Below are 57,671 nucleotides of genomic sequence, written 5' to 3' on the forward strand. Positions count from 1 at the left end.
CGCCTCGGAAATGCTCAAACAAGTTTGGCATTTCTCTCGGCTTTCACTATATTTGAATAATATAGGAGGCGCCTCGGAAATGCTCAAACAAGTTTGGCATTTCTCTCGGCTTTCACTATATTTGCACGCTAATATACGCTATTTTTCGAACATGGACTACAGTTTCTTCGATTTTTTAAAGCTTATAGGTTCGCTGGCACTCTTCCTTTATGGGATGAAAATCATGAGCGAAGGCCTCCAAAAACTTACCGGTAATAAACTCAGGAATATCTTGTCAGCAATGACAAAAAACCGTCTGGCGGGAGTTTTGACCGGGATACTAATCACCGCCCTTATCCAATCATCATCCGCCACCACGGTAATGGTAGTGAGTTTTGTGAACGCAGGGTTACTAAGTCTGGTTCAATCCATCGGCGTAATCATGGGTGCCAACATCGGAACCACACTTACCGCATGGATGATTGCCCTCTTCGGATTCGGAAAGTTATCGATCAGTGCATTGTCGATTCCTTTGATGGGGATTGCGCTTCCGCTTATCTTTTCCTCAAAAAGCAAAAATAAATCATTGGGAGAATTCATTTTTGGATTTTCCTTTCTTTTTATGGGGCTTGATTTTCTGCAAAATTCCATGCCCGACCTGCAAAACAATCCCGAAGTATTATCTTTCCTACAAAACTTTACTGACAGGGGACTTCTATCCATGTTATTTTTCCTGATTGTCGGTACCATACTGACAGTCATCGTCCAATCTTCGAGTGCTACGGTTGCCCTTACCCTGATCATGGCAGCAAAAGGATGGATCGACTTTCCAAGTGCCGCCGCGATGGTGATGGGAGAAAACCTCGGCACAACCCTTACCACTAATCTTGCGGCTATTCCTGCAAATATCTCGGCAAAAAGGGCCGCATTCGCCCATTTCATATTCAATGTGTTAGGCCTTGTCTGGTTGACAATCGCGTTTAATTTCTTTGTGGAGCTTGTCGACACGATCATTGGAGGAATTACATCCGTCCATCCCGACGGGATGCAGTCATTTCTCGCCTCGCTCTCACCCGAGGAATACACACAGATCACTACACTTTCCAGATCGGAACTTTCGCCCGAACTTGCCGCCTTGCAAAGTGAATATCTTAATTATCAAGCCTCTACCTCGTATGGCTTATCGCTATTCCATACACTTTACAACATCTGTAATGTACTCATTATGATATGGTTTGTAAAATTGTATGAAAAGATATGTCTCGCAGTTATCAGACCCAAACGAGGCGAAGAAGACGACGAAGAATTCATACTTCAGTATATCTCCACGGGAATGGCCTCTACAGATGAACTTTCCATCCTCCAGGCTGAAAAAGAGGTGGAAGTATATGTGCAGCGTGTCCGGAAAATGTTTGGTTTCGTTAAGAAATTAACCAATTTGAATCATCACGACAAGAAGTTCCTTAAACTGTACAACCGTACTGAGAAATATGAGGATATCTGCGACCAGATGGAGGTCGAGATAGGTTCTTATCTGGGTAAAGTGGCAGAGGGAAGGCTCAGTAATCAGAGTAAAGAGCGCGTACGTGCCATCCTCCGCGGAGTGACGGAAATAGAAAGCATTGCCGACTCAAGTTGTAATATTGCCCGGCATTTGAAACGAAAGATGGAAGCCGATGTTGTTTTTGAAGAAATTATTATCACCAATATCAACTGCATGTACGAACTGTTGGATAAGGCATTTGAAAACATGCAGGTCCTGCTCAAAAATCAAAAAATAACGGAATCGGAATTATTGCACAGCAAACATATCGAAAACAGTATCAATGAAAAGCGGAATCTCCTGAAGCGTGAGAACGTAGAGAATCTGAACCAGAATCTCTACTCATATCAAAACGGCGTTTTCTATATGGATATCGTCTCGGAATGTGAACGGATGGGAGATTATATCATGAACGTGATTGAATCGTTAGAGGTAAAGCATATTTAAGGGAAAATGTGTACCTTCGTAGTTCCGGCATGCAACAGGATATAGTTGCCGCATTGCATGTGGGACGAACGTTTTCGTTAAGCAATATGAACAGAAGACAAGTTTACTTGGATTATGTCATTGCGAGAATTGAAAATCGAGGAGCGAAGGCGACTCAAAACGACTAAATTTATTGAATACATAAATTCCGTAACAATATGAACGATTGGAAAAAAAGATTAGATATTGTCTACTCCACCAATCCCGATTACCACTACCAGAAAGAGGGTAGTGAGGAAGAGAATACACAGCCAAAAGAGAAACAGTTGCTTCGCATCAGCCTCGACAAACGGAACCGCAAAGGAAAGGCTGTAACGCTTGTCACCGGATTTATCGGAAGTGATGACGACCTGCAGGAACTGGGAAGGATGCTGAAGACAAAATGCGGCGTGGGCGGATCGGCCAAAGAAGGAGAGATCATCATCCAGGGCGATCACCGCGAGAAGGTACTGGGTATCCTGCAGAAGGAAGGATATGCCAAATCACGTATCATCTAACCACGGAAATCGGTTCACAACACAGCAGAACGATCGATGGAAAATCAGCAGTCATTAGACAGACATCTGCTCCACGTGATCAAAGCATCTGCCGGATCGGGCAAAACACACCGTCTGACAGGTGAATATCTCCGTTTGCTTTTTTCAGCACCGAACAACCACCGCCACATCCTGGCCGTAACCTTTACCAACAAGGCGACCGATGAGATGAAGTCGCGCATCGTGGAAGAGTTGTACCGGCTGGCTTCGGGTGCAGACTCCTCTTATCTGGCGGAACTGATGGACGATTTCTCCATGCGTCAGGAAGATGTCCGCACAAAAGCAAAAACCGTTCTGGAAACTATTCTACACGACTATTCATCTTTCTCTATCAGTACCATCGACCGTTTTTTCCAGCAGACCATGCGCACCTTTGCCCGTGAGACCGGTCTGGCGGGGGGATACAATATCGAGCTGGATGAGACATCCCTGCTGACCGAAACCATCGACCTGATGCTTTCCGAACTGGATAAACCGGAGAACAAGACGCTGGCGGAATGGCTCCTCCGATTCATGCAGCATAATATAGAAGAGGGGAAAAGCTGGAAGATCGACCGGCAGGTGTTGGATCTGGCAAAGCAATTGTTCAACGAGACATATAAATCGTTTACCGATGAGGAGCAGTCGACCATTCAGGATAAGGAACAGCTCGAGGCCTACAAACAGATGCTTATGCGTATCGTAAAGAGCTACGAGAACGAGGTGAAATCGATAGGAGTAAAGGCGCTCAGCATCATGCAGCAATACGGATTATCGTATGACGACTTCAAACACAAAAGGAATTCCGGTTTCCTGCTATTCACCAAACTGGCAGGTGGAAACGTGGAGAAACCATCCACACGCCTTATCGCATTGGCAGACAATATCGACCTGTGGTACAGCGGCAAGGAGAAAGAGAATGCCATCCGATCGGCTTACAGCGACGGCCTCAACGAATGTGTAAAGCAGATCATCTATCTTTCCGATAACGACCGGGAATACCAGACTGCAAAGCATCTGCTCCGTAATTTTTATACCTTAGGTATCCTCAACGACATCAAACAACGACTGCGCAAACTGCAACAGGAAAACAATACCCTGTTTCTCTCCGATACAACAGAGCTGCTGAACGACATCATTGCCGGTACCGACTCCCCTTTTATTTATGAAAAGACGGGCACCCGCGTCCATCACTATATGATAGATGAGTTCCAGGATACCTCGCGTATGCAATGGGAAAACTTCCGGCCGTTGATCGGAGAAAGCCTTGCCTCCGGAAACCTAAACCTGATCGTGGGTGATGTGAAGCAGAGTATCTACCGTTTCCGCAATTCCGACTGGCGTTTGCTCGAGGAACAGGTAAAAGAGGATTTTCAGGCCGACAATATCCGGGAGCATGTATTAGATACTAACTGGCGAAGCGATGCACATATCGTGCAATTCAATAATGCTTTTTTCACGAAAGCCGCTATCAACCTGCAAAACGATTTTAACACCTCCTCCGAAAGTCCGCAACATACAGAAGGGGGTGGCAATAACGGGCACAACATTGATACACAAATCACTAATGCCTACGCCGACCTCTATCAGCAGGTTCCTCCAAAAAAAGCGGACAGTGGCGGACAAGTGAGGATTACCTTTCTGAAGGATGATAAGGAGACAGACTGGAAAGCAGATGTACTGGAGCGGCTGCCGCAGGAGATCGAAGCACTCCAGGATCAGGGGTTCGCTCTGAAAGACATCGCCATAGTAGTACGATGGAACCATGAAGCGGTACAGGTAGCTGAGACACTGTTGTCTTACCGCGAACAACACCCGGAATCGCCTTACCGTTACGATATTATTTCCAATGAAGCGCTTCTTGTCCGCAGTGCCCAAAGCGTGAAAGCCATCATCGCACTGATGCGACATTTCCGGAACCCGAAAGATGAAATTTGCAGAATGATGGCAATCTACGAATTCTACCGATTTCAACGCCGCTCTTCTCCGGACGAGGCGCTACAGTTCTATCGTGAAGAGGGCCGCGGCGATTTCCCCGACGAGATAAAAGGTCATCTCGGTGAACTGGTATCCATGCCTTTTTACGAAATGACCGAGCATTTCTTCACATTGACGACCGATGCATTGGATGCCAAAGAGAATGCCTATGTACAGGCTTTTCTGGATATAGTCCTTAAATTCAAAGAGAGTGCTACTGCGGATTTAAACGACTTTCTGGACTGGTGGGATGAGACCGGCCACAGGAAAGCCCTTTTCTCTCCGGAAGACCAGGACGCCATCCGGTTGATTACCATCCACAAATCGAAAGGATTGGGATTTGGTGCCGTGATCATGCCGTTTGTGAGCTGGGGTATGGACCACAATACGTACCATAACGATATTATCTGGTGCAAACCCGGATCCGCACCGTTCAACGCTTTGGGTGTCGCGCCGCTGAAATACGGAAAAGGACTTGAAGACACCATCTTCAGGGATAGCTATCTGGAAGAAAAACGATTTACCTATATCGACAACCTGAACCTGCTCTACGTGGCATTTACCCGTCCTAAACACCGGCTCATCGCATTTGCCCCTATTCCCCGAAAGCCGGAAACCATTTCTGATGCAGCAGATCTTTTATGGAGAAGTATTACCGACACTGCTTCCCTACCCGATCCGGAGCCTACTGCCACTATACCTGCCGACCCGGAACCACCGGCCTCTATGCTTGCCCTTCCGGAACCGACCGCTTCTAAACCCTCCGCTTCCGGGAAAAATTATATTCCATTAAGTGAATACTTCAGCGAGGGAGAGACAGAATCTGTTTTTGAATATGGCAAACCGGAAACAGTACGGAAACCGGAAGAAAAAGCAGTTGCAGACAGCGATAAGACAGGAAAATGGCACTCGGTTCCTTTCGGCGACCGGCTACAATTGCGATTCAATTCCATCGGCTATTTCAGTGACGATGGCAGCCGCGATTATGGCACGATGATGCACGACATTGTAAGCAATGTGAAGACCCTGGCGGATATTCCGCAGGCAGTAGAACAAAAGGTCTCCGCAGGGGAGTTGGCAGAAGAAGAAAGGGAAAATACGATCCATCGTTTGACAGAGATCTTATCCCGACCGGAGATCTCAGACTGGTATTCCGGCAAATATACCATACTGAATGAGACCCAGGTGCTACATCCCGATACCGGATTCAGCCGCCCCGACCGGGTAATGATCGGTCCCGACGAAGTGATCGTAGCCGATTACAAGTTCGGCGAGACGGAAGAGACTAAATACATCCGTCAAGTGCAACGGTATGTAAAACCCATTCAGGAAATGGGATACGAAAACGTATCGGGATACGTCTTTTATGTGAAATCGGGAAAGATCGTAGAATGCCCGTTGCCAGGATGAAGGGAATAGGGGCAAATACCAGGGAAAGGGTATTTCTTCAATAAGGGCTCACTCTTAACTTCACTAACCGGCCGTCCATTGCCGAGACAAATAATTCGTTACCGTCCGTCGGCAGGATCATATTGATGAGTCCGTTGGAAATACGGTACTTCCAGAGAAACGCACCGTCAGAAGCGCGGTAGGCATAGATCAACCCTTTATCGGTGGGCGCATAGACGACACCATCTTTCTCCACCACCGGCGTAGGGGTAAGTTCATAGCCCATATCCTCTCCCGAAGAGATCCATTTTACCTGCCGTGACGGTACAGTCGCATCAATAGCAAGGATATTCCCATCCATAGTCTTGGCGTAGACAGTATTACCGTCTTCCGAGATGCCGATTGACTCACGCACCCTGTTTTCCGGATCATTGTACCGCCATATCACCTCTCCTGTCACTTCATCCAAAACAGTCATATACCTATCGGGGGATGCCAGGTAGATCCGTCCATGCGTTGCAACGGGCACCACCTGTGCGGGTGACAGCATCCGGTTCGAGTGTCCGCTGTTCCATATCCAGCGGGATTTTCCGGTTTCAATATCAAGGGCATAGAATTCATTGCCCCAACTGCCGAAAAAGACCACCCCGTCTTTCACAAGCGGACGGGTCACCACGAAGTTCTTCACACTGTCGAATTCCCAAAGGAGTTTTCCTGTTGATACATCCCATGCCCGGCAGTGACCGTCTCCACCGGCGAGCATCACCTTGTTTCCGGAGCAAGCAGGAGAGGAAACCACTGCTTTATCATTTTTCAGTTGGAAAAGTTTTTTTCCATCCTGCACACGCAGTCCGTACAGGTAGGAGTCGGAAGAGGCAACCCATATGCGGTTTTCATGTACAACAGGAGTAGAATAGATCTTGCCATCGGTCTTATAGGTCCATACCGTGGTACCATCCCCTTCCTTTACCGCCTTGACCTCTCCGGCCGTGTTTGTATATATCAGTAGGTCGTTATGGAGTGCCATGCCGCTACCCATATCGCTTTTTTCCTGTATATTCCATATTTCGGAAACATAGCTATGATTCCGGTTAAAAGAATAGTCGGGACGAGGGGGATTGGTCTCCCATTTAGGCCGTTGTCCTGCCGGGTAGGTAAGCCAGGGAGCAAGTGTCTCGCCCGAAGCTTTGCGTTCCTGCAAAGTAATAGAATCGGCATCCACAGTGATAATAGTATATCCTCCATACTCTTCTTTGGCCCGCAGGTTGGAGCGGCACATCGCCGCATTGATTCCTTCGAAATTCATTGCCCGATTGGCATGCCCGTGTCCGCACAGCATCAGTTGTACATTATAGGGCCGCAGCGCATCCATCACTTCGAACCAGTTATTCAACCCGTTATCCATAGGATAATGGTTCACATAAATAACAGGCATATCGGTATCGGTTTTCTCCAGCTCTTCAAAAAACCAGGTGAGGTTCTCCCGTGGTATCTGCCCCGGTCCCATACGCATATTGGGACCTGATGCCAGTCCGAGAAACTTGTAACCGTTATACTCAAAGCCGAATGTTTCATTGCCGAAAATCCGCAAAAAATCGTTGGTTCCACTTTCCGACCAGTTAGAGTCGTGATTCCCGGGAATTGTATAGTAAGGAACGTTCAGACTATCCAGCATCGTTTTCGCTGTATGCAGTTCATCGTATGAACCGAATTCGGTCACATCTCCCGATACAATCACGAAAGCGATATCTGTAAGCGAATTGATGTCTCTTACCGTACGCCGGAGATCTTCATTGTTCTCAGGATTGCTGACATGTATATCGGTAACCAGTACAAACCTGAAAGGTTCTGAAGGCCGGGCGGAAAGCAACAGGCTGATGCCTACCGCCAGACAAGATAATACCCATTTCTTCATCTTTCCTGTTATTGATTGGTTAAACTCTTATTGCCGGGATTTAAAATATTCACTGAAGAAGAGCACCTGGTATTTCACTGCATTGCTCCAGTATTCCCAGTTATGTGCCCCGGGACGGGTAATATAATCGTGTGGTATGTTCCGATACAGCAGTTCATCATGCAGCCGCTCGTTGACAGCAAAAAAGAAATCTTCCGTCCCGCAATCGATAATGATTTTTAATGCATCTGGTGTCAACAAATGTAACAATCCCATGACGGTGTTTTCTTCCCATCTTTCGGGATAATCACGTTGTGAACCAATCCGTTTGGCGATATCCCAGTTGTTGGGAAAGGGACGAATATCCACGCCGCCGCTCATGCTTCCACATGCGCCGAACACATCCTGGTTGCGGAAAGCCAGGTAGAGCCCGCCATGGCCTCCCATGCTCAGGCCGGTAATAGCTCGTCCTTCGCGCGAAGCAACGGTTTTGTAATTGTTATCCACCCATGTAATCAGCTCTTTTGATACGAATGTCTCAAACTGAAACGCCGGATCGACAGGACTATCGAAATACCAGCTTCCGAAAGCGCCGTCGGGACAGACAATAATCACTCCATATTGATCAGACAATTCCCTGATTTTAGGCACTTTATTTACCCATCCGTCATATCGGTCACTATAACCATGCAACAAATAGAGAACGGGGAAAGTATTCTCCCCGTCATACGATTGCGGTTTAATGACAACCGTTTTGATTTCCTTTTCCATTTTTTTGCTGAAAACACTTACCGTATCGACCGTTGCAGGAAAGACTCCTACAACGAATAAGGCTAATAGCAGGGGAATAAGCACACACCGTTTCATTGTATCATTATTATTAGAACCAAGAATCAAGAGCCAAGAGCCAAGACTTATAAGTGAAGAATTAAAAGTGAAAAGTGAAGAATTAAATAATAACTTCTCAATTTCTGAACTTCTTGACTTCTTTTTTATTATTCATATTAGCACATTCATCACATTGGCACATTAACTCCCCAAAGATACAAAAAACAGAAAAAGATATGTTCAATTTTAGAGTTCAAATTACTCCAGGTTCTATTCCGACAGATTTATTATCTATCGACAATTGATTCTTGTTCCTTCTTATCGGAATATTTTGTCAGGATCAACGACAAAGCACCGTCGCTCGTGATATTATGGGTTGTACCAAAACTATCCAGCAAAGCAAAGATAGTGATCATCAGGGCAATTCCCTCTTCACCTATTCCCAGTACAGCCTGTATCAGCCCAAGTGAAGCAAAAAGTGTTCCTCCCGGGAGTCCCGGTGCAGCCACACCAAAAATGGCAAGAAGCGGAATAAAGAGAACCATTTTTTCGATGTCCGGCATCGTTCCGTTTAACAGATACGACACGGCCAATGCCAGAAATACGATATCTAAAACAGATCCGGGAAAATGAATATTACCCAGCAGCGGAATAGAAAAATCCCTTACTTCAGGCTTCAACACAGGGCTTTTCCGGGTCTCTTCGATAGCAACGCCCAGGCTTGCTGCCGACGATTGGGATCCTAACGCGGTCAATACTACCGGTCCGTAATATCTAAGCACCTGCCAGGGATTCTTGCCTGAGTATATCCCCGCCGAGACATACAGAAAGGTGAGCCATGCGGCATGGCAAAGAATTGTAATCAGAATGATCAGTAAAAAAACAGGTAATCTTGATACTAAATCTCCTTCATAGGCAAACACACTGAAATTTGCCGCGATAAAAAAGGGAAGAAGGGGGATCAGCACTCTTTTAACCATAACAAATACGATGTCCTGAAACTCGTATAATGCATTCTCTATTTTCCGGGATTTTGTCAAAAGTATCCCTATACCTACCAGAAAAGCCAGTACCAGTGCACTCAAAACCGGCATCAAAGGCGGAATATCCAACCGGAATATCATCTGTGGAAGCACTTTTGATACTTCATCATCCGGTGTGATATCGATCAATGGTATGGTGTTGTAACCAACTAAGGCCGCCAACACTGAACTCCCGACACATGACAGGTACGCTAAAATAAGCGACAGCGTGAGGAGCTTTGAGGCATTACTTTTTAGACGGGTAATGGCAGGAGTTATGAATCCGAAAACAATCAGGGGGATCAGAAAAAAGATGATCTGTCCCAATATATGCTTTATCGGGAGGATGACGGCGATCACTCCTTCTGTGGCGAACCGGCCTATCACCAATCCGGCAATTACTGCCAGAAATAAACGGACACTTGTATTTGAAAAGATTCGTTTCATACGATAATATTTAATACAAAAATCTCATTTTCAACTCACAAGGATATCATTTTTAACATTTCCACAAACTCCGTACTGGTTCAATCTTTTTTCCTTGCTTAACAAGTAAAGCATTTTACGACTCAACAAATCAGAAGAGGAATATGTTTTAATAAAGTAGGTCACAAACAGGTCACAATTAAAATTGAATGATATGGATATACAATTCAGAATAGACAACAGTAACCGGGGTAGTTTTTTCATTGAACAGGAAGGGCGGCAGGTCGCTGAACTGGATTTCGAAATAAAAGATAATCTGCTGAACGCCTATCATACAGGCGTACGTCCAGAACTGGAAGGGCAAGGTATTGCCGGAAGATTATTCAATGAGATGGTCAATTATGCACGGGAGAATGGATATCAGGTAATCCCGTCATGCTCCTATATCCTGGCAAAATTCCGCAGGCGCCCTGATGATTACAACGATATATGGTATCGTTCCGAAGATGAACCCACAGGAGAGGCCTGTGGTATTAAGCCGAAAGACAAGAATAACTGAATGTCGTCAAATAAAGTAAACTTCAAAAAATTGAAGGCGAACATCGGCTATTGAAAAAAGCAAAAAATCCGCCGGAACCTGCATACTTCCCGAAAGGAGGATTGCAATCCGGCGGATAAAATTCCGCATTATTTATTCTGCGTTCTAATAACCCAAAACTATTATCCCTTTGGCTTTATAGTGCAACCAATCGCTACTGTTGTTGCAGGATCGGGGTTATTACCGGCCAGTAAAGCACGTACTGCATTCGCTGCATACGGAGCGGTCACAGCCGCTGGATCCTTATAATTATCATCCACGGTTCCGGTATAAACTACCACAAACCGTCCATTACCTTCATTTTTTAACAGGAAGATCTCCGGAGTACGGGTAGCACCATAGGCCGGATATACCTGCTGCCCTTCATCCACCAAGTAAGGGAAAGGGAAGTTCTTTTCAGCAGCTCTTTTCTTCATCTCTTCTAAAGCGTCAGCAGGTGATTGTACCGGATCATTCGGGTTGATCAGTACTACCGGTACTCCCTGCGGGGCAAACTCATTATGCAGGGCGATCATACGATCTTCATAAGCAATCACGTAAGGGCATGGATTACAGGAGAAGATCACCATCACCCCTTTCTCATTTGCGTAATCGGACAAAGAGACGGTCGTACCGTCGATATTCTTCAGTGAGAAATCGGGTGCAACGGAACCGACCGCGATAGGTTGCGCGTTCAACGATAATGCGCTCAACGTCAAAACTGATAAAATTAAAAACTGTTTCATTGTTACTGTCATTTAAAATGTTAATTAGCCAATAAAGGTTGTACTATCTCTTCCAGTTCAGCCAAGGTGAGTTCTCTCGGATAAAATTTCCTGAACCCATTCCCATAGATAAGCGTAGCAGGTATGGCACCGGTCCAGCTCTTGTCCACCAAAGGTATCCAATCATTGAACCTGGGATCATCCAAAAGAATGACCTCATTCTTCATCTTCTCCTTTTCAATAAAGGGGATCAGTTTCGTTTCTAACTGGCTACGCATATCAAGGCTTACCATAAGCACCTTTACATTCCTGTCACGGTACTTTTCGCCGAATTCTTCAAAATAAGGAATCTCTTTGAGACAGGGAGCACACCATGTGGCCCAGAAATTCACCACATATATAGTGTCGTCCTCTTGTTCCAACAAAGGTTGAAGTTGTTTGAAATCGACCACTTTTATCTCTGTTTCGCTTTTCCTGTTTTCCGAAAAAAGGAGAAAAGGAATTAGCAGGAACAGCAAACCCGGAAGCAGACGAAATGTATTTTTTACCTTGTTCATTTTCTGTGCAATTGATACTGTGATTTCTCGGTAAACAAACAATAAACGGGTCTTGTTCACTTAACAATCGACGGAACTTGTTAAGGATCAAGTAAAAAACGTTAAGGTATCAAGAAAAAAGTGCAGGCAGGAGCCCACACTTTTTATTTTCTAAACGGTAGCGGTTATATAGAATTGGCAATGTACTACCAATACACTACAGGAGTGAATCGGGATTCAGATTATCATGCTCAATATCGAGGAAATATTTGTAAGTACCCACTTTCAGTTCGGCGCAGGCATCGTAATCGCAAACAATGATCCCTTTTTCATGCAACTGCAAGGCGCTGATCGTCCACATCTGGTTGATGGATCCTTCCACGGCGTGATAGAGCGCACGGGCTTTATGATGACCGTTGACAAGGATAAGCACTTCCCTAGCATCAAGGACAGTACCTACTCCTACTGTCAGCGCTGTTTTAGGTACCTTGTTCACATCGTTATCAAAAAATCTGGAATTGGCAATCACCGTATCGGTGGTAAGCGTTTTCACACGTGTACGCGAACTAAGCGAAGAGCCGGGTTCGTTGAATGCGATATGCCCATCAGGGCCGATTCCGCCAAGGAAAAGGTCGATACCTCCCGCATCCTTGATTGCCTGTTCATACGCGGCACATTCGGCTTCAGGGTCTTCTGCCATCCCGTCGAGAATATGCACGTTCTCTTTTTTAATATCGATATGATGAAAGAAGTTATCCCACATAAAAGTGTGGTAACTTTGCGGGTGATCTGCAGGCAATCCGATATATTCATCCATATTGAACGTAATTACGTGCTCGAACGACACTCGTCCTGTTTCGTACAATTTGATCAACGCCTTGTAGGTATTCAAGGGTGATGAACCGGTCGGCAATCCCAATTTAAAAGGCTTTTCAGCCGTTGGGTTTGCATTATTGATTTTTGCTACAATGTAATTTGCTGCCCATTGTGCCATCTGGTCGGCATCGGGCTGAATGATAAGTCTCATGTTTCTTTATTTATTGACAGTTAGACGTATTGTTTGGAACGTTTTCGCTAAGCAAGAGCAAAGTGAATTTATTTGCTTTGCCGAGCGCAGAAAACGACTAAACTTGTTGAACTACTTCTGTACCTGAAGTCAGTTTCTGCGCCATGGTGCGGCCCAGGTTGCGGGCTTTCCCCACCACATCGGCCAGCATCGCCTGTTTCATAATCACAGGCTCTGACACCAACTCAAACTCCATGGCTTCTGCAAATACTTCAAATTGCCTGGCTGTAGCGTCGGCCCAGGTAAAACTACCGAAATAGCCAAAGAATCGGTTCTTCAGGTTACGGTTTTGCAATGCAGAAATCAGGGCATCAACAGCAGGGTACAACTTATTGTTATAGGTAGGTGATCCGATGATCAATCCTTTGTATTTAAACGCGTCACGAAGGATATCCGACTCATGGCTTTTCGACACATTGTGCATCATAATGCTCTTTACCCCGTTTTCAGCAGCTTCGCCGGCAATGATCTCAGCCAACTCTTCTGTGTGCCCATACATACTTCCGTAGGCAATGACCAGTCCCTCTTCGGCATCATAACGGCTCAACCGATCATACAAGGCAATTACACCGGCTATATTTTCCGGGATCGTCCATACGGGACCATGGGTGGAACAGATAGCATCGATACCCACATTGGCCAGTTTTTTCAGGGCGGTTTGTACAGGTGAGCCAAATTTCCCCACGATATTGGAGTAATATCGGATCATCTCGTCACGATACCTTTCAGGACAAAGCTGCCTGTCTAACACCCCACCGTCAAGTGTGCCGAAGGTACCAAAGGCATCAGCACTAAACAAGGTTCTGGTTTCCCTTACATAGGTCATCATCGTCTCCGGCCAGTGCACCATGGGGGTCATATAGAATTGAAGCGTATACTTTCCCAAGCTCATTTCATCCATATCTTTCACTTCAACCACATTGTCCGCTATCCCGTAAAATCCTTTCAGCATTTCGAGGGTTCGTTTGTTCCCCACGATTTGGATGTCCGGATATTTGGAGACAAGGAATTCGATGGAACCTGAATGGTCGGGCTCCATATGGTTCACCACAAGATAGTCGATGGGATTATCACCCGACACCGACCGGATTTTGCGCATGAAGAGATCTGAATAGCAAATATCGACAGTGTCGATAAGCACCGTCTTTTCATCTTTGATAATATAGGAGTTGTAGGAAACCCCTTGCGGTAAAGGCCACAGGCTCTCAAAAAGATGTTTGGTGCGGTCGTTCACACCTACATAAAAAATATCTTCCGTTACTTCAATCGGCTTGTACATATATTTCGTATTCCCTAATTAATCAACAAATCAACATGTTAATAAATTACTAATTACCAATTACTAATTACTAATGATTAATTACAAATGTCGTTCTTTATTAGTCTCATTGGCATGACTTGTCCCACTTTAGTTTTAATCATCACTACATGTCCCGGCTTGTCGGGATCAACAAATCGCTAAATCAGCAAATTATTTTTTCTTCTTCGATCCGGGCTGTGCCATTTGCGATTGCTTTGGAGTATCTGCTACCTGAGCTGGTCTTCGCAAAGCATTCCATATCAGCCATATACCCCATATAATAAAGGGAATACTCAACCATTGGCCTAAGATCAGGCCCGTATTATCACGCATGGCTATTTCAGATTCGACCTGTACATTCTTGAGAAATTCCACGAAAAAGCGGAACAGAAAAATCAGCAGGATACCTACTCCGGTAATCAATCCTTTTCTGTCTTTGGCATCGGTTTTCCAGTACATATACACGGTGACGGCAAAAACTACCAGATAGGCCAACCCTTCGTATATCTGCGTGGGATGCGACGGTTGCGAATAAACCGCTTCAGCACCCTGCATCCATTGGTGGAGATTAGTTACAAACCGGAATCCCCACGGCTGGTCGGTCGGACCTCCATAGATTTCATGATTCATCAGGTTACCAAAACGGATCATCGCGGCGGTAAATCCCGTCGGCACCATCACCCGGTCGAACGTCCACAACATACTGAGTTTGGTCACCTTCCTCGAATAGAGCCAGACGGCAATAATAATTCCGATCACTCCCCCATGGCTTGCCAGTCCTCCTTCCCATACTTTCAGTATCTCAACGGGATTGGCCAGATAATAAGCCGGTTCATAAAAAAGGCAATGCCCCAGGCGGGCTCCTACGATAATACCGACGATCATATAAAAGAAAAGCGAATCGAACCACTTTTCAGGAAGATCTTCACGCTTAAAGATACGCTGCACCATATACACGGCAACAATCAACCCTATGACCCATAAAAGGCCATACCACCGAATTTCGCGCCCAAAAACGGTAAAAAGTGTGGGATCTACATTCCAGGTTACAGTGAGTAATATGTCCATCAGAATTGATATTTTCGACAAAGATAAGGAAAAATGTGATGATGTGATAATTTACTGATAAGATGATGTGATAATCCTGATAAATCGAGGACACCTTGTCCCCGACTCATCGGGATTGGCAAATTTAACTATGTTTCATTCCGTTGAACGTTGTTTGTCACATTATTACATTGACTTATACCAATTTCCTGATCCACGCCTCTTTTTCTCCCGGCAAGAGATCCACTACAGGAATTTCAATCATGGTATAAGCGCCGGGTTGCTGTTTCATCGACGCACGAGCTACAGCTACAAGCACCTGTGCTGTGAGTGCGGGGTTATTGATACGCATATCGAACTTAAACAATTGGTTCTGTGTATTTCCCGAAACGCCTTTGCGTTCCATCAGTACACCGTGTCCCATATCCTTGAGGGCCTCCACATCCTCCACCTGAAAAACATGGGTCTCGTCATGAACAAAGTAATCATCGGCTTTAATAGCTTGAGCCACCGTGTGAAAATCATGCCCTTCTTCCAACTCAATATATACCATCCTGCGGTGTACCCCTGTGCCTGTGGGGATAGTCATGGAGAGGGCCGCTTTTACACCGTCGATGGCCTTTACGGCTACGGTATGTCCCATACTCATACCCGGCCCGAAGTTGGTGTATGTAATTCCCTTCGGCGCCAATGCCTCTAGCAGCGTGCGGACCACGGAGTCGCTTCCGGGATCCCATCCGGCAGCAATAACGGAAACAGCATTGTACTTCTTTGAGATTCCATCGAGCGATTCACGCAATTGCAGTATCTGCCCATGGATGTCGAAACTATCCACCGTATTGATCCCCTGCTCCAGACATGTTAAGGCGAATTTCTCCACACTTCTCGTGGGAGTACAAAGTATAGCCACATCCACATCTTCCAGTTGCGATATAGAGTCTACAACGTCATATTCTTTTAATTCAGCGGGAATGTTCGCGGGATCACGCCTGACGATCCCTGCAATTTCAAAATCGGAAGCCGATTGCAACGCCTCCACCACATATTTCCCAATATTTCCGTAGCCGACTACGGTAGCTCTTATTTTTCTTGACATAAAGGAGTATTATTAAAATTGTCCAAAAATAAACAAAACAATGCATATATAAACCGCATCCGGTATATTTTTTAAGAGGGAACGACGGCCGGATCTTTTCCGATCATCCTGTAATCAACAAAATAATGGACTTTCAATATCCTTATCCAGAAGAAGATCATTGCCTATTAGAAAGGTTATAATAATCACAGCACATGATCTAAATTCTTTACCGACGCTTTCACTTTCAATTGGGTTTTTAATAACACATGTTTCGGAGATGTGTCATGTTCCAGGATATTGGAAAACAGAATTTTCACGGCTATCTTACAAATATCTTCCACCGGTTGTGATATGCAAGTAAGCGGAGGCTCTATATAATTAAGATATGGATTATCGTCAAACGTAATTAATGATATATCTTCCGGTACTTTCACCTTTTCCTCTTTAAGCGCTTTTATACATCCCATAGCAATTGTATTGCTGAAGGCAAATATAGCGGTGGGTCTTACTTTTTGCTGGAGCAATAATTTTGTCTCCAAATACCCGTTCTGCTCACTGAAAGCATCTCCGGTTACCGTATACGAGGTGATCCCGGAACTAATCATTGCATCCACAAAACCTCTTACCCGCTGTATATTGGGGGTAGAATGCCTGACACCCTGGATACAGGCAATGAAAGTATGGCCGTGCTCAATCAGGTATTTAGATGCCGAATAAGCGCCTTCATAGTTATCGGAAGAAACAAAAGACAAATCAAGACCTTCAAAATACCTGTCAATACAGATCAACGGCAGTCCTTTCTCCTGTATCCTTTCCAAATGCCCCCATTCGTCTCCGCAAGGAACAATGATCATTCCGTCCAGATTCCGCGACGATAAATGCGATACTTCTGCTTTTTCATTCTCGATATTGTCGTCACTATCACCAATAAGAGTTATATAATTGTATTTTCTCACTTCCGTATTCACCACGCTTGCTATCTCCGCAAAAAAAGGATTTTTCAAAGAAGGAACAATTAGCGCAATCGTTTTACTTTTACCGGTACGTAAATTTCGGGCAAATTCATTCGGCACATAATTCAATTCCTCCGCCGTAGATTCTATTTTTTGCTGTGTGGCTTTACTTATCCTGTATTTATCAGCTTTCCCGTTCAAAACCCGCGAGACGGTAGTGATAGAAAATCCCGATTTTTCAGCAATATCAACTATATTTGACCTGTGTTGCATAATCCTATTTTTTAAACAAAGCTAACAGAAATAATGCAAGAAGTAGATACCAAGATTATAAATAACATTATTTAACTGAATAAATATACGAAAACGTTTGTTCAACTAAATATTGTGTATATATTTGCGATCAGTTCGAATTATAAGGGTAAAAAATTAGATAAATACCATTGAGTTTTACCCTTGCACATAGTAAGAATTGGAAATTATCCTAATTATGTAAGTTCTTTGAATCATTATATTCCAACTATCAGAAAAACGGGATAGATCTTGAAATACCCGGAGTAAAAGTGTTTTTCAAAATTATTTTAAAATATCATGCCTATGGAAATAAAAAAACAGAGTTGAATATAACCATTCTTTATACGCTAAAATTACACGTATATTCTACCAATAACATTGTATATGAATATCCAAAAATAAAATGGGTTACACGTCACGTCTCTGCTACGGCCATTACTGTCTGTCAAAGTAAACTTTCTGTTGTAGTAGAGATCCTTCAGGATAAAAAAAGTCGAACAGTACGACACATACTGTTCGACTCATAACAATTTAATTTATCATCGTAAAAAATTAAATCATTACAAAGATATGAATAAATACTGTATCAGAAAAAAAGAAGCTTTTGATAAATGCAAACAGACAACAAAGATTCATATAGCAATGACAATCTGCGTATTTTTGAGCATTTCGTCTTCCGAGGTTATAGGAAATAATTATTATCTAGACGGCTCTGTTTCTTTTGAAGCTGTCCAACAGAAAACCGAAATAAGAGGTACAATAATAGACGAAAAAGGCAATCCCGTACCGGGTGTGACAGTTGTGGTAAAAGGAACGTCTTTAGGAACTACAACCGACATTGACGGCAACTATATTTTGAATAATATTCCACAAAATGCAATCATTCAATATTCTTTTATAGGAATGAAAAATCAGGAAATAGCCGTTCAAAACAAAGAAAGAATTGATGTAGTAATGGAAGAAGAAACAATCGGATTAAATGAAATTGTCGCAATCGGATATGGTGTCCAGAGAAAAGTCAGTATAACAAACGCAGTGAGTAGTATAAGTTCCCAAAGTCTATCTGAACGTAACTCCACAAATATCACACAGGCACTGCAAGGGAAACTACCCGGATTAACCATAATAGACCGTGGCGGGGCACCCGGAAATGAAAATCTAACAACCCGAATAAGGGGGGTCACCTCCTTAAATGATAATAATCCTTTAGTATTGATAGATGGTATTCCAGGCAGTCTATCCAGGATCAATCCTGCAGATATTGAATCTGTCTCTGTACTTAAGGACGCCGCATCAACAGCAATATATGGGTCAAGGGCAGCCGCAGGTGTAATATTGGTAACAACCAAGGCTCCAAATGACGGGAAACTTTCAATTACCTACAATGGATATTTCGGCATTGCCCGTTCAAATAACAATCCGGAACATATGGAAGCTGTCACTTACATGAAGCAGCAAAACGAAGCTTATATGAATACATATGGATACAAGTTCTATTCTGACGAATATATCCAAAAATGGCCGGAAAACCACGCCAACGATCCGGAACAGTATCCTCTGCCTAACGTTTGGCATAACACTCTATTCAGACTGGCACCCCAACATAGCCACACCCTCACCTTAAGTGGAGGAAGTGAAAGAATTACAAATAGACTCTCATTCAGATATATGAACGAAGAGGGGATACTCCCAAATTACGGATTTAATTTAAGTGAGATGAGGGCAAAGAACGGATTTAAACTAAATGATAAACTAACCTTCGATACAAATATAAATATACGTTTCAGCGAAAGAAAGGCTCCTTATAATGAATGGGAGTCCTACTATAGAATGTGGCAAAACAGTCAATGGGGCGTACCTTATTACAAGGATGGTTCTTATGGGCTTACAGTAGATAGCTACAGTCCACTTATAAATGTATACGAAATGGGAAAAGCCAGTTCTAAAAGGACTTATATTGTAGGAATATTTAAAGCAAATTATGAAATTCTCAACGGGCTAGACATAAGTGCACAATATTCTACACAGCACAACATGGAAATCTGGAATTCTTTTAATAACAAGTACGATTTCGTAGACAAGCTACATCCCGATAGGAGGACATTTAACAATATAAACAGAATGTACGATTACCGGGATAAATCTCAGGAAGAAGGGATAGATTTACATTTAAGCTACAACAAGGCATTCAACAAACATAAAATAAGTGGTATTGCCGGCTATTCGGAAATACACTATTTGCAGAGTTGGGTGGAAGGTTACAGACAGAACTTTTATAACAACCAGTTGCAAGCACTTTCGATGGGAGCAGATGATGCAACCCAGTCGGCAACAGGTGGAAATTCGGAATGGGGATTACGATCTTATTTTGCCCGGTTAAATTATGATTTCGATTCCAGATATCTTTTTGAAGCGAATGCCAGATATGATGGTTCTTCAAGGTTTGCCACAGGACATCGTTATGGTTTTTTTCCGTCTTTTTCAATGGGTTGGCGAATTTCAAGTGAAGAATTTTGGAATCCTTTAAAAGACACTGTTGAAGAATTAAAAATCAGAGGATCCTGGGGGGAAGTTGGTAGTCAGCAAGTAGGACTTTATACATTTATGCCGACATATAATCAACAAAACTATCTTTTCAATGAAACATTAGCTACCGGTTTCCGCCAAATCAATCTGGCCAGCGAGGATATTTCATGGGAAACGACAACTCAATTGAATTTCGGACTTGATGGTTACTTATTTAATAATAAATTGAATTTTTCATTCGATTATTACAGGAAACTGACCACTGATATCCTTCTTATGGTACCAATTCCATCCATAATAGGTCTCCAACCAACTAATCAGAATGCTGGTTCTGTTGAAAACAGAGGGTTTGAGTTTTTAGTAGGAGGACGACAATCTTTTGGAGATTTTGACGTTGAACTGGGGTTTAATGCAAATTACAACAAAAACAAAGTAGTTGACCTTGCCGGTACCGGCCCTCATATCTCTGCCTTTGGGAATAGCGACTATAGGACAATTACGACAGAAGGCTACCCTATTAATTCCTTCTATGGGTTTGAGACTGATGGGTTCTTTCAAACCCAGGCAGAAGTTGACAATTATGCTAAGTGGGATGGTTCCGTTGGCCCCGGAGATATAAAATATGTTGATCAGAATGGTGATGGCGAATTAACACCTGATGATTTCGTAATATTTGGGAGCGAGATACCTGACTGGACTTTCTCTTCTACTATGTCCGTCGGATGGAAAAATCTAAAACTGGATTTATTCTGGCAAGGTGTGGCAGGCTCAGATAAATTAATGACCGGAGCAATATTAGAACATGGTATCTGGGGCGGTTTTACCCATAAAATATGGGAAGATTACTGGACTCCGGAAAATCCTGATGCCAAATATCCCAGGCCAACCAAATACACCATGAAAAATGCTCAGATATCAGATTTTTCAATGCTTAACGGTAGTTATCTTCGCCTGAAAAATATCAGGCTCTCTTATGATATCCCACGGAATCTATGTGAGCGAATCAATGTGAACGGGATCAATGTATATATATCAGCAACAAATTTGTTGACATTTTCAGAACTGAACAAATACGACATTGATCCGGAAATGGAAGGAAGAGGGCAGGAATCAAGTTTCCCACAAACTTCCGTAACAACATTTGGACTTAATATAAACTTTTAAATCTCAGAAGGATGAAATCTTACAAAATATCATATATCGGTTTTATTGCATTGATATTCATATCTTGTAATAATGACTTGCTAAATACGATTCCCAAAGACAGATTATCCAGTGCACTTTTCTGGCAAACCGAAGAGGATGCAATATATGCTTCAAACGGGATATATTCAATTTTAGGAAATCAATGGCGATACGCATCCATGGATGCATATACGGATATAGCACATTACATTTTACAATGGAGGGCTGAATCGGAAGTCGAGAAACATACTTTCGACGCCAGTAACAACGTAATTGCCAGTGAATGGAGTTATTACTATACAATAGTGCAAGCTTCAAATTCCTTTCTGGAGAATATCGATTTAATAGCGGAAATGAATGACGAACTGAGAGTGCGTTTAAAGGCAGAGGCAAAAACATTACGGGCTTTTGCTTATATAAATCTAATTATGCTTTATGGAGACGTTCCTTTGGTAACAAATACATTGAGTGTGGAAGAAGCAAAATCAGTACCCCGGACTTCAAAAGACATTATTTGGGATTTTATTTCGGAAGAATTGACTTCGTCGGCAGCAGATTTACCGGCAATACAGGAAGATAAGGGAAGAGTAACAAAAGGAGTTGCTCTTGGACTAAAAGCCAGGGCAATGCTTTATGCCGAAAGATATGCTGAAGCTCAATCCGCAGCGAAAGCCGTAATGGACCTGGGAGTGCACCAGATCAATAATTCGTATGCAGCCTTGTTTGACTATGCAGGAAAAAATTCTTCTGAAATAATGTTTGCAAGGCAATATGCAAAAGATCTCAATCCTCATTCCATATTTGCTTTTTTTACTCCTAACAGCTTATATACACAACAATGCCAGGTAGTACCCACAAAACCATTGGTTGATGCATATACGATGAAGCCGACAGGGCTCCCCATCGATAATCCGGCGAGCGGATTTGATCAGGCCAATCCCTATAACAACAGGGATCCCCGCTTGTATCATACCATATATACAAGTGGGGATATATTGCCTAATGGCAGGGTTTTAAATACTTTACCCGGTAATGGTAGTGGCGATGACATAACGATATCTGCCGAGAATGTAACGCCTACCGGATGGTATTTCAAAAAGTATGTAAGTGATGTAGACTATACTAATCCCTGGAATTGTGGCCTCAATTTAATTTATCTAAGATATGCGGAAGTTCTGCTAACCTATGCCGAAGCCAGTATAGAACTCGGAGGAGCAGCAATCAATCAGTCCGTATTGGATGCGTTGAATGAAATAAGGAGCAGGGATGATGTGGGTATGCCTGATATCACGATACTCAATCAAGATGAATTAAGAGAAATAGTAAGAAGGGAAAGAATGGTTGAACTGGCAATGGAGGGATTGCGTTTATTTGATATCAGGAGATGGAAAACAGGTGAAATAGTTATTCCGGGTACAATTAAGGGTATGACATATGAACAGCCGAATAATCCGGGAACTTTCGTGACTGTAGAGCTCACCGGTTATGTCAAAGAATTCAGACCTGATAAGCACTACCTTTGGCCTATCCCGTTCAGGGAATTGGATTTAAACGATAATCTCACGCAGAATCCCGGATTTTAAACAAAATATTTCAAAACATAGTAATTAAAAAACAGAAGTTATGAAGAACATCTTTACAATTACCATAATGTGTGTTGCACTTATGGTTACATTATCCTGCAACGCCAGCGAATCAGAGAAAAAAGAATTCACCCTTTCCAGGAGTGAACTTCTGAACAAGATCAAAGGCGGTTGGGCCGGACAGGTCATCGGCTGTACATATGGTGGACCGACAGAGTTTCAATGGAACGGCACAATGATTGATGGCCATGTTCCCATCCCATGGGACGATACCCGGATGCTATGGTATTATGAAAATTCACCGGGTTTATATGACGATGTATACATGGATTTGACTTTTGTGGATGTCTTTGAAAAGCATGGTCTTGATGCTCCCGACTCCTTACACGCACTGGCTTTTGCCCATGCCGAGTATCCCCTTTGGCATGCCAACCAGGCTGCACGCTATAATATACTTAACGGCATTATGCCTCCCGCTTCCGGCCACTGGAAGAATAACCCTCACGCCGATGACATCGATTTTCAGATTGAAGCTGACTTTGCGGGGTTAATGTCTCCCGGCATGGCAAATTCTGCCGCTGCCATCTGTGACCGGATTGGCCATATCATGAATTACGGGGATGGGCTGTATGGAGGTATCTATGTTGCGGCAATGTATTCCCTGGCTTTCGTCCACAATGACATTGAATTTATAGTGGAAGAAGCCCTGAAAACTATTCCTGCCGAAAGCCAGTTTTATCAATGCATTGCAGACGTAATTAAATGGTACAGGAACAATCCCGATGACTGGAAATCGGCATGGTTTGAAGCACAGAAGAAATGGACACATGACAAAGGATGCCCGGATGGTGTCTTTGTTCCGTTCAATATCGATGCGAAGATCAATGCGGCCTATATTGTAATCGGGCTGCTTTACGGTAAGGGCGACTATGGTGCAACAATAGATATAAGTACCAGATGCGGCTATGATTCGGATTGTAATCCGGCGAACGCTGCTGGAATTCTGGGAACAATGATAGGATATGACAATATCCCCGATTACTGGATGCAGGGTATGGATAAAGTTGAAGATATGAACTTTAAATATACTGAAATGTCCCTTAATAAGGTATATGATATTGGATTCCGGCATGCTGTCGAAATGATTAAAAGAAACGGAGGAAGTGAAAACGGAGATTCGTTTACAATTCAGTACCAGACTCCTCAGACAGTTCCTTTGGAAATAGGCTTCGAAGGGATCTATCCTACTCAGAGGAAAAGTATTAACAGGCGGCTGACCGCACAAACCAATGAAGTATCACTTGATATAACCGGTTGTGGTTTTGCCCTTACAGGTTATGCTGCAGCAACAGGGGACCGGAAAGACGAAGTGCTGGAAGCGGATATCTATATCGATGACAAATTCATGGAAACCATAAAAATGCCGACTTCGTCTCTTATCCGCAAACATGAGGTTACCTGGAATTATGATCTCCCGGAGGGAAAGCATACCATACAAGTAAAGGCAAAACATATACCCGAAAACTATTTTATACATGTCAGGGACGTGATCATGTATTCGGAAAAGAATCCGGAAAAACAGGTTTACTTTTAATTCATACTATATATGAGTAAGATATCAGCGATTGGCAGTTCCATCTCCGGAAATAAACTGTATATGGCAGGACTTCTGTTCCTGATTGCTTTCGGTGCCTGCACATCGAAAGACCGCCAGCGTGCGGAAGTTGTTTCAGATAGACAAAAGATCATCTTTGAGACAGATATTGGGAATGATGTAGATGACGCGTTAGCCCTGGATATGCTCTATAAATATATGGACGCCGGGGATATAGATTTATTGGCCATCATGATCAACAAAGAGGACCCTTATCCTGGAGAATATACCGATATTATGAATACCTGGTATGGATATCCTGAAATTCCCATCGGGGTTATATATAATGGTGCGGACTGTGAGAATGATGCCACCAATTATGCCAAATGCGTCTCCCTTATGAAGAGGGAGAATGGAGATCCGATGTTCCGGCGTTCCGGGCAAGACTATTCGAAACTACCGGAATCGCATATCCTGTACCGTAAAATACTGGTTCAGCAACCGGATAGTTCCGTCACAATTGTTTCGGTCGGTTTTTCCACCAATCTTGCCCGTTTACTGGATACTCCCGCTGATGACTTCTCACCAATGACAGGAAAGGAACTGGTTGCAAAGAAAGTGAAGATACTCTGCACCATGGCAGGATGCTTTAATGACCCGGAGTTGTATGAGTACAATGTAGTGAAAGACATCCCGGCCGCAAAAAAGGTTTTTACTGAATGGCCGACACCTGTGGTAACCTCACCCTTTGAAGTAGGGATTGCAATCAATTATCCGGCCTCCAGTATCGAAAATGATTTTAGCTGGGCGCCTCTGCACCCTATGGTAGAAGCCTATAAATGTTACATGGAGATGCCTTATGACCGCCCTACCTGGGACTTGACTTCGTTACTGTATGCGGTGGAAGGTCCTTCGTATTTCAATATCTCGCCTCCAGGCAAGATTGATATTACAGATCAGGGAGCCTCCGCGTTCATTCCCAATGAGAATGGGAACCAGCATTATCTGATGGTAGATTCTCTTCAGGCTGAGAATATCAAGCAACATTTTATTCAAATGATCAGCCGGCAGCCCGTAAATTTCAAATAAATATCCGGATACAGCTTATTTTCAAAACAATAAGCTGTATCCTATATAATTGAAATAGAATCCGGTGCAACTTACAAACAAGAGTCCCGCTGATTGGATATCCCCTATTTGAAAAAATCAACCAGTAAAAGAAAAAATATGAGTAAGATAGTAGTAATTGGCAGCTCCAATACGGATTTAATCGCGAAAATAAAAAAATTCCCCAAGGCAGGTGAAACAATTAAAGGAGTCTCCTATCTCCAGGCGATGGGAGGCAAAGGAGCGAATCAGGCGGTGGCTGCACATCGGCTCGGGGGAGCGGTGAAATTTGTAACCAGCCTGGGCAAAGATACCAATGGACTGAATTCCCTGGGATACTATAAGGAAGAGGGATTGGATGTCTCTCTATCTTTGATTGTAGAGGATAGCCCTTCAGGAATAGCTATGATTTGGGTGGACGAGAAAGGAGAAAACAGCATTGTAATAATCTCAGGAGCGAATGAGATGCTTTCTCCCGGATATATCCACAAAATCGAAAAAGAGATATTGGAAGCTGACTTGATTGTCCTGCAAATGGAGATTCCATACGACACGGTCAAAGCTATTTGCGACCTTGCCTACGAAAATAAGAAACAGATCCTATTAAACGTGGCACCCGCGAGAAAACTGGATACCGATATTATTAAAAAGATAGATATTCTGGTGGTGAACGAAACCGAAGCCGAAATCCTTTCGGGAGAAATAATAGAACATATCGGAGAAGAGGGAATTGTTGACAAATTACTGGCATTAGGTGCAAAAACTGTTGTTTTAACACTGGGAAAACGAGGCAGTATATTAAAAAACGACCGGACATATTTACAGATACCGGCTTTCTCTGTCGAAACAGTAGATTCAACAGCCGCAGGAGACACGTTCTGCGGTGCTTTAGCCGCAGAACTGAGCAAAGGCCATAGCTGGAAAGAAACTCTTGAATTTGCTTCCGCCGCGGCCGCCATTTGTGTTACACGCATGGGGGCACAACCGTCTATACCGACAGAAACCGAAGTGCGTAATTTCTTAAAAATGAGAACAACAAACCATTAATTTATATCGAATTTATGTTTATCGTACAAAATTATCCGTTCGCAGTATTACTCTGCCTTATTACCATGCTTTGCTGGGGATCATGGGGCAATACACAAAAATTGGCCGCAAAGACATGGCGGTATGAACTGTTCTATTGGGATTACGTGATTGGCATCGTGCTGCTTTCCCTTATCGTCGGATTCACGTTGGGAAGCATCGGTGATCATGGACGAAGTTTTACCGACGACATAGCACAGGTGAGTTCCAATAACTTCTGGAGCGCATTTGCCGGAGGTATTATTTTCAATGCAGCCAATATATTATTGTCGGCATCAATCTCGCTTGCAGGAATGTCGGTCGCCTTTCCCGTGGGAGTGGGATTAGCATTGGTATTAGGAGTATTTATCAATTATTTCGGCGCCCCCAAAGGTGACCCCATCATTCTCTTCGCAGGCGTAGTACTGATCGTTATCGCTATTATCCTGAACAGTCTTGCTTCGGGAAAAGTGAGCGCAGGAACGGAGGCGGGCAAAAATAAAAAGAAGGGGATTATTATTGCCATATGTGCCGGTATCCTGATGTCCTTCTTCTACCGGTTTGTCGCTTCTGCAATGGATCTGAACAACCTTGAAAATCCTATACCAGGAATGCTGGCTCCCTACGGTGCGTTCTTTATTTTTTCACTAGGGATATTGGCAAGCAATTTCATATTCAACACCGTTGTCATGAAAAGGCCTTTTGTTGGTGAACCGGTGACTTATTCCCACTATTTTAAAGGTAGCCTGAGTACCCATTCTGTAGGAATTTTAGGAGGTATTATCTGGGGAATAGGTACAGTCTTAAGTTATATCGCTGCGGGGAAAGCCGGCCCGGCCATTTCTTACGCCCTTGGACAAGGCGCACCCATGATTGCCGCGTTATGGGGTGTATTTATATGGAAAGAATTTAAAGGTGCTTCCAAACCGGTAAATCTTTTGTTGACCCTTATGTTTATCCTGTTTATCGGAGGATTAGCTATGATAGTTGTTTCCGGCGGCAGTTAGATATCTGTAATATAATTATCTCGGGATGATGGATTTATAAGCAGTAATGCCCATCATCCCTTTCTATCTTCCTATACATCATCAGATCGGCACTATTTCCCGACAAGTCGGCATCAATAAATCATCACATTGGTCATATTGGCACATTAGTCTCATCCTCATCCTCTTCCTCCTCCCAAACTACTTCTGGTTTCTGTGGCCCTTGTTTACGGAAAACAATGGCAAAGATGAGACCGCTAACGGCACCCGACAGATGCCCTTCCCATGAAATTGAAGTATCCACCATCTCCGTGATGGGAAAAATACTCCAGATAGTGCTTCCATAAATAAATGCAACAATCAGGGAAACCGCGACCAAAGGGATATACTTCCTGAAAATTCCGCTAAAAAAAAGAAAGAAAAGGAGCCCAAACACAAGTCCGCTTGCACCCACATGATAAGAGCCACGTCCGATGATCCATGTCAGAAATCCACTTGAAAGCCAGAGACAGATGAAAGCACCAAAAGCGATCTTACTGTAAAAATAGAACAAAAACCAGATCAATATAAGCAAGGGGAGCGTATTCGACAACAAATGGGAAAAAGAGTTATGTATAAAAGGTGAAAAAATAATCCCGATCAAACCGTCAGTAACACCCGGCAATATCCCCAAATGCGAGAAGTCCCATGCAAACAACCCTGTATAGTCAACAATAAATGCCAACCAAACCAGGACGACCCACACAATAGCAGGAAGCAAAGCAAGCTGCGCCCGCTTCTTCTCTATTTTATACCATGATGGGGTATCTGCATTCATTTCCTGGAATATAACCTCTTTTTCATCTGTTTTGTACAAATATACAAACTATTTTTTTCTCCCCCGCACAAGTGAAGAAAAGCGAAAATTATTCATTCTTTGCTTGTAGATTAGATTTCCTTTTCTTATCTTTCGCAGGAATTAAGTGGCACACATTACCCTAAATTATACGACGATGAGTTACTTGAAATTTGACAAAGACCTGATGATTAACCTGGAGTACTCTCTGTATCGAAATGTTTTGCGAACAAATCGAAGAGGAGCCTATCAAAATACATCTATATCGGGTTGCAATACAACAAAATACCAGGGGCTTCTTGTGATGCCCGTGCCTTATCTAGACGATGAGAACCATCTCATCCTATCCTCTTTTGATGAAACGGTAATACAACACGGCGCTGAATTTAACCTGGGTATTCATCGCTATGCCGGTGACAATTATAATCCGAAGGGACACAAATATATCCGGGAATTCAATTGCGACAGCGTACCTAAAACCATTTACCGCGTAGGGGGGGTCATATTGTCGAAAGAGATCATGTTCTCCTCGAAAGAGAACCGGTTAATGATCCGCTACACGCTTTTAGATGCCCACTCCCCGACCACGATCCGTTTTAAACCTTTTCTGGCCTTCCGGAAGATATCTCAACTCACAAGAGAAAACGACCAGGTAGATAAATCCTACCGCGAAGTGGAAAACGGCATCAGCACCTGTATGTATTTCGGTTACCCCGAACTATTCATGCAGTTTAACAAAAAACCTGAATTTGTATATCATCCCGACTGGTACCGTGACATCGAGTACCTGCAAGACCTCCAAAGCGGAGATACATTTCAAGAAGACCTTTATGTACCTGGCTATTTCGAAATGTACATCGCCAAAGGCGAAGAAATTATCTTTTCTACAGGAGATATCATGGTAGACACCTCTACGCTGGCTAAAGAATTTGATTACGAAATATATAAACGAACTCCTCGCTCCAACTTCTACAACTGTCTCAAGAATTCGAGCCATCAGTTTTATTATATACCTCAAAAGGATGAACATTATCTCCTGGCGGGATATCCCTGGTTTAAAGTGCGTGCCCGGGACCAGTTCATCGCTCTTCCGGGATGTACCCTTTCGGTAGATAAACCACAGGATTTCGAGAAGATGATGGACACAGCCATCCCTCACCTGAGAGATTTTATGAAAGACAAGCCTTCGAAAAGTTACCTGAAACAGATAGACGACCCCGACGTATTACTATGGGTGATTTGGGCACTTCAGCAGTTCTGGAAAGAAAAGAAGGATATTTTCCTGGAGAAATACAGTGATTTCCTGTATGAGATTATCGATTATATTACTGCGGGTAAACACCCGAACCTGATATTGGATCAGGAAACTGAATTGCTTTCGACCTATGGTCGCGACGCAGCGGTCAGTTGGATGAATGCGACCATTGATGGTAAACCGGCTGTACCACGATCGGGGTATCTGGTAGAATTCAACGCCCTCTGGTATAATGCCTTGAAATTCGCAGAAGAAATATCACGGACAAAAGATAAAGATAAACTGGCTTCCGATTTTGAAGAACGCGCACGTTTAACAGGCAATTCTTTCAAAGAAGTCTTCCTCAATCCCGCAGGTTATCTTTATGATTATGTAGATGGAAATTACAGAGATCCGGATGTGCGGCCCAACATGCTATTTGCAGTATCACTCCCCTATTCTCCCCTTGAAAGAAGCCAGAAAAAGTCGGTAATCGATTTTATCACTAAAGAACTGTTTGCCTCCTGCGGCATCCGTTCACTTACTCCAAAAAGCGACAAATTCCGTCCCTATTATACCGGAACGGAGAATGAAAAAAAAATCGCTTATTTCAATGGAATGTCTTTTCCATGGCTGTTTGGACATTATATTGAAGCCTATCTGAGCCTGTTTAATATGAGCGGGCTATCGTTGGCAGACAGAATCATGGTGGAGATGGAAGGACAAATGCAAAACGACTGTATCGGAAGCATATCGGAGTTTTATGATTCGCACCCGCCATTTATTGCCCATGGAGGATACTCCTTTGCCATGAGCGTAGGAGAGCTACTGAGGGCAAAACGGATTATCAACAGATATAGTGAAGAGTTGGAAAATGGAAGATAGGTTTTTAATGTGACAATGAGAATAATGTGACAATATGCCAATGAGATTGATGGAGATTGAATGAGATCGAGAAGTTCAAAATCTTGAATCTTGAATTTTGAATTTAAAATAAATATATGAAAGCATTAATGTTTGGCTGGGAATTTCCACCACATATCCTCGGAGGACTTGGAACAGCAAGTTACGGACTCACACGGGGGATGGCAAAGCAGGAAGATCTGGAGACCATTTTCGTGATTCCCAAGCCCTGGGGAGATGAAGATCAGAGTTTCATGAAGATCATAGGAGCCAATAACACCCCCATTGTATGGCGGGATGTACCATGGGAAACGGTAAAACCAAGGCTGGAGAAATTCATGGATCCCCAGGAATATTACCGGCTGCGGGACAATATTTACGCGGATTTCAACTATATGCATACAAACGACCTGGGATGTATAGAATTCTCGGGGAGGTATCCGAACAATATTTTAGAAGAGATCAACAATTATTCTATTGTGGCCGGGGTGATCGCCCGCACTTATGAGTATGACATTATCCATTCGCATGACTGGCTCACCTACCCTGCGGGACTCCATGCAAAAAGTGTTACCGGTAAACCATTGGTGATCCATGTACACGCCACTGAATTCGATCGCAGCAGGGGGAAGCCCAATCCGATGGTGTATGGAATTGAGAAAGACGGAATGGATAACTGCGATCACATTATCTGTGTGAGCGATCTGACGCGGCGTACAGTCATTGAAAACTATCATCAGCCTCACTGGAAGGTAACCACTGTTCATAATGCCGTAGAACCGCTTAGTCCTGAAATAGAAGCTATTGAACGAATTTCCGGTGTTTCAGAGAAAGTGGTTACCTTCTTAGGACGCATCACCATGCAGAAAGGACCCGAATTCTTCGTAGACGCCGCTACACAGGTAATTAAAAAGACCGATCATATCCGTTTTGTGATGGCAGGCAGTGGTGATATGATGGATCAGATGATCCGTCTGGTAGCCGACCGTGGCATTGCACACAAATTTCATTTTACCGGCTTCCTTCGTGGTAAACAGGTATATGAAATGCTGAAATCGAGTGATGTCTATGTGATGCCTTCCGTATCGGAACCCTTTGGGATATCGCCTCTCGAGGCAATGCAATGCGGCGTACCGAGTATTATCTCTTACCAGTCTGGTTGTTCAGAAATCCTTAATAATGTCATCAAGACCGATTATTGGGACGTGGATGCGATGGCTGATGCGATCTACTCAATATGTACCTATCCTGCCATGGCAGAACACCTGAAAATAGAAGGAAAAATAGAAGTAGACAATATAAAGTGGGAAGATGCCGGATTGAAAGTCCGTCAGATATACGACAGCCTTATGTAAAATCAAGAAAGAAACAAACAACAATATGAAGACAATTTGCATTTATTTCCAGATTCATCAACCGTTCCGGTTAAAAAGATATCGCTTTTTCAATATCGGCAGAGACCATTACTACTTCGACGATTATGCCAACGAAGATATATTGCAACAGATTGCCGGTCGTTCGTATGTCCCTGCCAACCGCATGCTGCTTGACCTGGTCAATCAATATAAGGGAAAATTCAAGGTCGCCTTCTCAATTTCGGGAGTAGCACTAGAGCAACTCGAGGTATATGCACCGGAAGTGATTGATGGATTTCGCGAATTCACCAAAACGGGTAGCGTAGAATTTCTGACAGAGACTTACGCCCACTCATTAGCCAGCCTTTACGATCCGGAAGAGTTTCGTAATCAGGTAAGACATCACTCAGAAAGGATAGAGATGCTTTTCGGACAGAAGCCGACCGTACTCCGTAATACGGAATTGATCTATTCGGATGAAATTGCCGAAATGGTATATGATATGGGATATACCAAAATGATTACCGAAGGGGCTAAACATATCCTGGGATGGAAAAGTCCCAATTATGTCTATCAGGCCGCCTCACAACCAAAACTCAAATTGTTGCTCAAAAACAGTCGTTTCAGCGATGACATAGCCTATCGTTTTTCGAATTATAGCTGGAATGAGTATCCGCTGACGGCAGAGAAGTTTATCTCATGGATAGCCGGTACTCCTGCCGAAGAAGAGGTGGTTAACCTCTTTATGAACTATGAAACACTCGGCAACCTCCAACCATCATACACCGGTATTTTCGAATTCTTTAAAGCAATGCCCCGCTTTGCTTTTGAGAACGGGATCGGATTCTCCACACCCGGCGAGGCATTAGACTCCCATGAACCTATTGGGATCATGAACGTGCCCAATCCTATCTCCTGGACGGATGAGGAGCGTGACCTGAGTGCATGGGTAGGCAATAAACTCCAAAAGAGCGCACTGCAATCATTGTATGAAGTAGGTGAAAGGGTTCGTTTGTGTACCGACCGCCGGCTCAAACAGGATTGGATCTATCTGCAGACCAGCGACCATTTCCATTATATGTCTACCAAACATTTCGGAAGCGGACAAAGCCAGTTTAGCCCCTATATGTCGCCTTATGACGCTTTCAACAATTATATGAATGTGCTGAGCGACTTCATTGGCCGTGTAAAGGCACAGTATCCCGATACGGTGGATAACGAAGAGTTGAACGCACTTCTTACCACCATCCATAATCAGGAAATGGAGATCAAACGTCTTCAGTCGGAATTGAAAAAGGTGATCGGAACCAACGAGGAACTATTAGTGGAAAAGAACCCAAAAGTACAAAAAGCAGAGAAGTAAATATTACAAATTTTCAATACTATAAAAAGGGTGAAACACTTTTATTTGTGATCCACCCTTTTCTTATTTATTTCGTTTGGGAACAAACCCAAACTCTCAATTTCTAATTATGGTCGTTCTATAACCGGGAGTCACTCCCCCGTTATTTCGCGTAACTTACTGCACGGGTTTCACGGATTACTGTGATCTTCACCTGGCCGGGATAGGTCATTTCAGTTTGTATCTTGCGTGCAATTTCAGACGACAGTTTTTCAGTATCCTGATCGTCAATCTTGTCGGCCCCCACAATCACTCTTAACTCGCGTCCGGCTTGTATGGCGTATGTTTTCACTACACCCGGATACGAGAGCGCCAGTTGCTCAAGATCGTTCAACCGCTTGATATAGGCCTCTACGATCTCGCGGCGGGCACCGGGACGCGCACCCGAAATAGCATCGCAGACCTGTACGATAGGCGCCAACAAACTTGTCATTTCAACTTCGTCGTGGTGAGCACCTATAGCATTGCATATATCAGGTTTTTCCTTAAATTTCTCAGCCAGCTTCATCCCCAGCACTGCGTGCGGCAATTCGGGTTCATCGTCGGGCACTTTTCCTATATCATGCAACAGTCCGGCACGTTTTGCTTTCTTGGGGTTCAATCCCAGTTCCGAAGCCATAATGGCACAAAGGTTAGCTACCTCACGGGAGTGTTGCAACAGGTTTTGCCCATACGAAGAACGGTATTTCATCTTACCCACCATACGTACCAGTTCAGGATGTAAGCCATGCACACCTAAATCAATCACTGTACGTTTACCGGTCTCTACTATCTCATCCTCAATCTGTTTCTTCACTTTCGATACCACTTCTTCAATTCGGGCAGGGTGAATACGTCCATCTGCAACCAATTGATGAAGTGATAAACGGGCAATCTCCCGACGGACAGGATCAAAGCCCGACAGGACAATTGCTTCAGGTGTATCATCTACAACGATCTCAACCCCTGTAGCAGCTTCCAAAGCACGAATATTACGTCCTTCACGCCCAATGATACGGCCTTTCACTTCATCGGAATCGATATGGAATACCGTGATGGCATTTTCGATAGAGGTTTCGGTCGCTACCCGTTGGATACTCTGGATAACAATACGTTTCGCCTCTTTATTAGCCGTCATTTTGGCCTCTTCCATGATTTCACTGATATAGGATTGTGCACCGGTTTTGGCCTCCTCTTTCAGAGATTCCACCAGCCGCTCTTTGGCTTCTTCAGCGGAAAGTCCGGAAATAGTTTCCAGCTTTTCTACCGACTGCCTGTGGAGATGCTCTAGCTCAGCCCCCTTTTTATCAATAAATTCCTGTTGGTTTGACAGATTCTGTTTAATTTCGTCCACCTCAACCATCCTCTTATTCAGTTCCTCTTGCTTTTGATTGAGCGTCATCTCACGCTGTTTCAACCGGTTCTCTGTAATCTGAATCTTGGACGTGCGGGCATTCGCCTGCTTCTCTGCTTCCGTCTTCATCAGAAGCGTCTCTTCCTTTGCTTCAAGTAATATCTTTTTCTTTATTACTTCAGCGTCTTTCTCCGCATCGCTCAAAATATTCTGAGCACGGGAGTTGGCCATCTTACCGGTTACGTACCAGGCGACAACCGCTCCGATCAGTAATCCGATAATACCTATTACTATTTCCATATTGTCTATTATTTAAATTGATTGTTATACACTTACCAAAAAAAGTTATTCTTTCTGATAAGGGATTTTATTCTACTTCTTATCACATAAAAAATCGCACTCAATTACACACATCACTCCGATGCATATAAATGGTGCGCCTACCATCCCATTGGTTAACAATAGGATCTATTATTTTTTTAGATAATCATCCAACTCGCTTATCAGCGAATCTATTTTATCTTCAAAGGGTTTCGTATTATTCTTATCTCCAAGAGAAAAATTTTCTGCCAATGCCTGAATGGCTGTCATCACCACAAAGTCTTGCGTTGTCATGCTGGAGTTCTCACCCCCATACACAACACGATATTGGTTTATTTTATTATTAATCTTTTTGGCGGCATCACGGAAAGCCTGCTCCTCCGACCGTTTGATTTTCAGTGGATATTTTCTGCCGGCAATCTCTAATGTCAATAAAAATTTCTCGTCACCCATCACATAAATTTTTCAGAAAATTACTTCAATAAATTTATGCATTTATCAACTTCTCGCACCAGTTTCGACAATTTTTCCTTTGCACTATCCACATCTACTGAAGCAGCCGTGATAGTCCTCGCAATCTTCAAACTGTCATATTTTGCTTTTAACTGTTCCAACTCTTTTGCCGTCTCGTCAAGATGGATCCGGCCAGACTTGATTTCAGTCTTTAGTCGGGCATTCTCCTCCTTTAAAGAGTCACATAAAAACAACACCTGTTTTATTCGTACCTCCAGATCAACAAGCAGCTTATTATGTTCTTCAGCCATATGCAAACAAAAACTCACGCAAATATAAGCATTGAAATGGAGTTTAACAAATTAATTGTCTTTTATTTTGTATAGTGATGGTTTATTTTTTGTTTGAAATGAACTGCTAGTTAGCAATTATCAAACCGGCGCTACTCCGATAAATCGGGACAAGTTACCGAAAAGCCGGGACAAGTTACCCCTGTTGTTGGGATTATCATTTCTTTAAACCAGTCAATATGCTCTTTTCAATTTGTTAATATTATTTGTCCTGTTCTGCCTGGGATTTTGTACCTTTGAATTCATAGTTTGGGATTTGGGATATCAGCTTCGGGATCAATGACAGGGATACCAGTGATAAGTTGTCAATATGACAATCCCCGTTATACTGTTAATTTAAAAAGATAAATGCAAACCAGAAATATAACAATCAGTGACCGGATTGAGGCAGTATGCCCCGATTTTCACCTGGCCGTGATCGCATGCGAGGTCAGAAATACGCCACATAGTACCGGGCTATGGGAGGAAATAGATACATTCTGCTCCCGGTTTTCCGCTACCCACACAATGGCAGATATCAATAAGCGTCCGGCTATTTATGCCACGCGGCAAGTATATAAAAAACTCGGGAAAGATCCCAATCGATACCGCCCCTCCTCCGAGGCATTGTGTCGCCGGATATTGAAAGGGCAGGAACTTTACCAAATCGACACACTGGTCGACCTGATCAATCTTGTCTCACTCGAAACAGGTTATTCTATCGGCGGTTTTGATGATGCAAAGATCCGGGGAGGACTGACCCTGGGCGTGGGCGAAGCGGAGGAGAAATTCGAGGGGATCGGAAGAGGCTTACTCAATATCGAAGGCTTACCTGTTTACCGGGATGACATTGGCGGTATCGGCACCCCTACCAGCGACGAAGAGCGCACCAAGATTACCTCCGAGACAACCCGATTACTGATGTTGATCAACGGTTATTCCGGCAGGGAAGGGTTACAGGAAGCTGTCGATTATTCGGTGGAGTTATTGAAAAAATATGCAGAAGCCCAAAACATAGGGATTAAATTGTTTGATGTAAACAACGTCACAACATAGTTTTAATCTTTTAGTCCGATTTTATTTTTCTTTATCCCAAGTGAACAACCGTTCTTAAAAACTGTTATAATTTACAAAAAAAGGAACCTCGGAATTCCTAAAACAACCACCGGACTCCGAAAAATTCTTTTTGAAATATAAACGCCAAAACTTATATGGGACGAGCAGGTAAATTATCTCTTCTTATTTTTTTCATTGGAATGATTTCTTTTACAATCGGCTGTAAACCCGATCAATCAAGTGATGACCAATTACTTGCTCCCACTCCGGACAGTACCTTTGTCGATAACCGGGAGGAAATAAAAAAAGAACTGACCGGGGACGATATCCTGTTAGAGAAAAATATCCGGTATGACAAATACCTGCTCGATGATGAGTATCCCTACAAGGACACTACCCGCTATTTCCAGTGGGAAAAAATCAAGGAACAAATCGCTGTGATCGAGAACGCAATGGCCGAAGGCGGTAATTGGGGTGTGCTAAGCAATTACAGGAATATGAATAAAGAAGCCCCTACGGTTGCCGATTTCGTAAGAAACGAATACAAACGGGTATCGGATCAATTTGGTGTGGAACGGTACCAATCGGCGCCACTCTATTCTGTCGACGGTGATACGACATTATTGCGTTATGGAAGGGATGGATGGATCGTGAGGTTACCGGAAAACGATACCACTGAAATGGTGAGGGTAAAAGGTGTTTCATTTGTAGGGGAATTCCTGGTACCGAAACGCTACATTATATCGTGGGGTGACAGTGTCCGTTTTGACAAGGTAATAGCTGTCGATGTTACTAACCAAAATATTGCAACACTGAAAAAAAAGGGAAACAGCTGGCATATATTAAGCATGAATCATGCCACAACAGGAGTACATAAACCGCCTTACGCACAGGAAACACCCACTGGGATTTTCGCGGTACAAGAGAAAAAAGAGAAAATGTTTTACCTCAGGGACGGAACAAGTGAAATTGCCGGTTTCGCCCCCTATGCCACACGGTTTACCAACGGTGCATATGTGCATGGAGTACCGACACAATACCCCAATAAAAGTATCATAGAGTCAAGTCCGACACTCGGCACCACCCCCCGCTCCCATATGTGTGTAAGAAATGCATCGTCGCACTCAAAATTCGTCTTCGACTGGGCAACTGTTAAAGAGTCTGTAGTCATCGTAATTGATTAACAATTGTTTTTGGAGAAATCCGATTTCATCAGGCTATTTGAGTCACTTGCTCCCCGATTTTCAATCCAGCGCTCGGTAAAACAAGTAAACTTGTATTACTCTCACTTAACGAAATTGTTTGTATATTTGGAAATTATTTCATTACACGAACTGAATATTTCTGTAATATATAATATGCGCAAAATAATTCTATGCTTCCTTATACTACTCTCTGTCAACCTTTTTGACTCCATGAGCAGGAAAGAGAAGAAGGTGGAACTTGAAAAAACAGCATTGTCCCAGGACCAGGGCCAGTGGCTATATGAACAGATGGATTTGGACGGACTAATATGTCTGGATGCATTCAAATCGGCATACACGGGTTATAAGAAGTTAAATAAAGGCAATAATCCCTTACTCACCCTGATCGATTTTAGTCTGCCATCCACCGAGAAAAGGATGTATGTATTGGATTTGGCAAAAAAGGAAATTCTTTTTGTTTCGTATGTCTCGCACGGCCGCAATAGTGGACAAAACTACGCCACATCATTCTCCAACCGGGATGGTTCACACCAGAGTTCACTGGGATTCTACCGTACAGTCGACACCTATAACGGAGGAAACGGTTATTCACTTCGGTTAGACGGGCTGGAAAAAGGGATCAACGACAAAGCTATGCAGCGTGCTATCGTCATCCATGGCGCCGATTATTGCAGCGAAAATGCAATAAGATCTACCGGTAGGCTTGGGCGGAGCTTCGGCTGTCCCGCAATCCCCAGAGAACTGGCAAAACCCATTATAGACACTATAAAGGGAGGATCCTTGTTATTCATTTACGCCGATCAGCCGGAGTATCTGGCCAGCAGCAAAGTGTTGGAAGAGGATCAAATTTTGACAGGAAAAAATATATTAAGTGCCCGTAATAACACTCCAACCCGCTCTTTCAGTTCTTCCTTAGCTGGATCCTGAAAGTGGTACCTTTTCCCGGCTCCGATCTTCTTACAAAAATTTCTCCTTTGTGATTCTCCTCCACAATCCGTTCCACAAGGGTTAACCCAAGTCCCCAACCCCGGTCTTTTGTGGTGTAACCGGGTGAAAAGATCTTCTTAAACTTCGACTTGTGTAATCCTTTACCGGTATCGGAAATATCGAGATGGATCATTTTTCCTTTTTCGAAGATCTCAAAGGTAATGATTCCTTCTCCCTGCATGGCATCCACACCGTTTTTTACAATATTTTCAATCACCCATCCGAAAAGCGGTTCGTTCAGATCAACAATTACCGGATGTTCGGGAAAACGCATATTGAACACTATTGCCCCGGAGACCCGTTTTTCCAGATAGGCCACCGAACGTCTTATCACCCCTCTCAGGTCTTCAGGTTTCAGACCGGTTATAGAACCGATCTTGGAGAAACGTTCAGTGATCATTTGCAGACGGGAAACATCCTTATCAATCTCTGTCAACAACTGCGGATCGATTTCCTTCAGTTTCATATATTCCATCCATGCTGTCAACGATGAGATGGGGGTGCCCAACTGATGGGCGGTCTCCTTTGACAATCCCACCCATACCCTATCGCGCTCCGCCCTTTGTGAACGGTTCAGGGCAAAAAACGCAAGACCGGTAAACAGGGCAATCACCAATAGCTGCCAATAGGGATAGAGTTGTAGCGTCTTCAGCGTATGCGAATCATCATAATAGAGCAGTTGGTTCATCTCAAGCAATGCAATGGGATCATGCCTACGCCCGAACTCTACTATTTTTATCTGCAAGTAGGATTCTGCATCCTCTTCGGGCAATTTGATATTACGCGGTGTCAACTTTCCTGAACTCTTGTCATACAATATGATGGGAATAGTTGTATTACTTTCCAGAATGCGCAATACCAACGACATATCCATCTCTTCGTCCATTAACATCGATTCAGTCGCCATCGCCCAGATCTCTATTTTCCTACGCTCCTCATCAGCCAGTTCTTTCACCAACCTGTTCGACAGCCACAACGACAGCAGGACAACTATAATTGCCATAATTACAAAAAGGTAAGTGAGCGACTGTCGGGAATACATTTTGTAAATTAAGAATTAAAAATTAAAAATTAAGAACTAAAAGTGAGTGAATTTTCTTAGGAACGAGAGCAGAGACAAGCTTGCTTGCACTATGCCGAGCGACGACAGAAAATCTACGGAGTGAATATTTCAGCCTTTTTTTCAGGCAGATGACCACTTCGGATACGCCATTCGTTGGGATATAAATTATTTGCCCGGTTGCCTATATTTTTCACAAAACCCAGCGGTTCACCCTTATAAGTGAGGATCAAATAGCCTTTGGGTGCATCCGCGAGGATAATCGACTCCCGACGCAGATAAGAAACAGCCTCCTCGTAAACCACCTCATATATGGGGTATGCACTGAGATTAAGCTCCCTGCTCATCGCCAACATATGGGAGGGAATAAAATCCTTCCCTTTCTTCTCACCAAGTTCTATACCCATTGAGACTGTTTTCAACCGCTCATTCAAGGTAACAATAACCTCTGAATACTCCACAGGCAGGGCAAAAATACGGTTACCATCTTCCATAAAAATAAAGGAATCAGGGTGTAGCAATAGATTTGCATATGCAGAACGGTCTTTCATAAAAGGCAATGGCTTTTTTTTATTTTTGCTTCTTACCCGTTGCCCTCCAACAGTGGCTTCTTCTGCTCCTGCCTCAGCTTTTCTCAGTATTGTCACAAATAATCCTTCGCCCTGCGTTTTATGAGGAAAAAAACGATAGCCCTTTACCCGCTTGTCGAGCGAAGAAGAGACCCCCCACCCTTTATCCGTTGTCACAGATACAAATTCCGCACCCAGTTCCCGTGCAATCCAAAAAGCATTCTCTTCATTTTCAAGAGTATTGTAAGTGCAGGTGCTGAAAATAAGCAACCCACCCGGTTTAAGTGCCGGCCAAATATCATTCAGTATATCTCTTTGCCGTACTGCGCACATCTCCACATTTTGCATTGACCACTCCTCCACGGCTATCTCATCCTTCCGGAACATTCCCTCTCCCGAACAGGGAGCATCCACCAGCACCAGGTCAAAAAGATGGGGAAATGCAGAGAAATCCTTTGCCATATTATTTGTGACCAATACATTTGCATAACCCAATTTCGATATAGTCTCAGACAATACATGGGCGCGCTGACGAACCAGTTCATTGCCCACCAGCAGGCTTCCCTCGGGAAGGGCAGAAAGCAGGGAGACCGATTTACCACCGGGAGCAGCACATAAATCGAGACACACTGCCGGTTCTGTCACCAATTCACGGACCACATGCTCCACAAACATAGAAGAGGCTTCCTGCACATAATAATATCCGGCATGAAAAAGAGGATCAAAGGTAAAAGCTGGTCGCTCTTCCAGGTAAAGCCCCCACTGGGACCAAGGTACCCGTTTAGAGGGGAAAACCGATTCCATCGGGTTACGAACCGCTTTCGAGGGATTCAGACGAAGACTGACCGACGCATCACCGGACAATGCAGACAAAAACAATTCTGTCTCACTCCCAAGTAATGGGCGGACAGATGATATAAAATCCGGGGGAAAATTCATCTGTTTATTATTTTAATTACAAAGATAAAAGGTTTTTTCGCTTATCAAATTAATTTCCATACCCGTTTATACTCTTGATAAAAAACAGTATCTTTGTGACGAAACACTATCATTAAAAAAACGATAAAATGAACAAAATTCTGATCCTCGCGGGATTATTGTTATCCCTTTCGATCGTTGCGCAAGATCGCCCTGATCCGCAACCGGCCCCTGACACCTTCGAAAAGTTCAACGTGGGTATGGCAGGGTACACGTTTGTCAACTTCGATCTCGACAAAACACTGGAGACCTTGGAGAAATGCGATGTAAAATACCTCTGCATTAAAGATTTCCATCTCCCCTTTAACAGTACCGACCAGGAAATAGCCGATTTTCATACCAAACTAAAATCCAAAGGTGTTACAGGTTATGCTGTAGGCCCCATCTATATGCGTTCAGAAAAAGAGGTTGACAATGCCTTTGAGTATGCAAAACGTGTAGGTGTCAAACTGATTGTGGGAGTTCCCAATTATGAATTACTGCCTTATGTAGACAAGAAAGTGAAGGAGTATGATTTTAATTATGCTATTCACCTGCATGGGCCGGATATGCCATTATATCCCGATGCCGATGATGTGTGGAAAAATGTGAAGGATCTGGATCCACGTATCGGCATGTGCCTTGACATCGGCCACGATACCCGCAATGGCAAAGATCCTGTCAAGGATCTGGAGAAATATCACTCCCGCGTGTTCGACATTCATATTAAAGATGTTACAGGATCCACCAAGGCCGGATACTCAGTGGAGATCGGCCGTGGAATTATCGATATCCCGGCATTCGTAAAAATGCTCCGTCAGGTTGGATACGAAGGTGTTTGCAGTCTGGAACACGAACGTAATATGAAAGATCCGTTTTCGGGAATCGCCGAGTCTATCGGTTACTTCCGGGGTGTAATTGCAGCCACAAAAGAAAAATAATGCTGCGGCAATGTAAAGAGTAATGGGATGACATTACACAATAACCGGGGGATGAATCCGATAAAGGATTCTCCCCTTTTCAATTTCCGTGGATAATGTACCTTTACCCTATATTTAAAAAATAATTCTGATTTCAGGTAAGATGATAAATATAAATTGTGACAATGATAATATGCGTTGGGAAGTAATTGAAAGCGAATATCTTCACAGGCGCCCATGGTTGACGGTTCGTCGGGAATCATTACAAATGCCCGACGGGACTGTTGTCCCTGAATATTACGTACTGGAATACCCCAACTGGGTGAATATCATTGCGATTACCAGGGATAGAAAATTTATTCTGGTAAAACAATACAGGCCGGGGATTGAGAAGACCTGTCTCGAACTTTGTGCCGGTGTATGTGAGAAAGAAGATGCATCGCCGCTTGTCTCGGCACAACGCGAATTAATGGAAGAAACCGGTTATGGTGGCGGGACATGGAGTGAATTCATGTGTGTTGCCCCTAATGCCAGTGCTGCCAATAATTATTCTTATTGTTTTATTGCCGAGAATGTTGAAAAACTGGGAGACCAGGCACTGGACGAATCGGAAGAATTGACGGTTCATCTGCTTTCTTTTGAAGAATTGAAAGAACTGCTTGAAAGCGGTAACATTGTCCAGGCCACCATGGCAGCTCCATTATGGAAATATATGGCATTATATGACAAATAGGTGCTATTTCACCGTACTCCGTGCATCAGCTTTTGCAATTTTTTCGAAAGAAGAAAGAGGATGAGAGAAGCAACAGCAGCCATCACAACAAATACCATGAAGAAATCAAACAGGTTTGCAATTTCAATTCCGAAAAGGTATTTCATTTTTCCCTCTTCGGGATAAAGGGAACTCAGTGTACCGGCCAGTTTATTAGCGGTAGCCATAGAGAGGTACCACACCCCCATCAACAGTGATGCAAAACGTACGGGAGACAACTTATTCACCATCGACAGGCCAATAGGCGACAGGCAAAGTTCACCCATAGTATGAATAAAGTAAAGCCCTACAAGCCACATAATGCTCACCTTTACACCCGGCTCCACTCCCTGTACACCGATAGCAATCAAGAGGTAACCCAATGATAGCAAAAGCAGCCCGATTGCCTGTTTCACCGGTGAGGAGGGTTCCCTGTTCCTGGCTCCCAAGGCAAGCCACAACTGTGCAAACAGCGGCGCCAGAAGAATAACGAATACAGAATTGAACGACTGAAACCAACTGGTAGGCATGGTCCATCCCAGAATATCACGGTTGGTCTGTTCAGCCGCAAAATAGGTCAATGATATTCCTGCTTGCTCAAAAGCAGACCAGAAGAAGATAACGAAAAAGGCAATGATATAGATTACCCAGATACGCTGACGCTCAATTTTAGTCAGCGATTTATCAGATATTACAAAAGCCGGAACAACCAATGCGGCCGTATAGATAAAAGCTCCGATCAGATCACCCTTGAACAGATATATAAAGAGTGCAAACAGACCACCGGCCACAACTATCCACAACACTATTTCTTTGAGTGTGTACTTCACAGATGGAATTGTACCGGTTGCCTCCCTCTTTTTTCCTGCAGCCGCTTCCACTCCGATAGGATTTCCGGCGGGATCGACCAGATACTTGTCTTTTCGCAGCACATAAAGGATAAGACACAACAAAGAAACTATTGCCGCCACGAGAAATCCCCACTTGAAATCGGCCGGATCGCCCGTATCACCCAAAAATCCGCAAATAAGAGGTGCGACAAATGCCCCAAGATTTACTCCCATGTAGAAGATGGTATAGGCAGAGTCAAGCCTTCTGTCACCCGGTTCATACAATTGACCGACGAAAGTGGATACATTAGGTTTGAAGAAACCGTTCCCGAAAATCAGGGCACCCAACCCCAGATACATCAACCATCTTGCCGGTCCGGGATATTGGAAATAGAGGGCACTGAAAAACATCAGTAGTTGTCCGATCACCATCAGGACAGTCCCCCAAAAAGTGGAACGCCGCATCCCCCAATATTTGTCGGCTACATAGCCGCCGATAAGGGGTGTAAGGTAAACCAATCCGGTGTAATTCCCATAGATAAGCGCAGAAAGATCCTTGTCCATCATCAACGCATTGATCATATAGAGTACAAAGAGCGCACGCATGCCATAATAGCCGAAACGTTCGGCAATAGAAATGGAAAACACGAAGTAGAGCCCTTTAGGGTGTTTGACGGTTGTTGCAGCCATAATTGTGAATAAGGATTAATTTTGCAAAAGTAGCCATTTTGATCAGATTAATCCCTCCTTAAAACCAAACATTTTTGATATATATACCGGAAAGCATCCCTTCTTTACCCTATTTTATCTATTTTTGCAAATGAATCTCCTCGCCGCAAGCGGGCGGGGTATCTTAGAGGAGAGAATTAAACCCTAAGAGATTAAAAGGTCTGCAAACGAGAAATGAAGAATCCGGTACTTTATTTAATTCCCGTCACATTGGGTGATACACCTGTTGAGAAGGTAATTCCTTCCTTCAACACAACGGTGGCATCTGATCTGAAATATTTTATTGTAGAGAATGTACGTTCGGCACGCCGTTTTCTAAAAAAAAGCAATCCCGATATCGATATCGACACACTCACCTTTTATGAACTGAACAAACATACCGACCCCAACCAGATCGCAAGTTATTTGTCACCCATGAAATCGGGAGAAAATATGGGGATAATCTCCGAAGCCGGTTGTCCTGCCGTAGCCGATCCCGGCGCAGATGTGGTGGCTATTGCTCAACAGGAAGGCTATAGGGTTGTTCCGCTGGTAGGCCCGTCTTCTATCCTGATGGCCGTCATGGCCTCCGGCTTCAACGGACAGAGTTTCGCCTTCCACGGTTACCTGCCGGTCGACGCGGGCGAGCGGGCAAAGAAACTAAAACAGCTTGAAGCAAGGGCGTACAAGGAAGACCAGACTCAACTTTTTATTGAAACACCTTACCGTAACCTGAAACTGGCGGAAGACATACTGCAACACTGTAAACCGCAAACCCGGTTATGTATTGCCATGAACATCTCCTGCGAAGATGAATTCATTGTAACGCAAAGTGTAAAGGCATGGAAAGGTAAACTGCCTGATATGCATAAAAAACCGACTGTTTTCCTGATTTATAGGGGTTGAAAATTGGTTTCATCTCTTTTATTGTCCTGTACATCTCCTCATTGGCAATATCCATCCTTCCCACCTATTTCAAACAGAAAAACAATAGTTCTTACCGGGGTCTCGGTGCTTCCGGAGCCGTTTCGTCCATCGTTTTCGCTTATGTGCTGGTCAACCCGATGAATTTTATGGGAATCATGTTTATTCCGGTCATGCTCCCCGCTTTTCTTTTCGGCATAATTTTCCTGCTGGTCTCTTTCTATCTCGACCGGAAACAAACAGGTCGTATCAACCACTCGGCGCACATCTCCGGGGGAATTTACGGTTTACTCTATATGATTGCCGTTTTTTCCACTCTCGAAGATATAAATCTCCCAGCATTATTTTTGGACCGGATAAAAATAGATTCGATTTCTGACCTTTTTTATTTCGGCATTTAAACAGTTTCCGGCAAGCATAAAGGAAGCAACACTCAGAAAATATATAAAGACTTACTACCTCGAAAGAATTAAAAGTAGAAAAGGTTAGACTGATATTCTAAAAAAACGGAATAATTTATTCCGGACATAAGTTTGCATTCACAACACATGATATGGCTCATTGAAACTTTTTCCCTACATTTGCATTTCGATATTACACCTTGTTCGGTAATGACCACAAAATATAACGTACAACTGCAACCATTTAACTCTTTCCGCACGAAAGCGTCGGCAAAAATATTTTGTGAACCGCAATCGGCAGAGGAACTTTCGGAAATCATCCACACTTTTCCCGATGAACAGAAACTGGTGCTCGGAAACGGTTTCAATTTGTTTTTCACCAAAGATTTCGAAGGATTGGTCATTAAACCTGCCATACGGGGTATACATATCTTGTCGGAGACCGATCAGTTTGTGGAGATTGAAGCCTGTGCCGCCGAGGATTGGGATCAGTTTGTAGCCTATAGCGTGAAGAATGGTTACGCCGGTATTGAAAATCTGTCGCTTATCCCAAGTTCAGTAGGTGCAAGTCCGGTACAGAATATCGGAGCATACGGTACCGAGGCGATGGATGTGATCACCAAAGTAAGGACTGTAGAGCTTCAGACGGGCAACTACCGGGAATTTTCCAACGAAGAGTGCCGTTTCAGCTACCGTGACAGTATCTTCAAACAAAGCGGCCTTTATGTGATCACATCGGTGGTTTTCAGATTGGAAAAGTCATTTCAATATAAAGAGAAATATATCGATTTAAGCCGGGAATTGGAAGGGATTCCCTCTCCTACCCTTACCCAGGTTCGTGATGCCATTATCCGTATCCGCAACCGGAAATTGCCCGATTATAAAATACTGCCAAATGCCGGAAGTTTTTTCAAAAATCCTGTGCTTACGGAAGAGAAAAAAGACCAATTACAACAGCAACTCCCGGATGTCCCGATTTACAACATTGGAGAAGGACAATTCAAAACATCGGCGGCATTTCTGATAGATAAGGCCGGATATAAAGGGAAGCGGCACAGAATGGTAGGTACTTATACCCGCCATTCACTTATCATTGTGAATTATGGCACTGAAAACGGAAAGGAAATCGTAGACTTTATGCACAAAATACAACAGGAAGTACTACAACAATTCGGTGTACTACTCGAACCGGAAGTACGTATTTATTAACTAAAAAAAATGGTCAACATGTCATCATTTATCATTGAAGGTGGATGCAGCCTCAAGGGGGAAATCACACCACAGGGAGCCAAGAACGAAGCCCTGCAGGTAATTTGTGCCACCCTGCTCACACAGGAGGAAGTGATCATAGAGAACGTACCTGATATACTGGATGTAAACAATCTCATTGCACTACTCTCGGATATGGGAGCCGAAGTGAAAAAACTGGACAGCGGAAGCTATTCCTTCAAAGCGGAAAAGATTAACCTGGCCTACACCCAATCGAAGGACTTTATGGAAAAGAGTGCTGCCATGAGAGGTTCCATTATGATTGTGGGTCCCCTCCTGGCACGATTCGGAGAAGCGGTAGTGCCTAAACCGGGAGGAGACAAGATTGGCCGTAGACGACTGGATACCCATTTCAACGGTATCATGAAGTTGGGTGCTGAGCTAATCTTTAATGAACAAAAACAGCTCTTCACCCTTTCAGCAAAAAAACTAAACGGGCAATATATCCTGCTTGACGAGGCTTCCGTTACCGGTACTGCCAACCTGTTGATGGCTGCAGTCCTTGCCGAAGGGGAAACCATCATCTATAACGCAGCCTGTGAACCTTATGTAGAGCAATTGAGCCGGATGCTGGTAAGCATGGGCGCAAAAATCGAAGGAATTGGCTCCAACAGACTGACAATACATGGTGTCTCCTCCCTTTCCGGTTGCCGTCACCGTCTGCTGCCCGATATGATTGAGATAGGCAGCTTTATAGGCATGGCAGCCATGACCGCTTCCGAGCTCACCATAAAAGATTCCTCTGTAACCCATCTCGGCATCATTCCCGAAAGCTTTCGCCGCTTAGGTATTATCGTGGAACAACGCGGGGACGATCTTTACATTCCCCAACAAGATAATTACACCATAGAATCATTTATAGACGGATCCATTCTTACCATTGCCGACGCTCCCTGGCCGGGACTTACTCCGGACCTCCTCAGCGTATTACTGGTGGTCGCCACCAAAGCGGAAGGATGCGTATTGATCCACCAGAAAATGTTCGAAAGCCGACTCTTTTTCGTGGACAAACTGATCGACATGGGAGCGCAGATCATCCTCTGTGATCCCCACCGTGCTACTGTGATCGGTATGGGCAAACGATTCCGGCTGAAAGGTATGACAATGACATCACCCGATATACGGGCCGGTATCTCTTTGTTAATCGCCGCAATGAGTGCGGAGGGTGTAAGCACTATCCATAATATCGACCAAATCGACAGAGGATATCAGAATATAGACAAACGTCTCAACGCGTTAGGGGCAAAGATTGAACGGAGATAATTATCTTTTTCCTGAATTGCACCTATAATGACAAATAAGGCTTTTTGTCAGAGTAAAATATTTGCTTATTCCACAACTCTTTTATTACTTTGTACTTTATTTATAAAGAAAAATTATGCCAACGAATTCGGTCGTAACTGACATTAAACAAGTAACCATTCGTTTTTCAGGCGACTCCGGTGACGGAATGCAACTTTCAGGGACATTGTTCTCTACATTATCGGCTATTTTCGGGAATGAAATTGCCACATTCCCCGACTTTCCTGCTGAAATTCGCGCACCGCAAGGTTCATTGCATGGTGTGTCGGGATTCCAGGTACGGATCGGCGCCAAAGATGTTTATAATTCCGGGGACAAGACTGATGTACTTGTCGCCATGAATCCTGCTGCGCTCAAGGTAAACGCCTCTTTTTTGAAGAAAGGCTCTATCGTGCTGTTTGATACCGATTCTTTCCAGAAAAGGGATCTTGACAAGGCTCTTTTCCAAACGTTAGATCCGTTTGCAGAACTCAACCTGGATTATGTGCAACCTATCGGGGTGAATATTACGACCCTGACAAAAGCCTCACTGGCAGACTCCGGACTGGAAAACAAGGATATACTCCGTAGCAAGAATATGTTTGCACTGGGTATTGTATGTTGGCTTTTCAACCGGCCACTGGAAATAGCAGACAAGCTGCTCGAACAGAAATTCTCAAAAAAACCAATATTGGTAAGAGCCAATATCAAAGCGCTCACCGATGGATACAATTATGGGAACAACACCCATATGACTGCTTCCACTTATCGTATTGAGCCTATTGAATCGACCAAAGGTTTTTATACTGATATTAATGGAAATACCGCCACTGCATACGGGTTGGTCGCCGCTGCAGAAAAGGCGGGCGTGGAACTTTTTCTCGGCTCCTACCCTATCACCCCCGCGACTGATATCCTGCAGGAACTTTCCAAACGAAAAGATTTCGGTGTGAAAGCACTGCAAATGGAAGATGAAATTGCCGGAATCACTTCATCCATCGGCGCAAGTTTCGCAGGATGTCTGGCAGCCACCTCCACATCCGGACCGGGATTGTCACTCAAGAGCGAAGCACTGGGACTGGCCGTGATGACCGAACTGCCGCTGGTAGTAATCGATGTACAGCGTAGTGGTCCTTCCACGGGGATGCCGACCAAGAGTGAGCAAAGTGACCTCAACCAGGCACTTTACGGAAGAAACGGCGAAAGCCCCTTGGTTGTGATGGCGGCAGCATCACCCACCGATTGTTTTGAAAGTGCTTTCGAAGCATCAAAGATTGCCCTGGAACATATGACTCCTGTTATTTTACTGACCGACGGTTATATCGCCAACGGTTCATCGGCATGGAGAATTCCCGATATGAATGATTATCCCGAAATTAAACCTCCCTACGTCCAAAATAAATATAACGGTAACGCAGAAGAGTGGAAACCCTATTTCCGTGACGAAAACACACTCGTCAGATACTGGGGTGTGGCGGGAACTCCGGAATATATGCACCGTATAGGCGGATTGGAAAAAGACCGTCTTACCGGTGTTATCTCATCGAATCCCGACAACCACCAACTAATGGTGAACATCCGCAGGACAAAGATCGAAAAAATAGCCGATTATATCCCCGACCAAAAAGTAACAGGCGACAAAGATGCCGACACGTTGATTGTAGGATGGGGCGGCACATACGGCCATTTGCTTGAAGCTTCACTACGCCTTATGGCAAACGGGAAAAAGGTGGCCTACACTCATTTCAGGCATATTTATCCCCTTCCACGAAATACCCACGAACTGCTGAAAAGATATAAGAAAGTGATCGTGGCGGAACAAAACGAAGGACAGTTTGCCAATTATCTGAATGGTAGATTCCAGGATCTGGATAACATCCACAAATATAATAGAGTGGAAGGACAACCTTTTAAAGTGAGCACGTTGATTGAGGAGTTTACGAAAATTATGGAGGAAAAGTAATATGGAAGTAACAGAAATAGCAGCAAAAGAATTAAGATATCAGAAACATCTACCTAAAGATTATAAAAGTGAAAATGCCATTCGTTGGTGTCCGGGTTGCGGCGATTATGCCATTCTGACGAGCCTCCAAAAAGCGATGGCTGAATTGAATATCGACCCTCACAAGATAGCCGTTATCTCTGGGATCGGCTGTTCGTCACGTTTACCATATTATATGAATACCTATGGTTTTCACAGCATCCATGGTCGTGCTGCAGCCATCGCCACAGGAGTGAAAGTGGCCAACCCCGAATTAAGCGTATGGGTCGCTACCGGCGACGGCGACTCACTTGCCATCGGCGGGAACCACTTTATCCATACAATCCGAAGAAATGTGGATATCAATATTCTGCTTTTCAATAACAAGATTTATGGCCTTACAAAAGGACAGTACTCACCTACCTCCGACAGGGGATTCGTCTCCAAATCATCTCCTTACGGAACAGTGGAAGATCCTTTCCGTCCGGCTGAACTGACTTTCGGGGCACGAGGCACTTTCTTTGCCCGCGCCATAGACGTAGACATCAAAAACCAAACGGAAGTAATGACGGAGGCCGCCAAGCACAAAGGGACTTCGGTAGTGGAAGTATTACAGAACTGCGTAATCTTTAACGATAATATCCACAACAGGATTAGTGACCGCAACTGGAAGGCTGATAATACCATAATACTGAAGCATGGGGAAAAGATGATCTTCGGTAAAGAAGAGAACAGGGGGATTGTTTTGGATGGATGGAACCTCAAAGCTGTAACCATAGGAGAGGATGGATATACATTGGACGATATACTGGTACACGATGCTACCACCAGAGACAATATTTTACATATGAAACTGGCGTTGATGGATAACATCGACGGGCTTCCTGTGGCACTGGGCGTCATCCGTAGTGTAAAAGAACCGACTTACGAGAAGGAATATGAAAGACAGATAGAGGAAGTACAAATGATGACACCGAAAAGGTCATTTACCGAATTCCTTCTTAACTCCCCCAATATCTGGGAAGTGAAATAAAATAATTCCGATAAATCGGGACAAGTAGTGATAATGTAATCAGTAAATCAACTAATCAATTACGTCTCCGTTTTATTTCTGTCCGGATCATTTTCAGTTCCCGGTTGGTCTGTCCCTTTACTGATGAATTTTCTTCAGCCCGACGGAACAGGTAGGGCATCATGGTCTTCACGGCACCATAAGGAACGTATTTTGCAACATTGTATCCCTGTTCGGCAAGATTATAAGTAATATGATCGCTCATACCATATAATTGGGAGAAATAGATTCCCCTATGATTCCTCGGCAGATTATACTCATCGATCAGGCGAGCCAATAATAATGAACTCTCTTCGTTATGGGTGGCGACCATGAAGTCGATACTATCCAGATGCTCTATAAAATAACGGGTAATATCGTCGAAATCACGATCAGTAGCCGGTTTATCCGGCTGAATGGGTGATGGATACCCTCGTTCAGCAGCACGGTTGCGTTCTTTCTCCATATAGGCTCCCCGCACAATTTTCAGACCGAATTTAAATCCTCCCTCCAACGCCATACGGTGATGCTGTTTGATCCGCTCTATACTATCGTGTCGATACATCTGGTAGGTGTTTTGCACAATAGCCTTCTCCTTGTTGTAGCGTGACATGAGATTCATCACCATATCATCCAGAACCGGCTGTATCCAGGTCTCTTCGGCATCGATCAGCACCGGCACATCCAGTTCAAATCCTCTTCTGAAGATAGCATCCACGCGCTCCTCAACACTACGGAATTCCGCCCTTTCCTCATCGGTCAAAGGTTGTTGCTCACTCACCTTGGCCAGAAGGTCGAAGCGTGCCACCCCCGTGATCTTGAACACGCTGAATGGCACATTCTTATGGTTACCGGCAAATTCAACAGTACGTATTACCTCCCGACAGGTAGCATTGAAAGCATCTTCCGATTCCTCTCCCTCCTGCGCATAATCGAGAATAGAGTCCACATTGTATCGGGCCAGCCGGGTAATTGTCTTGCTACAATCTTCAATAGACACTCCACCGACAAAATGTTTATAGATAGTATTTCTGATTATACCCTCTATAGGAAAATGGACGGCAAAAGCAAAATTAACCAGATGCTTACCTATATTCACCAACCGGCGGTTATTCATTACCTTAAAGAGTTGATAAGCCTGTTTTAAACTTGCGTTGGATTGATCACGAAAAGCGGTTTCCGTGTTTTCAAAATTGACAGGTAGTGTTTCCTTAGATTGCATGTATTTTCTGTATAAGTGTTATAAATGTAAAGGCCTACAAAAATAACAAAAAGATTCTATTTTTTTATCGCTAAAAAATTTCTTATTTCCGGCAACTGTATTTTTTCATGAAAACTTTCCGGCGAAATAGTCTCATCAAACTTTTTTTGGTAAATTTGTCTCATCCAAATAGTAAAACCTCATTAAACAGATTAACTTATGTCTAAAGGAGTATTTCAATTACCCGAAGTAAAGAATGAACCCGTCAGGAGTTATGCTCCGGGAACGCCCGAAAGGGTAGCGTTAAAACAAAAATTAGTTGAGTTGAATCAAGGTGGGCTCGATCTGCCGATGATCATCGGAGGAAAAGAGGTGCGTACCGGCAACCTAAAAGATATTCGTCCACCCCATAATCACCGCCATCTTCTTGGACATTATCATCAAGGGGACAAAACACATGTACAGATGGCGATCGATGCTGCATTAAAAGCAAAACCAACCTGGGAAGCAATGCAATGGGAAAGCCGTGCAGCCATCTTCCTGAAAGCAGCCGAACTGATTGCCGGCCCTTATCGTTATGAGTTCAATGCCGTTACCATGATAGGCCAATCGAAGAATGCCTATCAATCTGAAATAGATGCTGTATGCGAATTGATCGATTTCTACCGCTATAATGTGAAGAATATGGATACAATTTACCGGATGCAACCCAATTCCTCTCCCGGTATATGGAACCGTATGGTTTGGCGTCCGCTCGAAGGGTTTATCTTTGCGCTTACGCCATTCAATTTCACCTCCATTGCAGGAAACCTGCCCGGCGCTCCGGCGTTGATGGGTAACACTGTAGTATGGAAGCCCTCAAAGACAGCGATTTATTCCGCCCACCTTATTATGAAGGTGTTACAGGAAGCCGGACTACCTGACGGGGTAATCAATCTCGTCTATGCCGATGGAAGGGATGCCGCCGATGTGATCTTCAACCACCGTGATTTTGCCGGACTGCACTTTACCGGTTCCACCGGAGTGTTCAACAGCATGTGGCGCACTATTGCCGGAAATATGTCGAAATACAAATCCTATCCCCGTATCGTGGGAGAAACGGGAGGAAAGGACTATGTCTTTGCCGATCCGACAGCCGATGCAAAACAAGTAGCCACAGCACTTACCCGAGGCGCATTTGAATACCAGGGACAGAAATGCTCAGCTGCTTCAAGAGCCTATATCCCCACCACCCTATGGGAAGATGTTAAGAGGTTTGTAAGCAACGATCTCTCTAAAATTAAAATCGGAGTACCGGAAGATTTCTCCAATTTCGTGAATGCAGTGATCGACGAGGATTCGTTTGATAAACTGGCAAAGGCAATCGACGACGCCAAAGCGTCACCCGATGCAGAGATCGTTTGTGGCGGCACCTACGACAAATCGGAAGGTTATTTTATCCACCCCACCATAATTCTGGCCAAAAAGCCCGATTACATCACGATGAAAGAGGAGCTCTTCGGCCCGATACTTACCGTATATCTGTACGATCCGGCAGACCTCGACAAGACGCTGGATATCCTCGATACCACTACAGATTATGCGCTTACAGGCGCTATATTCTCTGCCGACAGGGCCAATATCGAAAAGATGACTGCCCGGTTGACACACACAGCCGGGAATTTCTATATCAATGACAAGCCCACCGGCGCCGTGGTCGACCAGCAGCCGTTCGGCGGCGGACGCAGTTCGGGCACCAACGACAAAGCCGGCTCGGTGTTCAACCTCCTGCGCTGGGTTTCTCCGCAATGTATCAAGGAAACATTTGTTCCGGCAACGGACTACATGTATCCGAATTTCCTGGAGGAGTGATGAATAAAGCTATCCCGCCCCAGATAAAGGCGGGATAGCTCAATTTTACTCCCACAAACAGGAGCCAAGTTCCCATCTTTTACCTTATAATGGCACCTTATAGCTTATTATACAACATGAAAAAGATTTTTATTTCCCTATTTTTTACAGCTGCCCTGAGTCAAATCACCTTTGCTCAAAACAATATCGAAGAAATTAATCTATCCTCGGTCGATTATTTTTTTAAGATTTCAGAAAAACTTAGTACCGGTTTAGAACCAAAGGAATACCCAAAGAAATTATGAATACACCTGAAACTAGATTTCTGGAAGAAGCAGACAAGTTTATTGCAGTCCCTGATTCTAAAATAGTTAGGAAGATATTCTACAATATTGATCTTGCAGAACAAACCAACGATCCAAAACTTTTCAAGAAGCTACAAAGTGATATTTGGGAATTTCGGACAAGATACGCAGGACTTCATATAAGGCTTCTTGCATTTTGGGACAAAAGTAAGAATAAGGAAACTCTGGTGATAGCAACACATGGATTTATAAAGAAAGTTGATAAGTGCCGGTAAACGAAATAGATCGGGCAATAAGCCTGAGAGATGAGTACTTTAGGAACAAACTAAAAAAATAATCACATGGCAACAAAGGAATTAAAGACATATACGCTTGCCGAGATGAAGGATAGATACATCGGCAAGGTTGGCACAAAAGAACGTGATGACTACGAATACGAACTTCGTATGGATGTTTTGGGTAAAATGATCAAAGCCGCCAGGCAAGAACAAAACTTGACACAAGAAGAGCTCGGAAAGCTTGTAGGTGTTCGGAAAGCTCAAATCTCAAAACTTGAAAACAGTGCTAATAGTGCGACGATTGACACGATAGTTAAAGTTTTTAAGGCCCTAAAAGCTGAGATAAACTTTAATGTAAAACTTGAAAACAATTTTGTTAAACTCGTCTAATAGGAAAAATGACGGAAAATCTGGCAGATAAGGTTATTGCTTTCAACAGGGAGTTGCACTATTCGGGGGATTTGCCCGAGGGATTTCAGGTACTGAACCCTTTTCTGGAAAACCCGGAAACGATGCCGGTCATGGAAGCATTCTACCACAAATATTATAATGATACGAACCAACGCAGATTCATCATTGGCATTAATCCGAGCCGTCACGGAGCGGGAGTAACGGGTGTCCCCTTCACCGATACCAAACGACTGGAAAGTGTCTGTGGGATCACCATGCATTCAGCCCATACCCACGAGGTTTCTTCCGTGTTCATGTATGATATGATCGCAGCTTACGGCGGTGCGGATGAATTTTACAGCCACTTTTACATCAACTCACCCTTCCCGCTGGCAATCATCCGCCAAACAAAAGACGGCAACTGGCTTAACGCCAACTACTATGATGATAAAGAACTGTTTGAAACGGTAAAAGGGTTTATGATTGCATCGCTCAAAAAACATATCGAGATAGGACTCGATACTTCTGAAGTATATATCCTCGGGAAAAAGAATGCCGATTTCATTGCAAAACTGAACAAACAGGAGAAACTTTTCGACAGGATGACAATATTGGAGCATCCACGTTATATTCAGCAATACAAGTCGAAAGAGAAACAGCTCTATATCGACAAATACCTGCTGGCATTCGGGGAATAAGCCGGTAGGCGCATAGGAACTTGATCAGACTTGAGTTAAGTTTTACATATCATTCCCGTTATATTCGATCCCGAAATAATGAAACCATAGTTTATGCTGTTTCCCACGCTTCCTGAAATCGTCATAATCAACTACCGTTTCTTCCGACCAGGCTTTCTCAGACAAAGCCAGCACACGCGGGAACAATTGGTAATCAATCCGTGATTCCCATCTGTCGATATGCGTCCAGTAATTGGCCTGGATACCCAGGATCCGCGATTTTTCATCTTCCGTCGCATCCGGAGGAACGGGGTCATAACTATATACTTTCCGGGTAGGTGTTGTGGCATAACTATAGTCGAAATAGAGATGACTGGTCGGGGTCATCACTACCTGATATCCTTTCTGCAAAGCTATCCGGCCTTTTTCCTGTTCCTGCCATGCCATAATAATCCAATCCTTTCCTATATCCCCTTCTATAGCCTCGTCCCAGCAAATAGGCATCTTACCGGCACTTAACACATTTTCTGCCGCTCTCGTCATCATATACCGTTGCAGTAATACTTCGGAATCTATTCCCAACTCGTTCATTTTGTTCCGGCATACTTTACATTCTTTCCATAATTGTATTCTTACCTCATCACCTCCCAAATGAATATAAGGTGAAGGGAAAATACGGGCGACTTCACCCAGCACATCCTTGAAAAAAACATACGTATCTTCGGTTCCTGCACAATACACATCATTCAACCTCTCTCCTTCGAAGGCGAATAAAGGATAAACAGGTACTTTCAATTTAGAACAGGACAATTCAGGATAGGCATAAAGAGCGGCCGAGCTATGCCCGGGAGCTTCAATTTCGGGTATAACCTCCACATGCCTTTGTGCAGCGTATGCAATCAGTTCTTTCATCTGCTGCTGTGTATAATATCCCGAAAAATTCTCCGGCTCAAGTGAGGAGGCCGCAAAAGCGGCTCCTTCGCTTGTTAATTTCGGACGGCTTTTTATTTCCAATCGCCACCCTTGGTCATCCGTCAGATGAAGATGCAATTTGTTCAATTTATAGAATGCCATACGATCGATCGTTTTTTTCAAATAATCCATTGATAGAAACGTACGGGAGCAATCCATCATTAAACCTCTCCATCCAAATCTCGGATAGTCTTTTATGTCGACAGACTTTATACAATATTG

The 57,671-nt window shown here is 43.7% G+C and carries 47 protein-coding genes (1 of these 47 cut by a window edge); 28 read left to right on the top strand and 19 right to left on the bottom strand.

The genetic code is table 11. The features are described 5' to 3' along the window. Positions 1-151 precede the first annotated feature (151 nt). From U2P89_RS10230 to U2P89_RS10240, 3 genes are all read left to right on the top strand, one after another. Entirely contained in the window at positions 152-1,969 is a 1,818-nt protein-coding gene (locus U2P89_RS10230) for a Na/Pi cotransporter family protein (RefSeq protein WP_322191344.1), read from the top strand. A gap of 197 nt (positions 1,970-2,166) precedes the next feature. Then, positions 2,167-2,505, top strand: coding sequence for a translation initiation factor (locus tag U2P89_RS10235; RefSeq protein ID WP_091907775.1), 339 nt, complete (start codon positions 2,167-2,169; stop codon positions 2,503-2,505). A 36-nt stretch (positions 2,506-2,541) separates the two neighbouring features. Beyond that, positions 2,542-5,910 (top strand): UvrD-helicase domain-containing protein, encoded by a 3,369-nt coding sequence (locus tag U2P89_RS10240; protein WP_322191345.1) that lies wholly within the window; start codon positions 2,542-2,544, stop codon positions 5,908-5,910. Positions 5,911-5,947: 37 nt separating this feature from the next. Here the strand turns inward: U2P89_RS10240 and U2P89_RS10245 are convergent, their stop codons facing one another. The 3 genes from U2P89_RS10245 to U2P89_RS10255 all read right to left on the bottom strand — a co-directional run bounded on the left by U2P89_RS10245 (position 5,948) and on the right by U2P89_RS10255 (position 10,080). Then, the gene (locus tag U2P89_RS10245) at positions 5,948-7,804 is read right to left on the bottom strand and encodes a PQQ-binding-like beta-propeller repeat protein (protein WP_322191346.1); all 1,857 of its coding nucleotides are present in this window, start codon (positions 7,802-7,804) and stop codon (positions 5,948-5,950) included. Between the two features lie 27 nt (positions 7,805-7,831). Next, the gene (locus U2P89_RS10250) at positions 7,832-8,650 is read right to left on the bottom strand and encodes an alpha/beta hydrolase family protein (protein ID WP_322191347.1); all 819 of its coding nucleotides are present in this window, start codon (positions 8,648-8,650) and stop codon (positions 7,832-7,834) included. 248 nt (positions 8,651-8,898) lie between these two features. Then, positions 8,899-10,080 carry a cation:dicarboxylate symporter family transporter gene (locus U2P89_RS10255; RefSeq protein WP_322191348.1) on the bottom strand — a complete coding sequence of 394 codons (1,182 nt, stop codon included), beginning with the start codon at positions 10,078-10,080 and terminating at the stop codon, positions 8,899-8,901. A 193-nt stretch (positions 10,081-10,273) separates the two neighbouring features. Between U2P89_RS10255 and U2P89_RS10260 the strand changes: the two genes are divergently transcribed. Next, positions 10,274-10,618, top strand: a complete 345-nt coding sequence (locus U2P89_RS10260) for a GNAT family N-acetyltransferase (protein ID WP_092027029.1) — start codon at positions 10,274-10,276, stop codon at positions 10,616-10,618. 161 nt (positions 10,619-10,779) lie between these two features. On the opposite strand, the gene U2P89_RS10265 is transcribed toward U2P89_RS10260, so the two are convergent. From U2P89_RS10265 to U2P89_RS10295, 7 genes are all read right to left on the bottom strand, one after another. Beyond that, complete coding sequence (locus tag U2P89_RS10265; protein WP_322191349.1) at positions 10,780-11,382, bottom strand: thioredoxin family protein; 603 nt, start codon at positions 11,380-11,382, stop codon at positions 10,780-10,782. Between the two features lie 20 nt (positions 11,383-11,402). Next, positions 11,403-11,918: a TlpA disulfide reductase family protein gene (locus U2P89_RS10270; RefSeq protein WP_322191350.1), complete on the bottom strand. Its 516-nt coding sequence runs from the start codon at positions 11,916-11,918 to the stop codon at positions 11,403-11,405. Between the two features lie 196 nt (positions 11,919-12,114). Then, on the bottom strand, positions 12,115-12,924 hold the full coding sequence (gene nagB / locus U2P89_RS10275) for a glucosamine-6-phosphate deaminase (protein ID WP_322191351.1): 810 nt from the start codon (positions 12,922-12,924) through the stop codon (positions 12,115-12,117). A gap of 97 nt (positions 12,925-13,021) precedes the next feature. After that, positions 13,022-14,242, bottom strand: coding sequence for an FprA family A-type flavoprotein (locus U2P89_RS10280; protein WP_322191352.1), 1,221 nt, complete (start codon positions 14,240-14,242; stop codon positions 13,022-13,024). A gap of 192 nt (positions 14,243-14,434) precedes the next feature. After that, entirely contained in the window at positions 14,435-15,325 is an 891-nt protein-coding gene (lgt, locus tag U2P89_RS10285) for a prolipoprotein diacylglyceryl transferase (protein ID WP_322191372.1), read from the bottom strand. Positions 15,326-15,506: 181 nt separating this feature from the next. Beyond that, positions 15,507-16,406: a diaminopimelate dehydrogenase gene (locus U2P89_RS10290; RefSeq protein WP_322191353.1), complete on the bottom strand. Its 900-nt coding sequence runs from the start codon at positions 16,404-16,406 to the stop codon at positions 15,507-15,509. A 185-nt stretch (positions 16,407-16,591) separates the two neighbouring features. Next, positions 16,592-17,614 carry a LacI family DNA-binding transcriptional regulator gene (locus U2P89_RS10295; protein ID WP_322191354.1) on the bottom strand — a complete coding sequence of 341 codons (1,023 nt, stop codon included), beginning with the start codon at positions 17,612-17,614 and terminating at the stop codon, positions 16,592-16,594. Between the two features lie 591 nt (positions 17,615-18,205). Between U2P89_RS10295 and U2P89_RS10300 the strand changes: the two genes are divergently transcribed. The 6 genes from U2P89_RS10300 (at position 18,206) to U2P89_RS10325 (ending at position 27,702) form a co-directional block, all read left to right on the top strand. Beyond that, positions 18,206-21,325: a TonB-dependent receptor gene (locus U2P89_RS10300; protein WP_322191355.1), complete on the top strand. Its 3,120-nt coding sequence runs from the start codon at positions 18,206-18,208 to the stop codon at positions 21,323-21,325. An 11-nt stretch (positions 21,326-21,336) separates the two neighbouring features. Continuing rightward, complete coding sequence (locus tag U2P89_RS10305) at positions 21,337-22,929, top strand: RagB/SusD family nutrient uptake outer membrane protein (RefSeq protein WP_091907745.1); 1,593 nt, start codon at positions 21,337-21,339, stop codon at positions 22,927-22,929. A gap of 40 nt (positions 22,930-22,969) precedes the next feature. Further along, on the top strand, positions 22,970-24,523 hold the full coding sequence (locus tag U2P89_RS10310) for an ADP-ribosylglycohydrolase family protein (RefSeq protein WP_322191356.1): 1,554 nt from the start codon (positions 22,970-22,972) through the stop codon (positions 24,521-24,523). A 12-nt stretch (positions 24,524-24,535) separates the two neighbouring features. Then, positions 24,536-25,612 (top strand): nucleoside hydrolase, encoded by a 1,077-nt coding sequence (locus U2P89_RS10315; protein WP_322191357.1) that lies wholly within the window; start codon positions 24,536-24,538, stop codon positions 25,610-25,612. Positions 25,613-25,750: 138 nt separating this feature from the next. Next, positions 25,751-26,677, top strand: coding sequence for a ribokinase (gene rbsK / locus U2P89_RS10320; RefSeq protein WP_091907791.1), 927 nt, complete (start codon positions 25,751-25,753; stop codon positions 26,675-26,677). A gap of 14 nt (positions 26,678-26,691) precedes the next feature. Beyond that, positions 26,692-27,702 carry a GRP family sugar transporter gene (locus tag U2P89_RS10325; protein ID WP_091907741.1) on the top strand — a complete coding sequence of 337 codons (1,011 nt, stop codon included), beginning with the start codon at positions 26,692-26,694 and terminating at the stop codon, positions 27,700-27,702. Positions 27,703-27,835: 133 nt separating this feature from the next. On the opposite strand, the gene U2P89_RS10330 is transcribed toward U2P89_RS10325, so the two are convergent. Then, positions 27,836-28,537 (bottom strand): rhomboid family intramembrane serine protease, encoded by a 702-nt coding sequence (locus U2P89_RS10330; protein ID WP_322191358.1) that lies wholly within the window; start codon positions 28,535-28,537, stop codon positions 27,836-27,838. Between the two features lie 136 nt (positions 28,538-28,673). Between U2P89_RS10330 and U2P89_RS10335 the strand changes: the two genes are divergently transcribed. The 3 genes from U2P89_RS10335 to U2P89_RS10345 all read left to right on the top strand — a co-directional run bounded on the left by U2P89_RS10335 (position 28,674) and on the right by U2P89_RS10345 (position 33,371). Beyond that, on the top strand, positions 28,674-30,635 hold the full coding sequence (locus U2P89_RS10335) for a glycogen debranching enzyme N-terminal domain-containing protein (RefSeq protein WP_322191359.1): 1,962 nt from the start codon (positions 28,674-28,676) through the stop codon (positions 30,633-30,635). Positions 30,636-30,751: 116 nt separating this feature from the next. After that, complete coding sequence (locus tag U2P89_RS10340) at positions 30,752-32,008, top strand: glycosyltransferase family 4 protein (protein WP_322191360.1); 1,257 nt, start codon at positions 30,752-30,754, stop codon at positions 32,006-32,008. Positions 32,009-32,033: 25 nt separating this feature from the next. Continuing rightward, the gene (locus U2P89_RS10345; protein ID WP_322191361.1) at positions 32,034-33,371 is read left to right on the top strand and encodes a glycoside hydrolase family 57 protein; all 1,338 of its coding nucleotides are present in this window, start codon (positions 32,034-32,036) and stop codon (positions 33,369-33,371) included. Positions 33,372-33,513: 142 nt separating this feature from the next. Here U2P89_RS10345 and rny read toward each other — a convergent pair whose 3' ends face one another. The 3 genes from rny to U2P89_RS10360 form a co-directional block, all read right to left on the bottom strand. Next, positions 33,514-35,043, bottom strand: a complete 1,530-nt coding sequence (rny, locus tag U2P89_RS10350; protein ID WP_091907731.1) for a ribonuclease Y — start codon at positions 35,041-35,043, stop codon at positions 33,514-33,516. A 171-nt stretch (positions 35,044-35,214) separates the two neighbouring features. Continuing rightward, positions 35,215-35,517, bottom strand: a complete 303-nt coding sequence (locus U2P89_RS10355) for a cell division protein ZapA (protein ID WP_091907729.1) — start codon at positions 35,515-35,517, stop codon at positions 35,215-35,217. A 20-nt stretch (positions 35,518-35,537) separates the two neighbouring features. Continuing rightward, positions 35,538-35,828, bottom strand: a complete 291-nt coding sequence (locus tag U2P89_RS10360) for a hypothetical protein (RefSeq protein ID WP_076932217.1) — start codon at positions 35,826-35,828, stop codon at positions 35,538-35,540. Positions 35,829-36,215: 387 nt separating this feature from the next. Between U2P89_RS10360 and U2P89_RS10365 the strand changes: the two genes are divergently transcribed. The 3 genes from U2P89_RS10365 (at position 36,216) to U2P89_RS10375 (ending at position 39,034) form a co-directional block, all read left to right on the top strand. Next, entirely contained in the window at positions 36,216-36,902 is a 687-nt protein-coding gene (locus U2P89_RS10365; RefSeq protein WP_313381605.1) for a B3/4 domain-containing protein, read from the top strand. Between the two features lie 200 nt (positions 36,903-37,102). Next, on the top strand, positions 37,103-38,086 hold the full coding sequence (locus tag U2P89_RS10370) for a L,D-transpeptidase (RefSeq protein WP_322191362.1): 984 nt from the start codon (positions 37,103-37,105) through the stop codon (positions 38,084-38,086). 174 nt (positions 38,087-38,260) lie between these two features. Further along, entirely contained in the window at positions 38,261-39,034 is a 774-nt protein-coding gene (locus U2P89_RS10375; RefSeq protein WP_175533548.1) for a murein L,D-transpeptidase catalytic domain family protein, read from the top strand. On the opposite strand, the gene U2P89_RS10380 is transcribed toward U2P89_RS10375, so the two are convergent. Next, positions 39,009-40,097 (bottom strand): HAMP domain-containing sensor histidine kinase, encoded by a 1,089-nt coding sequence (locus tag U2P89_RS10380; protein WP_313381607.1) that lies wholly within the window; start codon positions 40,095-40,097, stop codon positions 39,009-39,011. The genes U2P89_RS10375 and U2P89_RS10380 overlap by 26 nt on opposite strands. 152 nt (positions 40,098-40,249) lie before the next feature. After that, positions 40,250-41,662, bottom strand: coding sequence for a methyltransferase RsmF C-terminal domain-like protein (locus U2P89_RS10385; RefSeq protein ID WP_322191363.1), 1,413 nt, complete (start codon positions 41,660-41,662; stop codon positions 40,250-40,252). 128 nt (positions 41,663-41,790) lie between these two features. On the opposite strand from U2P89_RS10385, the gene U2P89_RS10390 reads away from it, so the two are divergent. Both U2P89_RS10390 and U2P89_RS10395 read left to right on the top strand, forming a co-directional pair. Beyond that, on the top strand, positions 41,791-42,621 hold the full coding sequence (locus tag U2P89_RS10390; protein ID WP_076930992.1) for a sugar phosphate isomerase/epimerase family protein: 831 nt from the start codon (positions 41,791-41,793) through the stop codon (positions 42,619-42,621). 142 nt (positions 42,622-42,763) lie between these two features. Continuing rightward, positions 42,764-43,333 (top strand): NUDIX hydrolase, encoded by a 570-nt coding sequence (locus tag U2P89_RS10395; RefSeq protein WP_076930993.1) that lies wholly within the window; start codon positions 42,764-42,766, stop codon positions 43,331-43,333. 8 nt (positions 43,334-43,341) lie between these two features. On the opposite strand, the gene U2P89_RS10400 is transcribed toward U2P89_RS10395, so the two are convergent. Continuing rightward, positions 43,342-44,871 carry a peptide MFS transporter gene (locus tag U2P89_RS10400; RefSeq protein WP_322191364.1) on the bottom strand — a complete coding sequence of 510 codons (1,530 nt, stop codon included), beginning with the start codon at positions 44,869-44,871 and terminating at the stop codon, positions 43,342-43,344. A gap of 213 nt (positions 44,872-45,084) precedes the next feature. Here U2P89_RS10400 and U2P89_RS10405 point away from each other — a divergent pair, with 213 nt between their 5' ends. From U2P89_RS10405 to U2P89_RS10430, 6 genes are all read left to right on the top strand, one after another. Continuing rightward, a complete protein-coding gene (locus tag U2P89_RS10405) occupies positions 45,085-45,795 on the top strand; it encodes an SAM-dependent methyltransferase (RefSeq protein ID WP_322191365.1) in 711 nt (236 codons plus the stop codon). Then, on the top strand, positions 45,792-46,214 hold the full coding sequence (locus U2P89_RS10410) for a rhomboid family intramembrane serine protease (RefSeq protein ID WP_322191366.1): 423 nt from the start codon (positions 45,792-45,794) through the stop codon (positions 46,212-46,214). The genes U2P89_RS10405 and U2P89_RS10410 overlap by 4 nt, the downstream gene beginning before the upstream one ends. Positions 46,215-46,424: 210 nt before the next feature. Then, on the top strand, positions 46,425-47,423 hold the full coding sequence (murB, locus tag U2P89_RS10415) for a UDP-N-acetylmuramate dehydrogenase (protein ID WP_322191367.1): 999 nt from the start codon (positions 46,425-46,427) through the stop codon (positions 47,421-47,423). Positions 47,424-47,441: 18 nt separating this feature from the next. Continuing rightward, positions 47,442-48,746: a UDP-N-acetylglucosamine 1-carboxyvinyltransferase gene (gene murA / locus U2P89_RS10420; RefSeq protein ID WP_322191368.1), complete on the top strand. Its 1,305-nt coding sequence runs from the start codon at positions 47,442-47,444 to the stop codon at positions 48,744-48,746. A 115-nt stretch (positions 48,747-48,861) separates the two neighbouring features. Then, positions 48,862-50,727 (top strand): 2-oxoacid:acceptor oxidoreductase subunit alpha, encoded by a 1,866-nt coding sequence (locus tag U2P89_RS10425; RefSeq protein WP_092026990.1) that lies wholly within the window; start codon positions 48,862-48,864, stop codon positions 50,725-50,727. A gap of 1 nt (position 50,728) precedes the next feature. Then, positions 50,729-51,778 carry a 2-oxoacid:ferredoxin oxidoreductase subunit beta gene (locus U2P89_RS10430; RefSeq protein WP_322191369.1) on the top strand — a complete coding sequence of 350 codons (1,050 nt, stop codon included), beginning with the start codon at positions 50,729-50,731 and terminating at the stop codon, positions 51,776-51,778. A 55-nt stretch (positions 51,779-51,833) separates the two neighbouring features. Here the strand turns inward: U2P89_RS10430 and U2P89_RS10435 are convergent, their stop codons facing one another. Next, a complete protein-coding gene (locus tag U2P89_RS10435; RefSeq protein WP_091907711.1) occupies positions 51,834-53,018 on the bottom strand; it encodes a proline dehydrogenase family protein in 1,185 nt (394 codons plus the stop codon). Between the two features lie 198 nt (positions 53,019-53,216). Between U2P89_RS10435 and pruA the strand changes: the two genes are divergently transcribed. The 4 genes from pruA (at position 53,217) to U2P89_RS10455 (ending at position 56,498) form a co-directional block, all read left to right on the top strand. After that, on the top strand, positions 53,217-54,848 hold the full coding sequence (gene pruA / locus U2P89_RS10440; RefSeq protein ID WP_313381614.1) for an L-glutamate gamma-semialdehyde dehydrogenase: 1,632 nt from the start codon (positions 53,217-53,219) through the stop codon (positions 54,846-54,848). Positions 54,849-55,128: 280 nt separating this feature from the next. Further along, complete coding sequence (locus tag U2P89_RS10445) at positions 55,129-55,407, top strand: type II toxin-antitoxin system RelE/ParE family toxin (protein WP_313381615.1); 279 nt, start codon at positions 55,129-55,131, stop codon at positions 55,405-55,407. Positions 55,408-55,473: 66 nt separating this feature from the next. Further along, complete coding sequence (locus tag U2P89_RS10450) at positions 55,474-55,800, top strand: helix-turn-helix domain-containing protein (protein WP_076931004.1); 327 nt, start codon at positions 55,474-55,476, stop codon at positions 55,798-55,800. Positions 55,801-55,808: 8 nt separating this feature from the next. Then, the gene (locus U2P89_RS10455; RefSeq protein WP_091907705.1) at positions 55,809-56,498 is read left to right on the top strand and encodes an SMUG2 DNA glycosylase family protein; all 690 of its coding nucleotides are present in this window, start codon (positions 55,809-55,811) and stop codon (positions 56,496-56,498) included. A 42-nt stretch (positions 56,499-56,540) separates the two neighbouring features. Here the strand turns inward: U2P89_RS10455 and U2P89_RS10460 are convergent, their stop codons facing one another. After that, on the bottom strand, positions 56,541-57,671 hold the 3' portion of the coding sequence (locus tag U2P89_RS10460; RefSeq protein WP_322191370.1) for a beta-N-acetylhexosaminidase. Its footprint extends 420 nt past the window's final position; only the last 1,131 of its 1,551 coding nucleotides appear in the window; its start codon lies off the right edge, out of view — the gene reads right to left on this strand; the stop codon is at positions 56,541-56,543.

The organism is Proteiniphilum sp. (assembly GCF_034331125.1).
Taxonomy (GTDB): domain Bacteria; phylum Bacteroidota; class Bacteroidia; order Bacteroidales; family Dysgonomonadaceae; genus Proteiniphilum; species Proteiniphilum saccharofermentans.

What these genes read in the sequence shown, in the direction of transcription:
- U2P89_RS10340 (WP_322191360.1), top strand. Translation starts at nt 30,752, where the DNA reads ATGAAAGCATTAATGTTTGGCTGGGAATTTCCACCACATATCCTCGGA.
- U2P89_RS10300 (WP_322191355.1), top strand. Translation starts at nt 18,206, where the DNA reads ATGAATAAATACTGTATCAGAAAAAAAGAAGCTTTTGATAAATGCAAA.
- rny (WP_091907731.1), bottom strand. Translation starts at nt 35,043, where the DNA reads ATGGAAATAGTAATAGGTATTATCGGATTACTGATCGGAGCGGTTGTC.
- U2P89_RS10400 (WP_322191364.1), bottom strand. Translation starts at nt 44,871, where the DNA reads ATGGCTGCAACAACCGTCAAACACCCTAAAGGGCTCTACTTCGTGTTT.
- U2P89_RS10240 (WP_322191345.1), top strand. Translation starts at nt 2,542, where the DNA reads ATGGAAAATCAGCAGTCATTAGACAGACATCTGCTCCACGTGATCAAA.
- U2P89_RS10325 (WP_091907741.1), top strand. Translation starts at nt 26,692, where the DNA reads ATGTTTATCGTACAAAATTATCCGTTCGCAGTATTACTCTGCCTTATT.
- U2P89_RS10380 (WP_313381607.1), bottom strand. Translation starts at nt 40,097, where the DNA reads ATGGCAATTATAGTTGTCCTGCTGTCGTTGTGGCTGTCGAACAGGTTG.
- rbsK (WP_091907791.1), top strand. Translation starts at nt 25,751, where the DNA reads ATGAGTAAGATAGTAGTAATTGGCAGCTCCAATACGGATTTAATCGCG.
- U2P89_RS10295 (WP_322191354.1), bottom strand. Translation starts at nt 17,614, where the DNA reads ATGCAACACAGGTCAAATATAGTTGATATTGCTGAAAAATCGGGATTT.
- U2P89_RS10315 (WP_322191357.1), top strand. Translation starts at nt 24,536, where the DNA reads ATGAGTAAGATATCAGCGATTGGCAGTTCCATCTCCGGAAATAAACTG.
- U2P89_RS10305 (WP_091907745.1), top strand. Translation starts at nt 21,337, where the DNA reads ATGAAATCTTACAAAATATCATATATCGGTTTTATTGCATTGATATTC.
- U2P89_RS10430 (WP_322191369.1), top strand. Translation starts at nt 50,729, where the DNA reads ATGGAAGTAACAGAAATAGCAGCAAAAGAATTAAGATATCAGAAACAT.
- U2P89_RS10345 (WP_322191361.1), top strand. Translation starts at nt 32,034, where the DNA reads ATGAAGACAATTTGCATTTATTTCCAGATTCATCAACCGTTCCGGTTA.
- U2P89_RS10365 (WP_313381605.1), top strand. Translation starts at nt 36,216, where the DNA reads ATGCAAACCAGAAATATAACAATCAGTGACCGGATTGAGGCAGTATGC.
- U2P89_RS10355 (WP_091907729.1), bottom strand. Translation starts at nt 35,517, where the DNA reads ATGGGTGACGAGAAATTTTTATTGACATTAGAGATTGCCGGCAGAAAA.
- U2P89_RS10435 (WP_091907711.1), bottom strand. Translation starts at nt 53,018, where the DNA reads ATGCAATCTAAGGAAACACTACCTGTCAATTTTGAAAACACGGAAACC.
- U2P89_RS10335 (WP_322191359.1), top strand. Translation starts at nt 28,674, where the DNA reads ATGAGTTACTTGAAATTTGACAAAGACCTGATGATTAACCTGGAGTAC.
- U2P89_RS10265 (WP_322191349.1), bottom strand. Translation starts at nt 11,382, where the DNA reads ATGAAACAGTTTTTAATTTTATCAGTTTTGACGTTGAGCGCATTATCG.
- U2P89_RS10230 (WP_322191344.1), top strand. Translation starts at nt 152, where the DNA reads ATGGACTACAGTTTCTTCGATTTTTTAAAGCTTATAGGTTCGCTGGCA.
- U2P89_RS10260 (WP_092027029.1), top strand. Translation starts at nt 10,274, where the DNA reads ATGGATATACAATTCAGAATAGACAACAGTAACCGGGGTAGTTTTTTC.
- U2P89_RS10375 (WP_175533548.1), top strand. Translation starts at nt 38,261, where the DNA reads ATGCGCAAAATAATTCTATGCTTCCTTATACTACTCTCTGTCAACCTT.
- U2P89_RS10250 (WP_322191347.1), bottom strand. Translation starts at nt 8,650, where the DNA reads ATGAAACGGTGTGTGCTTATTCCCCTGCTATTAGCCTTATTCGTTGTA.
- U2P89_RS10235 (WP_091907775.1), top strand. Translation starts at nt 2,167, where the DNA reads ATGAACGATTGGAAAAAAAGATTAGATATTGTCTACTCCACCAATCCC.
- U2P89_RS10310 (WP_322191356.1), top strand. Translation starts at nt 22,970, where the DNA reads ATGAAGAACATCTTTACAATTACCATAATGTGTGTTGCACTTATGGTT.
- U2P89_RS10455 (WP_091907705.1), top strand. Translation starts at nt 55,809, where the DNA reads ATGACGGAAAATCTGGCAGATAAGGTTATTGCTTTCAACAGGGAGTTG.
- pruA (WP_313381614.1), top strand. Translation starts at nt 53,217, where the DNA reads ATGTCTAAAGGAGTATTTCAATTACCCGAAGTAAAGAATGAACCCGTC.
- U2P89_RS10425 (WP_092026990.1), top strand. Translation starts at nt 48,862, where the DNA reads ATGCCAACGAATTCGGTCGTAACTGACATTAAACAAGTAACCATTCGT.
- U2P89_RS10280 (WP_322191352.1), bottom strand. Translation starts at nt 14,242, where the DNA reads ATGTACAAGCCGATTGAAGTAACGGAAGATATTTTTTATGTAGGTGTG.
- U2P89_RS10385 (WP_322191363.1), bottom strand. Translation starts at nt 41,662, where the DNA reads ATGAATTTTCCCCCGGATTTTATATCATCTGTCCGCCCATTACTTGGG.
- nagB (WP_322191351.1), bottom strand. Translation starts at nt 12,924, where the DNA reads ATGAGACTTATCATTCAGCCCGATGCCGACCAGATGGCACAATGGGCA.
- murB (WP_322191367.1), top strand. Translation starts at nt 46,425, where the DNA reads ATGACCACAAAATATAACGTACAACTGCAACCATTTAACTCTTTCCGC.
- U2P89_RS10360 (WP_076932217.1), bottom strand. Translation starts at nt 35,828, where the DNA reads ATGGCTGAAGAACATAATAAGCTGCTTGTTGATCTGGAGGTACGAATA.
- U2P89_RS10255 (WP_322191348.1), bottom strand. Translation starts at nt 10,080, where the DNA reads ATGAAACGAATCTTTTCAAATACAAGTGTCCGTTTATTTCTGGCAGTA.
- U2P89_RS10405 (WP_322191365.1), top strand. Translation starts at nt 45,085, where the DNA reads ATGAAGAATCCGGTACTTTATTTAATTCCCGTCACATTGGGTGATACA.
- U2P89_RS10445 (WP_313381615.1), top strand. Translation starts at nt 55,129, where the DNA reads ATGAATACACCTGAAACTAGATTTCTGGAAGAAGCAGACAAGTTTATT.
- U2P89_RS10270 (WP_322191350.1), bottom strand. Translation starts at nt 11,918, where the DNA reads ATGAACAAGGTAAAAAATACATTTCGTCTGCTTCCGGGTTTGCTGTTC.
- U2P89_RS10370 (WP_322191362.1), top strand. Translation starts at nt 37,103, where the DNA reads ATGATTTCTTTTACAATCGGCTGTAAACCCGATCAATCAAGTGATGAC.
- U2P89_RS10450 (WP_076931004.1), top strand. Translation starts at nt 55,474, where the DNA reads ATGGCAACAAAGGAATTAAAGACATATACGCTTGCCGAGATGAAGGAT.
- U2P89_RS10395 (WP_076930993.1), top strand. Translation starts at nt 42,764, where the DNA reads ATGATAAATATAAATTGTGACAATGATAATATGCGTTGGGAAGTAATT.
- U2P89_RS10290 (WP_322191353.1), bottom strand. Translation starts at nt 16,406, where the DNA reads ATGTCAAGAAAAATAAGAGCTACCGTAGTCGGCTACGGAAATATTGGG.
- murA (WP_322191368.1), top strand. Translation starts at nt 47,442, where the DNA reads ATGTCATCATTTATCATTGAAGGTGGATGCAGCCTCAAGGGGGAAATC.
- U2P89_RS10245 (WP_322191346.1), bottom strand. Translation starts at nt 7,804, where the DNA reads ATGAAGAAATGGGTATTATCTTGTCTGGCGGTAGGCATCAGCCTGTTG.
- U2P89_RS10390 (WP_076930992.1), top strand. Translation starts at nt 41,791, where the DNA reads ATGAACAAAATTCTGATCCTCGCGGGATTATTGTTATCCCTTTCGATC.